The following is a 57,671-nucleotide window of genomic DNA, read 5'->3' on the forward strand; positions in this document are numbered from 1 at the left end:
GCTTCGTCCGTGTCGGACTCGACCTCAAGAACAGCTTCGGTACCGGCCGATACAGCGGCCGGCTCAGGCTTTCCCGGCGCCTCCCTGTCGGCCGAAGCCGGTGGCTGGCCCGCGAGCAAGCGAGCGGCGTCTTCCGGTGGAGGCAGCATGGAGGCCGCGACCAGGCGCAATAAAGTCATCTCGGCAGCGGCCAGCGGATCGGGCGCGGTGCGGACATCATCAAGCGCGGTCAGCAGGATTTTCCATAAACGCGTCAGCTGGGCCAGGCTCTGGCTCTCGGCGATGGCGGCGAGGCGCTGCACGGTATCGGCAGCCTCACCCAGATCGGCGCCTGAACCCACCGCCTTCACGCGCGAGGCGGCGTGAACATAATCGAGCAGATCACGGGTCACCACGACCGGGTCGCCGCCGGCATCATAGAGCGAGGTCAGTTCGGTCAGGGCTTCCTTGGTTCGGGCCCCCAGCGCATGTTCGAGCAGATCGAGCACGCGGGCACGATCGGCCAGGCCGAGCATGTCCCGGATCTGGATCGCGGTCACCGGACCATCCGCCTCGGCGCCCTGGACAATCGCCTGATCGAGCAGGGAGAGCCCGTCGCGCACCGAGCCTTCGGCGGCGCGGGAAATCAGTGACAGTCCGTCACGTTCGACCTGCGCCGATTCGAGACCGCAAATGCGCTCGAGATGATCGGTCAGCACTTCGCGATCAATCCGCTTGAGATCAAAGCGCTGGCAGCGCGACAACACCGTCACCGGAACCTTGCGGATCTCGGTGGTGGCGAAGATGAATTTGGCGTGCTCGGGCGGCTCCTCCAGCGTCTTCAACAGGGCGTTGAAGGCGGAGGTCGAGAGCATGTGGACCTCATCGATGATGTAGACTTTATAGCGCGCCGACACCGGGGCGTAGCGCACGCCCTCGAGAATCTCGCGGATATCACCAACCCCGGTACGCGAGGCGGCATCCATCTCCATCACATCGACATGGGCCGAGCGGGCGATGGCATCGCAATGCTCGCCGCGGACATCGAGCTTCATGGAGGGCTGGTTGATCTCGGCATTTCGGAAATTCAGCGCCCGCGCGATCAGCCGCGCCGTCGTCGTCTTGCCGATGCCGCGCACGCCGGTGAGCATATAGGCGTGAGCGATGCGACCCGCCGCGAAGGCATTGGTCAGCGTGCGCACCATGGCCGCCTGGCCAATCAGGTCTTCAAATGTGTCGGGACGGTATTTGCGCGCCAATACCTGGTAGCCGGGAACGGGGCCGGCCTTGGGCAGGTCGAGCCCCGGCATCAGCGCCTCCGCTGCGCCTGTCTCGTCGGATGGCAGCGGCGTATCGTCCATATCGGCTCGCTTGATTGATAATCGAGTGCCTGAAAGTCGGGCTGCGCGGGGCTCAGTGCGCTGGTGCGCGTGGAAGACCGGACAGCGACCCGTGCCAAAACTCGTTACGGCTGCTTCCTTCCGGACCTGACCGGGTTGGCGAGGAGCTCGTCCACCGCCGATCTTCCACGCTCTATATCGCAAGCCGGACGTCATGGTGCAAGTCGTGGCGTCACTGCGGGCGGTGAAAACTGCCCTCACCCATGCGCGCCGCGGCACCGAGGAAACTCGCATGATCGTCGAGCACCGCGATCAGGGCGTCATCGCCACCCGAGGAGACCAACAAATCCCGCCAATAGCTGGTGACACGCGCCTGGGTCTCCAGCCAGTCCCGCACCGCAAGATCGGCTTGCCCGGCCTGTAAATCCGCATTGGCTTGCAGGGAATGCTTCATGGTTCTTACCTCCTGCCGCGAATTAAATTGCGAATCGTTCTCAAAAGCAAGCGCCGCAGGCGGAGAATTCTTTCGACAGCCCGCAGCATATTGATACGCTTACTGAACCTGCCACGACCGCCCACTGCCCATTTCCCTGTGATGCATCGGAGATCCGTTTGACCCAGATGAGCCTGACCTGCATGGGCGCCGCCGGCACCGTCACCGGTTCACGGCACCTGATCGAGGCGGACGGAAAGCGCATCCTGCTTGATTGCGGCATGTTCCAGGGCCGGCGTGATATCCGCACCCGCAATTGGGAGCCCTTCCCTGTCGCGCCGTATTCAATCGACAAGGTGGTACTGTCCCACGCCCATATGGATCATTCCGGCTATGTGCCGCGGCTGATCCGCGATGGCTATGCCGGCGAGATCCTGTGCTCACCGCCGACGGTTGATTTGTGCGGCATCCTTCTGCCCGATAGCGGCTATCTGCAGGAACGCGACGCCGAATACGCCAATCGCAAGAAATTCTCCCGCCATGAGCCGGCGCTGCCACTCTACACCGAGGACGAGGCGGAAGCTTCGATGGAACGGTTCCGCGAGGTCGAGTTCGGCATCGAAACCGATATCGGCCATGGCGCGCAGCTGAAGCTTCGTCGCGCTGGCCACATCCTGGGCGCTGCGACGGTCGAGCTGAAATGGCATGGCCGCACCATCGCGTTTTCCGGTGATCTGGGACGCTATGATGACCCCGTCCTGTTCGATCCGGACCCCATCGGGCAGGCCGACTACCTGCTGCTGGAAACCACCTATGGCGACCGGCTGCACGGCCAGGGCGATCCCGGCGAATTACTGGCCGATATCGTCGAGCGCACCACGGCACGCGGCGGCACCGTGGTCATCCCCTCCTTCGCGGTCGGGCGGGCGCAATTGCTGACCTATTATCTCTGGAAGATGAAAAAGGCCGGCCGACTGCAATCGGTGCCGGTTTATCTCGACAGTCCGATGGCGATCAATGCCAGCGCCATTCTGCGGCGGCATTTCGGCGACCACCGGATCTCGCCCGGCGATGCCGACGAGATCGGTGACATGGTGAATTACGTTCGCGAGACCGAAGACTCCAAGACCCTCACCATCGATAAAATGCCCAAGGTGATCATCTCCGCCAGCGGCATGGCGACAGGTGGACGCATTCTGCACCATCTCAAGGCCTATGCCCCGGACCCGCGCAATACGATCGTCATTTCCGGCTTCCAGGCACCGGGAACGCCCGGCGCAATGCTGGTGGCGGGAGCCGACACGCTGCGTATTCACGGCCGCAATGTCCCGATCCAGGCGGAGGTCGAGGAAATCTCCATGCTCTCGGCCCATGCCGATACCGACGAGTTGATGCGATGGCTGGGCGGTTTCAAACGCCCCCCGCGCCAGACCTTCCTTGTACATGGCGAGCCGGACTCCTCACAGGCCATGCGCGAACGGATCGAGCGGGAACTGGGCTGGTCCTGTGCCATCCCCGGCCATCTCGACCGCTTCGAGCTGTGAGCCCCGCTGCCCGTTGAAGCTGACCTGGAACCCTAGTAAGGCAGTCGGAGCGAAATCCTCGCCCCGCCGCCTGCCCCTCCAAGCCCGGATCCTGCCATGAGTGACCGTTCCATCCTGATCAATCGCCCCCCGCTGGTGTTTGCCGGGTCGCCACTGGATCGCGGGGAGCTTTTGCGCCGCGACCGAGACAAGCTCGCCGCCCAGGCCAAACGTGAGAATGCCTGGACAATGGTGTTGTTCCGGGGCCTGCCCGCGATGGCCGGAGAGGACGGGCTGGGCTGGATGAAGCTCGACGAATGCGCCCGCCTTTATGGCCCGGCCTTGTTGCAGATCTATCTCGGCGAATTGCGGGGCGATCCGGTTTTCGCCACCGAACTGGCCCAGAAGCCGCCGGCCGAGGCCGGTCTCGCCTTCATGGATGCGCGCCAGGCGGCCATGGCTTTGAGCCAGAGCGAGGCTGCGATCTTCGCTCACGCCAAGGCGCTGCTGGCCTGGCATGAGCGCCACGGGTTCTGCGCCAATTGCGGCCTGGCCACAGAGATCGTTTGCGGCGGCGCGAAACGGGTCTGTGGCGGTTGCCAGGCCGAGCATTTCCCCCGAGTCGATCCCGTGGTGATCATGCTCGCCACTGATGGCGAAAACTGCCTGCTCGGACGGCAGGCCAGCTGGCCCCCGGGGATCTGGTCAGCCCTGGCCGGTTTCGTCGAGCCGGCGGAAACCATCGAGGAAGCCTGCGCCCGCGAATTGCAGGAGGAGGCGGGTGTCATCGCCGACATCGCCGCCATCCGCTATGTCATGACACAACCCTGGCCCTTCCCCTCCTCCATGATGGTCGGCCTGGTCGCGCCGGTTACCCACGCCACGGTCAAGGTCGATCAGCACGAGTTGGAGGATGCGCGCTGGTTCAGCCGCGATGAGGTCCGCGCCATGCTCATCGGCCACCATCCCGACGCCCAGTTGCCACCATCTGTCGCCATCGCCCGGCGCCTGGTGGAATTATGGGCTGACGGGGAAATCTGAGTCCCGCAGACGCAAAAAGGGCCGCACGCTCAGCGTACGGCCCTCTTCTGCAGTCTGATCGGGGCGATTAGCCGCCGAAGCGACGCACATAGCTGATGCCATAAACGTCGGAGCTGCCACCACCATCATAATCGAAATTGGTGTAGTCTAGGCGGACGCCATTGCGGCTGTCGAACAGGTACTCGCCGCCAATGCCGTAGGCCCAGGCGTCGGAATCGGCGCTGGCCGAGAAGCCCGCGACGCTCGCGTCGATCTGGGTGTTGGTGTAGCCGGCACGCAGGAAGACATTGCCGTGCTCATTGCTGAACGGACGGATCACGCCGAACACGCCAACGGCATAGTCGAGGCTGACATCAGCGGTAATGCCGAGCTCGGTCACGCTGTCATCGCCAACACCGATATTGGCCTGGCCTTCGACGCCGAAGTACTGGTTGAAGTCATAGCGACCACGAAGCACAACGGAATCAAGGTCAACGCCGTCACCGCTGAAGCGCTCATAGCCGGCGCCGAGGGTGTAGCTCGCATCCTGGGCCTGCGCGATCGAACCGATTGCGAGAGCCGAGAGGGAAGCGGCGATAATGGAACGCATCATGTTGTTTTGAACCTCAGATAACATTTTCGTAATGCACGCGATATGCGTGCGGTTGAGAGCTCTCATTTCGGTCTGCAATCCGGTATTTTCAAGGCAGGGATTAAGGCGCTTCCGTGGCAGATGCAGCGCCCGACATTTGCGCGCATGTCACCATGACCAGGCATGTGGGGGCCGTGTTTTGCGGCTGCAAGCGCGCCGCAGATATTGCACCCCGCCTCCCGACCGCACAAAATGCGGCGCGATACCGCATGCACAGGAACGCGCTAGCCTGTTGCCTGTAAGCGCGGCGCATGCCAAACACGGCTCAACTTTCGGCTAAATCATAACGGGGGCGTCGATGGGCGATCTCTTCTTCAACAAGATTGCTGGCGTCATTATTGGCGGCATTCTTGCCATCCTGGCGATCACAGAACTCGGGCACATGCTGGTGAAATCCCATGCCGCCGAGGAACTGACGGCTGAGAACACAGCTTATCCGGTTGACTGGGCAGCGCTTGAGAGCGGCGGGTCCGCCTCGCAGGAAGCTGTTGTGGAAGGTCCAACCGATTACGGCCTTCTGCTGGCCAGTGCCGATATCGGTGCCGGCGAACGCGTCGCCCGTCGTTGTCAGTCCTGCCATAATTTCGAGAATGGCGGCGCCGACGGTACCGGCCCTCATCTCTGGGGCGTGGTTGGCCGCGCCGTCGCATCGGCAGCGGGCTTCAGCTATTCCGAGGCTCTCAATAGCCTGGGTGGCGATTGGGGTTATGCCGAGCTTGATGGCTATCTCGAGCGCCCATCCGCCTATGCACCGGGCACCGCGATGACCTTCGCCGGATTGCGCGATGAAGGCCAGCGCATGGACCTGATCGCTTATCTGCGCAGCCTGTCGGACACACCGATGGCCCTGCCCGATCCGCTGCCGGCGGACGCGCCGGATGCTGTGGAAGCTGCCATGACCGATACCATGGACGCGGTGGAAATGCCTGCGGCGCAGGATGCGACCGAGCCGATGGAAACAGCCATCGACGAGGCAGCCCCCGCCGAGCTCCCGACTGACGGCCAATAAGGCCTGATCGGATTGATTACAAAAAAGGCCCCCGGAACGCCTGTTCCGGGGGCCTTTTTTTTCGTCTGGACGCCCGGCTTCAGGCCTGCCGGTAAATCGCCCGCACCGGGGCATGAGCCTCACGGATGCGGCGTTCAGCCGCCGCGAATTCTTCGAGCGTGACATCCATCCAATGGCCATTGGCATGCAGCAGGTGTTCGCTATCAGTCATGATACCGACATGGCCCGGCCAGAACACGATATCGCCGCGCTGGCGCTCCGGACGACCTGTCACATCACGCCAGTGCGCGGCCAGATGCGCCTCCTGCTGATCGGAATCGCGCGGCAACGCTGTACCAGCCGCCAGCAGTGCCATCTGCACCAGGCCGGAGCAATCCAGTCCGAGGCTTTCCTTGCCGCCCCACAAATAGGGCGCCCCGAGGAAGGATTCGGCGACGGCGACGAAATCGCCGGCCTGTTCGTCAAGCGTCGCGCAATGCGGCACGAACACCCAGCCCAGACCGATCGCCTCGACGTAACGGCTTTCGCGGCGTCCGGCTCTGAAACTGCAATTGAGCGACAGCAGAAGATTGGGTTCGGACTTCAGATCGGGCCTGGAGAAGGCATAGGTGCGCAGCGCCGTGACACGATGGTCGACCGCCTCGACCTCCGTGCTCAGGGCCAGCAAATCAACCCAGCCGACAAAACCGTCGGCCCGGGAAAAGCCCCAGCCCCAGCCGTCCTTCTCCTCGAGCAGGGCAAAGATATCGCCGGCCAATAGCTGATCATCCACGGCCCCGTCGGCTTCAGGCGTGCGGCGGATCGGGACCGAAGCGGCAATCGCCTGATAATCGACCGGTTCGACAAAGCGCGCCGCCTCGACCTGCCCCTTCAGATGGGCAGCGGCGAGGTCCGGGCGTGCGGGTGTGAGGCGGGGATCCAGAGCGGGCATGCGGCGGTCTCCTCGGCGCGATGAGCAACGGTTTCGCCGTAATCGTACAGAAACACGGCGCCTTTGACAGTCCGATGCACCGAGACATCGCGCCGGTCGGCCTGGTCGCGCTTGCGCCGGATAAAGCCATGGCGTTCCAGCACATCGAGCGCCCGGGTCACGGCCGGTTTCGGCAGGTCGAGCGCCTGCGCCAGTTCGCGCACGCTATGGGGGCCCGGTCGCATGAAGATCGCCAGCAGGAGTGCGAACTGGCGCGCAGTGAGATCGGCCGCAGCCCCGCGCACGGCATCCGCCGAGACGCGTCTCATCATCTCAAGCGAGGACATCGCCTGCGAAGCCATAGTGCAACCCTGAAACCCGTGATCGAATCGGGCCTAGTTTACGAAGCGCTGTTTGAGCATTTGGTAAACGGCGCGTGCGCCCTGCATCTCGCCACCCTTCGGCCGGCCGGGACGATCCTTCAGATTCCAGCCGAATATATCAAAATGCACCCATTTCGATGTCCCGACAAAGCGGCGCAGGAAGAGCGCGGCGGTGATCGAACCGGCCAGCGGCATCGCCGCACTATTGACGATGTCGGAGATATCGCCCTCGATTTCACGCTCATAGCCATCCCACAGCGGCATGCGCCAGAGCGGGTCGGAAACGGCGGTCCCGGCCGCAGAAATCTCCGCTGCCAAAGCCTCATCATCCGTATAGAAAGGCATGACCTCAGGACCGAGCGCGACCCGGGCAGCACCGGTCAGGGTGGCAAAATCGATCAACAGGTCCGGCTTGTCCTCGACGGCGCGGCTCAGGGCATCGCCCAGCACGAGACGGCCTTCGGCATCGGTATTGTCGATCTCGACCGTAATGCCCTGACGCGAGACCAGGATATCGCCGGGCCGGAAGGCATCGGCGCCAACGGCATTCTCGACCGCTGGCACGAGCACATGCAGACGCACGGGCAGTTTGGCGGCCATCACCAGCTGGGCCAGACCCATCGCATTGGCAGCGCCGCCCATATCCTTTTTCATCCAGCGCATGCCGGCGGCCGGCTTGAGATCGAGCCCGCCACTGTCGAAACACACGCCCTTGCCGACCAGGGCCAGACGCGGGTGCGTTGGATCTCCCCATTCCAGCTCGAGCAGGCGCGGCGCTTCGCCAGCGGCGCGGCCGACCGCATGGATCATCGGGAAATTCTGCTTCAGCAGGGCATCGCCCTTCGTGACGGTCAGCTTGGCGCCGTGCTGCTTGCCCAGCTTGCGGAAGGCGGCTTCGAGCCCTTCAGGGCCCATGATATCGGCCGGAGAATTGACCAGATCGCGAGTCAGCATGGCCGCAGAGGCAATTGATGTGATCTCGGTGATATCGGTCCCGGCTGGCGGCACAAGGCGCGCAGGCTCGCGTTCAGCGGCCTTGAACAGGGTGAAGCGATAGCTTCCCAGCGCCCAGGCGAGCGAGACGAGGCCGGGATTGAGCGCGTCAGGCATGTCATCGATCTGCCAGTCACCCTCGGGCAAGCCAAAGGCGGCTGCGCCGAGCGCAAACGCGTCCTCGCCATTGCCGATCCCGAACAGGGCCCCGCAAATACTGTCCGATGGCAGCAGAACGATCTGGCCCGGCTTGCCCGCGAAGCCGGCCGCGAGCGGTCGCTCGGCGGCCGGGAGCTGGGCGACCACGTCGTCGCGCTGCGCCTGACTGACCAGACGGACGGTTCGCGCCGAGGCCGAGGACGAGAAAAACGAATTCATGTGGCTGACCTTCCCTGCGGGATCATGGAGCGGCGATATCGCCCGCGCCCGGTGTATTAACGCATTCTTGACCGGGCGGGCGCAGATTCAAGCCAGGCTCGCAGTAAATGGTCCCGTCATGCGCATCTCAGTTTTCGCCATCCCCCTTGCCGCCCTCGTTTTGACTGCGTGCGCAACGACAGCGCGCACCGACGAAGAACAGGCACTCGCCGCCGAACTCGACGCGCGCAGCATCGTGCCGTCAACCAGTCAGGAACGGACCGCGATCCGAAGCCAGGACATGCTGACCCAGGCGACGTTCTGGGCCGAGGCGCATGAACTCAACCCGTCCGACCTTGAAGCCGCCTATGAATTATCCAACGCGTTGCGCCAGCTCGGCAATCCGCAGCGGGCCATCGAGATCGCGCAGCAAGCCCTGGCCCTGCATCCGGGCAGCCCGCAATTATTGCTCGCCTATGGAACCGCCCTCACTTCAACCGGCCGCGGCACCCGCGCCACGGAGCCGCTGCGCCGGGCCGCGCAGGCTGACCCGACCAATTGGCGCATCTTCAACACGCTGGGCGTCGCCTATGAACAGGGGGGCCAGCCGGACCAGGCCCGGCAGAGCTTCCGCAGCGCCCTGGTGCTGTCACCGGGTGAGCCGACGGTGATGTCCAATCTGGCGCTGTCCCACGCCTTGTCAGGCGAAGCAGAAACCGCTGAGCGGATGTTGCGCGAGGCCATGATCCGGCCCGGCGCGGAAGCCGCGGTTCGCCAGAATCTCGCACTTGTGATTGCCTTGCAGGGCCGGTTTGCGGAAGCCGAGGAAGTGGCACGCTATGATGTCACACCGGCGATGGCCGAATCGAATATGGCCTATGTCCGCGCCATGCTGACCTCACGGCGCAGCTATGATTCGCTCCGCGGCGACTGACATCTTCGAAACAGGCCGGTAGGCGGGCCGGCAGGCGGCCCCCCACGCCCTGAACCCGGTCTCAGCTTTCGACGAGCGGAATGGCGGGCGGCGGCGGTGGCGGCGGCGCGATCTCGGCATCATCCATTTTCTTGAGCGGAAAATCCTTACGCAGCAGGGGCGTGACCATGGTGTGGTCGAAGCGGAAATCTTCCACGAGGATGCGCATTTCCATCGGTGCCTTGCCGCCCTTCGAGGCTTCGCTGGCCCGATAGAGCGCGTACAGGCGCAGATAATTCTTGTCGTCGCGGCCCATCGAGGTGTCATCGAGGCGCGAGCAGACGCTGATCAGCTTCTGGATTCCCTGTTTGTGACGTCCCGTTTTGAGCTCGATCATCGCCGTGGCGAGATCCACCTTCCAGCCCATATCCGCGAAATGCGTTTTGGGTGCAGCCGCCAGCGCCTTGCGGGCTGCCACGACATCATCCTCGAAGATCGCAGCCATGGCTGACGCCACAGCCAGATCCGCTGCATCAATCTGGTCGCGGAGCTTGTCCGCCGATTTACGCCCGGAAAACATGGGCTGTGTCCACCTGTTCAACATGGGCCTCGCTATTCAAATAGCGCGCCAGACCGCATTCGTCACATGCTATTGAAGCGAATGATCGCCGGTCCAAGGATAACCACGAACAAGACAGGCAGGAAGAACACAATCATCGGCACTGTCAATTTGGCGGGCAGCGCGGCCGCCTTCTTCTCGGCATTGGCCAGGCGCATGTCGCGATTTTCCTTGGCCATCACGCGCAGGGCCTGCCCCAGAGGCGTCCCATAACGCTCGGCCTGGATCAGCGAGGTACACACCGCCTTGACGCCAGGATGGTTGGTTCGCTTGGCGAGATTCTCATAGGCGATGCGCCGGTCGGGCAGATAGGCCAGCTCGGCCGTCGTCAGGGATAATTCCTCCGCCAGTTCCAGCGACTGATTACCGATCTCGGATGCGACCTTGTGGAAGGCAGCCTCGATCGACATGCCGGCCTCGACACAGATCAGGAGCAGATCGAGCCCGTCGGGGAATGATCCCATGATGGATTGCTGCCGGTTGGCGGCGGCATTGGAGAGATAGAGGTTCGGCGCGTAATAGCCGAGCATGCCGAAGCCGAGCGAAAAACAGACCCGGGTAATGGTCGGCAGGCCGAAATCATTGACCATGAAGACATAGAACAAGGCCCCTGCCAGCAGGATGAAGGGCATGGTCAGGCGGAAGAAGTAGAAGGTGACCGCCGGGCGGCTGCCGCGGAACCCGGCCTGTTGCAGCTTCATCTGCAGTGCGGGGTCTTCGAAGGCTTTTTGCAGGTTGAGCGAATCTACAACCTTGCGCATCACGCCCTTGGCCTCGACGCTTCGGATCGAACCGCCGCCGCGACCGCGCGAATTGGCCTCGAGCTGTTCGCGATTGCGCTTGCGCAATTCCTCGCGCCGGTTGCGCACTGACTTGACGCGCTTGTCGAGATTGTCGCCACCCATCATCGGGCCGGCCAGTGTGACAATGGTCGCGAAGACAAGGATGGCCGAGACGGCCATGACCATCATTTCCGGGTCGGTCAGGAAGTCGCGTATATCGTTGAAGCTGATGCCGAACATGCCCATCGCCTCACATTTTGAAATTGATCATGCCGCGCATGACAAAAATCCCGATCGCCATCCAGGTCGCGCCGCCGAGCAGCATGAGCTGGCCGGTGGGATGGATGAACATCTGGCTCATATAGTCAGGCGTCGTGGCATAGACGATGGCCAGCACGCCCGGCGGGAGCGAGCCGATGATCGCGGCCGAAGCCTTGGCCTCGCCGGACAGGGCGTCGATTTTTTCGCGCATCATCCGACGCGCGCGCAGGACGCCCGACAGATTGCCCAGGGTCTCGGCCAGATTGCCGCCGGTCTTCTGCTGGATGATCAGCACGGTGCGGAAGAAGTTGAGCTCGGGCAGCGGCATGCGCTCACACATCTTGTCGAGCCCGTCCTCGAGCGACTGGCCAACCCGCAGGCCTTCCGTCAACAGCTGGAATTCCGAGCAGATCGGCTCCGGGGATTCGCGGGCGATAATGTTGAGACACTCATTGAGCGGCAGGCCCGATTTGACGCCGCGCACGATGATGTCGATGGAGTTTGCAAACTCGCCGGTGAATTTACCCTGGCGGCGGCCGCGCAGTAATCCCAGCGTCCAGCGCGGCATGCCCAGCCCGGATACCAAAGCGATCCCGGCGGAAACCAGCAGGCTTTGCCCGGTCACCAGGGCGATCAGGAAGCCGGCGACGCCGAGGCAGGCCGATGTGATCCAGAACGCAGTCGGGGTGAAACTCATCCCGGCCTGCTGGATGCGCGCTTTCAGGGTGATGGATTTTTTCCGGATATCCTTCTGGCGCTGCTCCATGTCCTTGAGCGAGTCCTGGACCTGGCGGCGCCGTTGAGCGGCGCTGTCGAGTGTCGCATTCGCGCGCTTTGACCGGGCAGGCCGTCCGCCGACCGCGCGGTCGAGACGCTTTTTCGACTGGGCATCGCCCATCGCGCCCAGGGTGACCCAGCCGACGCCGCCAACGGCGAAGAAGGCTGCGGCCGCGGCGAGGATAAAGGCGAGATCGGGGCTCATGGTCAGGCCTCCGATGCGTCGAGGGCAGCGGCCAGTTCGCGATCGAGACCGAAATAGCGGGCGCGATCCCAGAATTTCGGACGGGCGATACCGGTCGAGACATGACGACCGGTGATACCGCCATCATCATCCTCGCCCTGGATTTCATAGAGGAAGAGGTCCTGGGTGACGATGACATCGCCTTCCATGCCGATCACTTCGGTAATGTGCGTGATCTTGCGCGAGCCGTCGCGCAGGCGCGCCGCCTGGACGATGACATCGATCGAGCCGACGATCATTTCGCGGATCGTACGGGTCGGCAGGTTATAGCCGCCCATGGTGATCATGGATTCGATCCGCGCCATGGCTTCGCGCGGTGAGTTGGCGTGCAGCGTGCCCATCGAGCCGTCATGGCCGGTATTCATCGCCTGCAGCAGATCGAAGCTTTCAGGCCCGCGGACCTCGCCGACGATGATGCGTTCAGGGCGCATACGCAGACAGTTCTTGACCAGATCGCGCATGGTGACCTCGCCGCTGCCTTCCAGATTGGGCGGGCGGGTCTCGAGACGCACGACGTGCGGCTGCTGAAGCTGCAGCTCGGCGGCGTCTTCACAGGTCACAACGCGCTCATCGAGTTCGATGAAACCGGTCATACAATTGAGCAGCGTCGTCTTGCCGGAACCGGTACCGCCGGAGATCAGCACGTTACAGCGGCTGGCGCCGATGACCGCGAGCACCTTGGCGCCTTCCGGTGTGATCGAGCCGTAATTGACCAGATCCGGCATGGTCAGCTTGTCTTTTTTGAACTTCCGGATGGTGAGCGTCGGACCATCGAGCGCCAATGGCGGCGCGATGACGTTGACGCGGGAACCATCAGCCAGACGCGCATCACAGATCGGCGAGCTCTCATCGACGCGGCGGCCGACCTGGCTGACGATGCGCTGACAGATATTCATCAGCTGGGCGTTGTCGCGGAAGCGAATATTGGTCTTTTCGACCTTGCCGTTGACTTCGATGAACACCGCATCGGCGCCATTGACCATGATGTCGGAAATATCGTCGCGCGCCAGCAGGGGCTCGAGCGGCCCATAGCCGAGGACGTCATTACAGATGTCCTGGAGCAGTTGTTCCTGCTCGGCGATCGACATCGCAACATTCTTGATCGAGATAATCTCGGTGACGATATCGCGGATCTCTTCCGCGGCCGTTTCCTGGTCCAGGCGCGACAACTGGCCCAGATCGATCGTATCGATCAGGGCGTTGAAGATCGTCGTCTTGATCGCGTAATATTCTTCAGACCGTCCACCAACCGGATCGGCCGCGGCACGCGCTGTGCGCGGCACGGCTTTGGCGGCCGGCTTATTGGCTGGCTTGGCAGCCGGTTGCGGCGCCAGTTTTGCGGCCAGCTTGCTGCCCGAATTCGCTGTTGTGTCGGCTGCCGGACGTGTCGCGGAGCTGGCAACAGGCGCAGCACGGGCCTCGGCCCGTTTCGGGGCCGGTGCCGCCGCCGGCGTCGGTTTTGGACCTCCAGCCCGTTTTCCGAACATGACCGGTTAGCCTCCGAACAGTTTCGAAACGATGGAGCGCTTGCGCATCGGCCCTGCGGTGCGACCCGTCACAAGCCCGGCGAGATGAGCGAACCCGTCGGCCGCTTTTGATTTGGGATCAAGCTCATGGATCATCTGACCATTATTGGCAGCCTTGCCGAATAATTGCGGCTCGAAGGGCAGGACAAGGGCGGGCGGTGTACCCAGCGCATCGGCAAAATCCTTGACCGGGATTTCCGGGCGCTTCGGCATGCCGGCCATATTGATGACGACCTTGGGCAGCTCATCATTGGGGCGTGCGCCAGCGATCAGGTCAAACAGGTTTTTGGCATTGCGTAACGAGGCGAGGTCCGGCGTCACGGTGACGACAACCTGGTCTGACGAAAGCAGGGTGTCGCGGACCCAGGGCAGCCACAGATGCGGCAGGTCGAGCGCGACGAAAGGGGCCTGGCGGCGCACCTTGTCGAGGACCATTTCATATTCATTCGGGCTGAATTCCCAGTCCCGGTCCAGCGTGGCCGGGGCCGAGAACAGGCTCAGGCGCTCGGTACATCGCACCAGAAGCCGGTCGAGCAGCGCATCGTCCAGCCGGTCCGGTTCATTGAGCGCATCGCCCAGGGTCTGGGCCGGGTCCTGGTTGAAGTCGAGGCCGGCCGTGCCGAAGGACAGGTCGAGATCGACCAGAACGGCATCGGTCTGAAGACCTTCCGACAGGGACCAGGCACAATTATGCGCGATGGTCGAAGAACCGACACCACCCTTGGCACCGATGAACGCGATGGTCTTGCCCGCGAAGGGCTGTTCAGGATCGAGAAACAGGTCCGAAATTGAGCGGATCAGGTGCAGCGGCGTCATCGGCGGCACGAGATATTCACTCACGCCGCGCTTCATCAGCTCGCGGTAGAGCGCAATATCATTGGCGGCACCGATGATGATGACCTTGGTGTCCGGGTCGCAGACGCTGGCGAGCTCCTCGAGCTGTTCGAACAGGCCCTGGCCCCGCATGCCCGATTCGACAATCAGCAGATTGGGCGTGGTCGCATCATGATAGCGTTCGATGGCCGCGGGCAGTCCGCCCAGCTCAACCGCGATATGCGCCTTGGCGAGGCGGCGATCGCCCGCAGCGTTATGGACCAGCGCCCCGGTTTCGGGACGCTCGCAGAAGGCCGCAATCGAGATGCGCGGGACGGGCTGATCGGCAATCTCGCGATCGATCTCACCAAACAGGGCTTCACCGGCGGGCATCGCGGCCTGGCTGGCCATGAACTCGTCCTGCAGCTCAGCAAATTCGGTGTCGAGCGAGCGTTCTGGTTGAGGTGCCGGCGCCGGGGCTTCCGAGTGGTAAGTGTCGAGAAATTCATCGGCTTCGGGCGCCGAGCCGGCACCGAAGCGCCGGCTGCCCCGGTCGGCGTCCACCGGGGCGGTTTGCGGGGCTGCTTGCGCAGCCGCCGGAGCGGCCTCACCCAGCATCAGCCGCTCGATATCCGATGCGTCGAGAAAGGGGTCATCCCCGTCCAGAATCACGTCCCTGTTCAGGGCATGTTTTGCGTCAGCCATGATCGCTCCTTCCGCCCCTCAACTAGTTTCCGACATTGCTAACGGCGCCACTCTCGTGCTCGCTACGTTCGCTCGTCGTTGATTGTCCGGCCCGGTAATGGTCGAGAATCGTCTGTCTGCGCCCGGCATCCGATGCATCCATATTGCGCGGCGCGATGAGATCACGCGGATCGCTGATCATGGCCGCCAGATTGGTCGCAAGGGCGCAACCGAAACGGGCCGAATGGCGATTATCGAGACCGGGACGCTGATTTTCCCAACCCTGCGGACAATCAGGGGCGGTCGCGCGATAGCGCGTGAAGCTGAAGATCACCGCCGCATTGCCCTGCTGGCTGGCGTCATAGGCGCCGCCTGTAATCTGACGCCAGTTGAGGCCCTGCTCGTAGAGAAAAGTGCGCGAGGCAGCGATCGCACCGATTGCGGCATCTTCATTGGCTGCACCCTGGGGATAGCTGATCACCAGCGGACCATGGCCCCGAACCTTGTACTCGGTGGCGATGGCCCGGAGCATGTCTTCCTGGGCCCAGCTCAGGCCATTATCGCGCGGGTCAACGGGCATGTCGGCGCGGAAGGTCTCGGCGACAGCGCTCGGCTGCGGCAGGTCAAGACCAACTGGCGGCGTCGTCGAGCAGGCGGCCAGCACCATCGACCCCAGAAGGGCCATGAAGAGGCATTTTGCGCTGGATTTCGACACGATCGGATACTCCACTAATCGAACAGGAAGCCAACGGGACCATTCCAGCGCCGCTCGCCGGTATCGGCGCCAGGGACAGAATAGATCCGGTTGAGGCGGCCAAAGAGCATGGCGTCCATCTCATTGGCATTTTCATAACCGTCCGCCGGCGTCGCCAGGGCGGCCGGATTGGTCGGATCGACCAGGTAAGGGGTGACCAGGATAACCAGTTCGGTTTCCTGATTGAGGAAGTCACGCGAACGGAAGAGCGAACCCAGGATCGGCACATTGCCAATGCCCGGGACCTGATCGAGATTCTGGCGGGTCTCCTCGCGGATCAGACCGGCCAGGACCAGGCTTCCGCCCGATGGCAGCTCGACCGTGGTCTCGGTGCGATTCACCGTCAGTCCCGGGATCGTCATACCGGGGATCACGATCTGATTACCGGCGCCATCCGTGCTGACAGACTGGTTCAGGACCAGGGAGCCGTCGGATGACAGCTCGGACACCTCGGTCGAGATCCGCATGCTGATGCGCCCCTCGGACAAGACGACGGGCGTGAAGCCCAGGCCGACGCCGAAAGGTTTGTACTCGATGATGACATTGCCGTCGCGATCGCGGCCGGTCGGAACCGGGAATTCACCGCCGGCAAGGAAATTCGCCGACTCGCCGGTGATGGCTGTGAGGTTCGGCTCGGCCAGAGTGCGCACGAGTCCGACGCGTTCGAGCGCGTTCAGGGTCGCACCAATCGAGCTCTGCAGGACGCCATCGACCAGATTATTCAACGTGCCGCCCATGACCAGCCCGCCCAGGGCCCGGCCGGCGACTCCATAGCCATTATCAGTACCGACCGTGGTCTGGCTGGCATAGGAACCTTCATTGATCGTATCGAAGACATTATTGCCGTTCGAATCGACGACAGGAATGTCGATCCCGTTGATATTCTGGTAGCGCTGCACGCGTACAGGCGGCGCGAACTCACCGAAATTCGTCGTTCCGTTCAGATTGACGCCCAATTGACGCACGATGGAGCGCTGCATTTCGACAATGCGCACTTTCAGCATCACCTGGTCGCGCCCCTCGACCGTGATCATCGACAGGATCTGTTCAGGAGTATCGACCCAGCGCTGGGCAATGCTCAGGGCGGTATCGGCATCGACCGCGCTCGGCACCGAGCCCGACAGGACGATATGATCATTCATGGCTTCCGCGGTGACACGGGCATTGGGCAGGAAGCGGTTCAACGATTCCTGCAGCGGGCCCAGATCGCGCTCGACGCGCAGGTCGAGATCCAGAATGAGCTGGCCGTCAGCATCGAAGAAAAAGGCATTGGTCTGCCCGACCGAAATACCCAGCAGATAGGCCCGGCGCGGCGTCCGGATCACGGCCTGCACAACTTCGGGATTGGTCACGAGAATATCGACCGCATCGACGGGCAGATTGATAACGGCCGCCTTGCTCAGGGGCAGAAGCAGACTCTCGGAAACCGGGCCATTGCCCGGTTCGCGGATATAGACCTGCATCGTGTTGCCGCGCTCGCTGCCGGGCGCCTGCGCCAGGCTGGGCGCTGTCATCGCGAGGGCGGCGAACAGGAATAGTGAGCGGATCATCACCTCAGACCTCAATTATCGCCGGCCAGGACAACGGTCTGTGAATGTCCGTAACGGATCAGGGTCACACTCCTTTGCCTGGAATTGTCGGAATCAGCGTCGCGGCCCGTGGCAGCGCCCTCGCCGCCATTGAGCAGGACCGGTCCACCCTCATTGTCGAGCAGGCTGCGCAGGACGAGCGCAATCTCGCCACGCGCGACCGCCAGCGACACGGCACGGGCCTGGTCAGGGGTCAGTTCGAGGGTCGCCGTTTCACCGACAACATTTTCCTCACCCTCACCATAGGTCTGGTCAATCGCCAGCACGCGGGCGTTCTCAACGATGGTGCGAGCGACATAGGCCCGCGTAGTCCCGCGTTGACTCGCGACATCTTCCTCAAAGGATACGATCACATCAACGCGGTCATTGGGCAGGATGAAGCCACCCGCGCCGCGTTCGGCAGAAATCGGAACCGCAACCGCCCGCATCCCGGGCGACAGTACGGCGGCCATGAAGCCGGCATCGCCGGGCTGCACCAGACGGCGGCCGGTAATGGGTTCACCCTCACCGATCGGGGCGCGAACCACCGAACCGGCAAAATCTTCAATACCCGCGCCGCGATTTTCCGCGATATAGCCTGGGCTCATCGCCTCATCGGGCCAGGATTGCCAGTAAAAGTCCGCTGCGCCGACTCGTTCGCCGATCGCAAGATCGCGCCGCGCAGCCAAAATCCGGATTGCCGGGCGCTCTTCGACCACGACCGCTTGCGGCACTTCAGGGCGCGACATCGCCTGTCTGACAAAGAATGCCACGGCGATCGCAGCGAAGGCTGCGGCAACAAGAATGGCAATACGGACCGCGTTCATTGGACGCTTCAAACCTCTCAGGCGCACGAATATATCCGTGATGAGACGTCCAATTCCTCAAAGCCCCGTTAATTCTATCCCGACATTGCCGCATTTCCTGCGTATTTTCTGGCGCTTCAAAACTGAAATGCGAAGACCGTGGCGGGCAAACTCCACAGCGCGCCGCCCGCAATCGCGATGCCATAGGGCACGGGAGCAGCCGGTGCGAGGGCGCTTCCCGCCAGCTTTTCCGGGGAAATACCGGCCATCGGCAGCGCCTTGCGCGCAATGATCAGAACCAGCACCAGCACGCCACCGAGCAGCACGGTATGGATCAGGAACACGGCGAGGCCTGGCCAGCCGAACCAGAGCGCTGTCGCTGCAAATAATTTGGCATCACCGCCGCCGACCCAGCCGGGCGCAAACAGAGCCATGCCCAGAACCAGCGCCAGCATTCCGGCCAGGAGGTGGTTGCCTGCATCAGCCCAGCCGAAACCGGCCAGCACCGCGGCGACAGGGAAGAGCACGGCAATGGCGATTGTCAGCCAGTTGGGAATGATGAAGCGGGTTGCGTCGGTGAAGGCACCGTACAGGAGCAGGGCCACAAGGCCCAGGCTGGCGATTTGAACAAGCATGGATTCATTCCCCGGTCTGCAGATCGGGGCAGATTAGCGCCAGAGCATTAATGGCAGGTTGGCGAAAACCACGATCTGCACTGTACAGAGGTCATCAAACAAAACAAAGGCCGCTCCTTTCGGAGCGGCCCTGCTTTAACCCGATATTGCGGGTGCGGTTTAGATCGCGGCGGTGATCGCAGCGAAATTACCGGAAAGCTCGGTGCCGAGCGCAGTGACAGCGCCGATGATGACGACAGCGATCAGAGCGGCGATGAGGCCGTACTCAATTGCAGTTGCACCAGATTCGTCTTTGAAAAAGCGAGAAATCATTTTCATTTTTTTTACTCCCGTAAAGGTCCACACCACCAGGAGACGATCCGTCCCGACCCCTCCTGAACGCTGACCAATAGACACGAGAAGAATTTCCATCCAGTAAATAATCGTGATTAACAAAATCTATATATCAGCAAGTGATCGCTATAGTAAACAAAACCACAATATTGGACGCTTGATTTCCATTCGAACAATTGCATCCGCGTTTAGAAAAGATTCAGACGCGCGCGAGATGATGGCTCATACACGGATCACCCGTGTCCACGGAGCGCCTCCATGATCTGCCGATTTGCATCCATCATGACCCTCGCCCTCGTATGCAGCGCGCCGGCGCTCGCCGAGGATCTGACGATCGCTGTCGAGCATGCACAAGTCGTGCGCCTGCCCGGCGAAGCCTCGGCCATCATTGTCGGCAATCCTTCCATCGCTGATGCGCTCGTTCATGACGGCCGTACCCTGATCCTGACCGGACGGCTGCAGGGCCGGACCAATGTCATCGCGATGGATCGTATCGGCCGGGTGATCTACTCGCGCGAAATCGCGGTCACCAATCCGATCGAAAACCAGGTGGCCCTGTATCGAGGGGCCGAACGCTCCACCTTCTCCTGCGCGGATACCTGCGATGAAGTGCCTCGTGTCGGCGATGACTCCGCACGTGCGGGAATACTGACCGAGCAGCAGTCGAGCCGCCTGGCCATCGTGGAAACGGCGGTCAGCGACCCGTCCTGACGGCAGAGACCCGATACCATCATTCTGTGGAGTCACGATCATGAGCCGCCTGACGTCAAAGACTTCCGGCCAGCCACTGCTGCGACTGTTTCGCCGTGCCCGGCGCGACCGCTCCGGGGCGACGGCCGTCGAGTTTGCGCTGGTGGCCGCGCCTTTCTTTTTCCTGCTCTTCGCGATGATCGAGATCGCCGCGGTTTTCTTCACCAGCACAGTGCTTGAAAACGCTGTACTTGAAACCGCCCGCGAGATCCGCACCGGCCAGGCCCAGGCTGCCGGCATGACGCGTGAGGGCTTCCAGGATGAAGTCTGCGCCCGTATCGAAGTTGTTGGCGATTGCGACCGCCTGGAATTTGACGTCCGCGTCTTCCAGGGCTTCAACACGGTCGATCAAAGCAGCCCGGTCAATCCGGACGGCACGCTCGACAATGCCAGCTTCGGCTGGGATCCGGGCGAGGCCGGCGACATCGTCCTCGTTCGCGTCTTCTACCGCTGGTCATTGCTGACGCCGAATTTCGGCGGCGCATTGTCGAATATGGGTGGCAATCAGCGGCTGTTGTCAGCGGCCAGCGTGTTCCGAAACGAGCCCTTTGATGATTAATGCCCTCAAACAAGCCCTGAAACGGGTCTGCGGCGATCGCCGCGGCGCATCAGCCGTTGAATTCGCGCTGATCGCCCCTTTCATGATCCTGCTCTATCTCGGTGCGGTCGAGATCAGCCTCGCCCTGTCCATTGATCGCAAGATCACCAGTGCGGCCAGCGCCCTCGCCGACCTGGTGGCGCAGGATGATGTCATCACAGACGGCGAAATGGCCGACATCATGAATGCCGGCGGGGTCATCATCGCCCCCTTCAATACCGCTCCGCTCCAGGTGCGCATTACAAGCGTTCTGATGAATGGTTCCGACGACGTGCGCGTGCAGTGGAGTGATGCCGTCGGCATGACGGCCTATGCGGCTGGCGGCAGCGCGCCAGTGCCTGCGGGCGTCCTGCAACGCAACCGGTCCGTCATCATGGTCGAAGTCAAATACCGCTACGACACCATGTTCAGCGAGCTCGGCGTCAGCCAGTTCGATATCAGCGAAGTCTTCTATCTGCGCCCGCGCCAGTCGATTGTTGTCGCCCGCAGCTAGTCCAGCACAGCCCTGACGGCCTCGGGCACTGCTTGCCCGGCTCCGGCGGGCTTGCCGTCAATCCGGCTGACCGCCACCGCCCCCATCAGCGCATTGGTCACAAAGACACAATCGGCCGCGTCCAGGCTGTCCGGGCCGAACTCGCCCTGCTCGACATCCAGTGCGGCGATAATCGCCGCCCGCGCCGTACCGGGCAAAACCGCACACGCCAGCGCCGGGGTGAAGAGACGGCCATCGCGGTGCCAGAACAGATTGGCGCAGTCAGCACCGGAGAGCCGGCCCTGCGTGTCGAGCAAAAGCGCCATATCGGCACCGGCGCGCCGCGCCTCACGCCGGGCCATCACATTATCGATGTAGCTCAACGTCTTATGCCGTGCCGCGAAACTGTTGCCGGCGCGCTGCGCGCCAGTGCTGGCGAGGCTGAGGGCTGCGGGTGGCGGCGCCAGGGGGGCAGCGCTGATCAGGCAGGACGGCTCGTCCGCTCCCGTCCGGGCCAGACCGCGCTCGCCGCAGCCGGCGGTCAGTGTCAAACGGATCGCGGCATCCGTCAGGCCCGCGCGCGCGACCAGTTCAGCGATGAGCGGCTCCAGCGAGATCCGGTCCAGTGGGCAGGTCAGATCCAGCGCCCGGCAACTGGTGCGTAATCTTTGCTCATGGGCATCAAGCCGGCGCACGCGTCCGTCGCTATAGCGCAGCGTCTCAAACAGGCCGTCGCCGAGCAGAAGGCCGCGATCAGCCACATCGAGGCCGGCCAGATCACCCTCGAGCCATTCACCATTCAGCCAGATCGTCATGCCGGCCCCTCCACCGCCCGGCGCAGGGCCGATGCCTTGGTCAGGGTCTCCTCATACTCCGCCTGGGGATCGGAATCGGCGATGATGCCACCGCCGGAGCGTATGCTGGCGTGCCAGACATTGCCGTCCCGCCGTATCGCCGCTGTACGGATCATCACATTGAGATCCATGTCGCCGTCCTGGGAAATCCAGCCAAGGGCCCCGCAATAGGGTCCGCGCGATTCGCCCTCCAGCTCGGCAATGATCTGCATCGCGCGCACCTTCGGCGCGCCGGTGATGGAGCCGGGCGGGAAGCTGGCGGCGACCAGGTCGAACGCATCGAGGCCGACGTCCAGCTCGCCCTCAATGACGGAGACCAGATGATGCACATTGGCATAGGTTTCCACGTCGCAGAGCACCGGCACGCGGACAGATCCGGGCGCGCAGACTCGCGAGAGATCATTGCGCATCAGATCGACGATCATCAGGTTTTCGGCCCGGTCCTTGGCGCTGGCGGCCAGTTCACGCGCCAGCGCAGCGTCTTCGAGCGCATCGCCTGAGCGCTTGCGCGTACCCTTGATCGGACGCGCCTCGACATGACCGCTGCGCACGGACACGAAGCGCTCGGGTGAATTGGTCAGGATCACATGGTCGGCATCAAGCCGGAAATAGGCGGCATGGGGGGCCGGGCTGGCGCGGCACAGGCGTTCGAACACCGCATAGGGATCATCGCCCGGGCTCAGCTCGGCTTCGAAGGCCTGTGAAAGATTGACCTGGAAGACATCGCCGGCATGCACATAATCGCGCGCGCGGCCGGCTGCGGCGAGATAGTGCTCGGGCGACCAGCGCGGCGACCAGCCGGCCGCAGATACTGCGGCCCCTGGAACGGGCGCCTCTCCCGATGTCAGCACATCGGCAAAATCATGCATCGATTCCAGATCACGCCCGCGCACGGCAAATGTGCCGGCCGTCTGATCGAATTCGGCCCAGACCGGGTAGCGCGCGAAGGCAAGCGCCGGCCAGCGGGCCGGATAGGCCGGCAGGGTTTCAAAGACAGATGCCAGGTCATAGCCGAACAGACCGGCCAGCATGCCCTCGGTACCGGGCTTGCGGAATTCAGCCTGCAGCGCCTCGAAACCGGCGCGCGTGCCATCGCCGAAAACCCGCGAGGGCCTGGCGAAAATACGCGCCCGGCCACTGCGTCCATCATGCAGCAACAGCGCCCTGTCCTCGCCGGCCAGCGGGGCAAAGGCGGCAATCGGATCGCGCCAGGGCCGGATGATCTCGAGCAGGGGCCGGGCTGCGGCCCCGAGGACTGCCTGTCCGGCGAGCGGGCTCATCGCTCCAGCCAGCGCTCCCGCAGCGCCGCACGCTCTTCATCGGTAATGCCGAGCACATCGCGCAGATACCGGTCGCGGTCACCGATTGTGGTCAGCGCGGTGTGAAGCAGGTCGGCCTCGACACCGAGGAAGGCGCGCATCACCTCCTCCGGCATGACTTTACCATAATTCTCCTGCAGGCGCTGGCGCACCATCGGCACCAGACTGTCGAAATCGACCGCCGTATTGGTCAGCAGATAGTCCTCGATGATCTCGTCCTGGCTGACCCCGAGCTCACCGAGCACCAGGGCACAGAATATCCCGGTGCGATCCTTGCCGGCGGCGCAATGGACCAGAAAGCCGCCATCGGCCTCGCCCGAGGCCAGCGCCTTGAAACCCTCGCGGAATACGGACTGATTGCCCTTCTCCTGCGGAATGCGGCGATAGGCGCTTTGCATATAGCCGCGCACGGCTTCGAGCGAATGATCGCCGGTGCGCAGGAATTTCAGATGGGGCGGCTCGCCATCATTATCGGCATCGGACGAGATCACGCGCAGGACATGATCGGTCGGCCAGGCAGACGGCTCGGCCTCACGTTCGCGCGGGCGGCGCAGATCGGCGATCACGGTGATGCCCAGCAAACGGACCAGCTCGCGATCGGCCTCGCTCGAACGTGAGAAATGGCCCGACCGGTACAGGCCGGGACGCACGCGCGCGCCATCCAGGGTCTGATAGCCATGAAAATGGCGAAAATTGTGAACGCCGTCGAGGGGAGTGATCCGGGTCATGCCTTGGAGTTAGGCAATCCCGGTCGGCGCGGCAAGCCTGTGCGTCGACTATCTTTGCACCCGTTAGCGGAAAGGCGGCTCGTCGAAACTGCGCAGCTTGCGTGAATGCAGCGCCGCGCCGCGATCACGCTTGAGAATCTCGACGGTCTCAATACCGGCAGCCAGGTGTTCGGACACCGAGCGCTGATAGAAGAGATTGGCCGCGCCGGGCAGTTTGAGCTCGCCATGCAAGGGCTTGTCGGAGACGCAGAGCAAGGTGCCATAGGGCACGCGCAGACGCAGGCCATTGGCGGCAATCGTCGCCGATTCCATGTCGACGGCGATGGCGCGCGATTGATTGATGCGCCGTGCCTGGGCGGCATAGCGCAATTCCCAGTTCCGGTCGGCAAAGGTGGCGACGGTTCCGGTGCGCAGGCGCGCCTTGAGGGCTTCGCCCTTGTCGCCGCTGACCTGGGCGACAGCGCTTTCCAGCGCGATCTGGATCTCGGCAATCGGCGGCACCGGCACCTCGATCGGCAGATCCTCGTCAAGCACGCCGTCATAGCGCAGATAGGCGTGAGCGAGCACATAATCGCCAAGCCGCTGGGAATGACGCAGGCCGCCGCAATGGCCGATCATCAGCCAGCACTGCGGGCGCAGCACGGCGAGATGGTCGGTGATGGTCTTGGCGTTGGACGGACCGACACCGATATTGACCAGGGTAATGCCGCGTCCACCCGGGGCCTTGAGATGATAGGCGGGCATCTGGAAGCGGCGCCAGGGCGCACCCTCGACCAGGGCATGGGCATTGGGCGTGTCGGCATTGACCTCGACAAAGCCGGCGGCCGAGAAAGAATCATAGTGATTGTCTTCCTTCAGCTGGCGGATCGCCCAGCCGGTGAAGGCATCGACATAGCGGTGATAATTGGTGAAGAGGATAAATTGCTGCGTATCCTCATACGGCGTGCCGGTATAATGGCGCAGGCGCTGCAGCGAATAGTCGACGCGCGGCGCGGCAAACAGGCTGAGCGGCCGCACCATGCCGGGCACGGAGGGGCTTAGCCCGTTGGGCAGATCATCATTGACCTTGCTCAGATCGGCATAGGGGAAATGATTGACCAGCTCGGCCGGGCTGGCGGCATCCATATCGAGATCATCGGCACCGTCGAGCACGTAGGAGAAGGGCATTTCCACCTGGGAAAGCCCGGTCTCGATCGTGACCTCATACTCGCTGTCGAGCAGGGTCAATTGTTCGATCAGATAATCGCGGAACAGCTCGGGATGGGTGATCGTATTGGCGTAGACCCCAGTATCAGTGAACTTCCCGAAAGCCCGGCTGACCGGCGGCGGCGGTCCGTCCGGCAAATAGGTCACCCGTAATTCCGGATAGGCGAAAGCGCCCTGGGCACGGGATTCCGGGCTGGGTGGAGGACCGCCATCGAGGAAGGCTTTGAGGGCGGTCTGAAGCCGCTCAACGGAGGCCTGGTACAGCACAACAAGCTGATCAACGGCGTCGGAAGGCGTCTTGGCGATCTGAAAAGGCATCATCGCCAGTCTCTTGCACGAATTGCCGCAGGGGTAAACGCGAAACTCCCAGGGCGGGGCAGTGGCGCAGAAAAGCAGGCCGATCGCGAACTATCCATTGGCCCCGAGACGTCAAGCCTGTAAGGAGCCGGGCACCCTCAACCGGGTTGGAGATCACCATGGATAACGCGCAAGACTGGATCGTTCTGAAATTCGGCGGCACCAGCGTCAAATCGCTGGCCGACTGGCGCGTGATTTCCAAACGCATCGAGACCCTGCGCAAGGACGGCAAGCGCGTCTTCGTGGTCCATAGTGCGCTGGCCGGCATTTCCAACCAGCTCGAAGCGCTGATCACGGCTGCCATGGCGGGCCAGGGCGAGGCGGAGCTTGCCGCGATCAGGGCGCAGCATGTCGCGCTCGCTTCAGAGCTGGAGCTCGATGGCGAAACCGTACTGGCGCCCTTCCTTGCCGAGCTGACACAGCTGCGCGCCGGGCTGGCGCTGACCGGGGATGCCTCGCCGCGCTCTCGCGCCCGCATCATGGCCCAGGGTGAATTGATGGCCACCCGCCTCAGCGCCGCCTGGCTCAACCAGACCGGCCTGGCCTGCCAATGGCTCGACGCGCGCGATCTGCTGACCAGCCGCAGCGGTGGTCCGGTCAGCGGTTATCTCAGCGCCGATTGCGAGCACGGGCCCGATGCCGGACTGCATCAACGCCTCGATCGCGGTGGATACGACGTTGCCCTCACCCAGGGCTTCATTGCCCGCCGCCGCGATGGCGATACCGCCCTGCTCGGCCGCGGCGGTTCGGACACCTCGGCCGCCTATTTCGCCGCCAAGCTCGGGGCGCAGCGGCTGGAGATATGGACCGATGTCCCCGGCTTCTTCTCCGCTGACCCACGCCTGACCGGCGCAGCGCGCCAGATCAAGGCGCTCAGCTATGACGAAGCCCAGGAGATCGCCTCCATGGGCGGCTCCGTGCTGCACCCGCGCGCCATCGCGCCGGTGCGTCAGGCCGGAATCGAGATGCAGGTCTTGTGCACCCACCGCGCAGAGCTCAGCGGCACGCGGATCAGCGCCAGCCCATCGGAAGACGCGCCGCGTCTGAAGGCCGTGTCGGTCAAGTTCGGCGTCCGCCTGATCACACTCGACAGCGACGGCATGTGGCACGCGTCCGGCTTCCTCGCCAGCGCGTTCGAGCCCTTCGCCCGCCATGGCGTCTCGATCGATCTGGTCTCGACCTCGCAAACCTCTGTCACTGTTTCGCTGGACGCGGATCCATCCCTCACCCCGGCCGTGCTGGCCGCGCTGCAGGACGAACTTTCCACCATTGCCCGCGTCGAAATGATCGAGAATTGTGCCGCTGTCTCCATGGTCGGACGCGGTGTACGCGCCCTGCTCTCCCAGCTGGGGCCGGCGATGGAGGCCTTCGCCCATTATCCCGTGCGCCTGATCAGCCAGGCCGCGAATGATCTCAACCTGACCGTCGTCGTCGATGAGGACCAGGGCAAGCCGCTCTGCCGCCGGCTGCACGACCAGCTGATCCAACCCAAGCCGCTCGACCCAACTTTCGGTCCGAGCTGGCGCGAGATCGGTCAGAGCGATGCGCTCATAGATGCCGCCGGACCAGCCGCCTGGTGGCGCACGAAGCGCGACGCCCTGCTGGCACTGTGCCCGCAGGACGCCCCGCTCTATGTCTATGACCTGGAGACGGTCAGGGCCCGGGCCGAAGCGGTCGCCACCCTGCCGCACCTGGACCGCGGCTGGTATGCGATGAAGGCCAACGGGCATCCCGACGTGATCCGCACGGCGGTCGCGGCCGGGCTCGGCATCGAATGCGTCTCGATCGGCGAGGTTCATGCGGCGATGGCGGCCGTGCCGGGCCTGCCGGTAGACCGCATCCTGTTCACGCCGAATTTCGCGCCGCGCAGCGAATATGCCGAGGCGATCGAGCTCGGCATTCACCTCACCCTCGACGGGCTGCACCCGCTGCGCCACTGGCCGGAGATTTTCGCCGGTTCGGAGATCACGCTGCGGATCAATCCCCAGCGCCCGGAAGGCCATCACAAGCATGTGCGCACCGCCGGGCCTGACGCGAAGTTCGGCCTGCATGCCGACGAGCTGCCCGAGGGCATCGAACTGGCCGCCAGGGCCGGCGCGAAGATCATCGGCCTGCACGTCCACTCCGGCAGCGGCATCAGCGATCCCGATCACTGGCGCCGGGTCGGCGTCTTCCTGGCGGAAACGGCGCGGGCCCTGCCTGATGTCCGCATTCTCGACCTCGGCGGCGGCCTTGGTGTCGACGAAGCCTCTGGCGCGCGCCGCATCGATATGGAAGCCCTGGGTGCGGTGCTGACCGATCTGCACACGGCCTTCCCGCAATACAGTTTCTGGCTCGAGCCGGGCCGCTTCATCATCGCCGAAGCCGGCGTGCTGCTGGCCCGCGTCACCCAGCTGAAACAGACCCCGGATGCGCGCTTTGTCGGCATCAATGCCGGCATGAACAGCCTGATCCGCCCGGCCCTCTACGGCGCAAGGCATGAGATTTTCAACCTCACCCATCTCGACGACGCCCCGGCCTACGTCGCCGATATCGTCGGCCCGATCTGCGAAACCGCGGACCGCATGGGCGCCCAGCGCCTGCTGCCGGAGACCTGGGAAGGTGACGTCTTCCTCATCGCGAATGGCGGCGCTTACGGGCGGGTGATGGCCTCGAGCTATAATATGCGCGAGCCGGCCGGCGAGGCGGTGATCTAGGGGGCGGGACATGCTCCGGCCGCATGGCCGGTGCGTGTCCCGTTTTGCGTAGTGGATACTCGCCCACGAAATGGGGACACGCACCCGCTGAAGCGGGACCATGTCCCCGAGACGTTTACTCCGCCGGCTCGACCTTTTTCGCCTTGCCCTGGTCGAACATTGACCAGACGCCGTCATCGCCGTGCCAGTCGCCCTTGGTGGCGCCCTTGGAATATTCCGTGGCGCGGGCTTCGAAGAAATTGGCGTGTTCGACGCCGTTGAGAATCTCCGACAGCCAGGGCAGCGGGTGTTTCTCGATATTGTAGATCTTGGGCAGGCCGAGCTGTTGCAGGCGCCAGTCGGCGATGTAGCGGATATAGGTCTTGATATCGGCCGGGGTCATGCCTTCGACCTCGCCCATTTCGAAGGCGAGCTCGATGAATTTGTCTTCCAGTGCCACGACGGTGCGGCAGCAATCGACGATATCATCCTTGACCGCCTGGCTCAGCGCGCCGGTCTCTTCGGCGAAGGCGTGGAAGAGCTTGATCATGCCTTCGCAATGCAGGCTCTCATCGCGAATCGACCAGGTGACGATCTGGCCCATGCCCTTCATCTTGTTGAGGCGCGGAAAATTCATCAGCATGGCGAAGGACGCGAACAGTTGCAGGCCTTCGGTGAAGGCGCCGAACATCGCGACCGTGCGCAATATGTCTTCATTGCTGTCGACACCGAATTTCTGCATGAAATCGTGTTTGTCCGACATCGCCTTGTAATCCATGAAGGCGGAGAATTCGCTGTCGGGCATGCCGATCGTCTCGAGCAGAAGCGCATAGGCGGCAATATGGATCGTCTCCATATTGGAGAAGGCCGACAGCATCATCTTCACCTCGACGGGTTTGAAGACGCGCGCATAGCGCTCCATGTAATTATCGTTCACCTCAATGTCGGACTGGGTGAAAAAGCGGAAGATCTGGGTCAGCAGATTGCGCTCATTGTCATTGAGCTTGGTCGCCCAGTCCTTGCAGTCTTCACCGAGCGGAACCTCTTCCGGCATCCAGTGAACCTGTTGCTGCTTCTTCCAGAAATCATGCGCCCACGGATAACGAAACGGCTTGTAGGCGTGGCTCAGGGTCATCAGACCCGGAATGTCAGCGGATTTCTCGGTCATAGCGGCTCACCTCAGGCAAATGGGAATCGGTTTCGACCCGACACACAACATATTGCGTCTGTGGTTAGCAAAACGTCTACAGCTAGATGCGGGTTGGACTCAGTTTGCCGGGGGAAAACTGAGTCTACCAGCGCCAATTCACGGTCACGGCACCAAAATTATCGCTCTCGCGAAATTTGTCGACACCGACCACATAGCGATAATTGCGCTGCACATAGGCCAGTGAGAGATCGACTTCACCGACCCGCATGGCGACACCAGCCTGGGCGTCGCCGATCACCTCGCGTGAGGTCATGTAGACGGCGCGATTGAAGTCCATGCCCTGGGCCGGATCATACATCAGCGCCCGCCGGTCGGCGCCCGCGAACACATACCAGCTGGGATAATCATCGGCGAGATAGCGTCCGATGCGGACCTCGGCACCGGCACCGGCGGCCGAGCCATCGGGTCCGAGACTGACGGCTGCGCGCGGGGTCAGCGAGACATCGAGCTGTTCGCCCTCGCCGCGCGACACGAAGGGCCGTTCGTAATTCACCGCAACAATGGTCTGGTGGTCGGCCGGGTCGACAATGACCGGGGAATGCTCGCCGCGGCCCGGCCGGGTAATCCCGAAATTCGCATCGCGCGCGGCATCATCAAGCACCGCGACCTGGATCGTCCCGGCCGCGCCCATATCAAATTGCGCCGCCGGCTGGACTGTCATCGCCGCAAAGGCATCGCGGTCGGCCTGGCCGGAATTGAGCGCCAGCGCCGTCAGCGCGACGCGGGCTGCCGGAGCCGAGAGTGGGCGGACCGAGGTTTCAGCCGCAAACTGTCCCTGGATCATCTGATTGGCGGAGGCCCATTCAGACCGGGCCTGACCGGGCGCTGTCAGCACATAGCTGGCACCGGAGAACGCGATTATGCCCGCGCAGAGCAATTGTGATGTCCGTCCCAGTCGCATCGCACTCTCCCCAGAAGCGATACAAGCAAAATCCAGGTGCCAACGCACCCGGATTCACCCTTAACGAGAATATCGTTAACGGGTTTCGCGGCCCTTCGTCCACCCAAATGCGGATGAGGGGGTCAGTTTTCTGACGAGACTGGCCAATTACTCCGCCCCGGACGCGACGTGAAAACGCCGGCACTCCGAGGGGAAGCACCGGCGTTTTCGATACCCTGCGGCCAGCAAATTATTGGCAGGCGAGGCATTCCTCGTAATCGGTCGGGGCTGCGGCCGCGAGCGATTCCTCGATATCGGACTTGTTCTGCGAACCGGCATAGGCGGTGCGCTGGACCGATTTGGAGCGGCAATAATACAGCGATTTCACGCCGCGCTCCCAGGCCGTCCAATGCAGCATGTGCAGATCCCACTTATTGATATCGCCCGGCAGGAAGACATTGAGCGATTGCGACTGGCACACGAAAGGCGTGCGGTCGGCGGCATGCTCGATCACCCAGCGCTGGTCGATTTCAAACGCGGTACGGAACAGCGCCTTCTCGTGCTCGTCGAGCGCGTCGAGATGCTGGACCGAGCCTTCATGCTCGAGAATCGAGGACCAGGTCTCGGGCTCGTTGAGGCCCTTCTCGTCGAGCAGGGCTTCGAGTTGCGGATTCTTGACCGTGGTCGAACCCGACAGCGTCTTGTGGGTGTAGACATTGGCCGGGATTGGCTCGATGCCGGCAGAGACACCGCCGCAAATGATCGAGATCGAAGCGGTCGGCGCGATCGCCAGCTTGTGCGAGAAGCGCGCCTTGACGCCATTCTCTTCGGCATCGCGGCAGGCCCCGCGCTCCTCGGCCAGAACCACCGAGGCGGCATCGGCATGGGTGCGGATATGCTTGAACATCTTCATGTTCCAGCTTTTCGCCATCGCCGATTCAAACGGGGCATTCATCTGCTGCAGGAAGGTGTGGAAGCCCATCAGGCCGAGACCGACCGAACGCTCGCAGATCGCCGAATATACAGCGCGGTCCATTTCCGGTGGCGCGCGATCGATGAAGTCCTGCAGCACATTGTCGAGGAAGCGGAAAATATCCTCGATGAAGGTCGGATCATCCTTCCATTCGAGATATTTGGTCGCGTTCAACGAGGACAGGCAGCACACAGCAGTGCGATCATTGCCATGATGATCGAAACCGGTCGGCAGCATGATTTCCGAACACAGATTCGACTGGCGCACCTTGAGGCCCAGCTTGCGCTGGTGAGCCGGCAGGTTGTTGTTCACCGTGTCAGAGAAAATGATGTAGGGCTCGCCGGTCTGCAGGCGCAGCTCCATCACTTTTTGCCACAGCTTGCGCGCATTGACGGTCTTGACGACCTCTTTGCTTTTTGGCGAAAGCAGTTCGAACTCGAGATCATCGCGCACGGCCTCCATGAAGGCATCGGTGATGTTGAGGCCGTGATGGAGATTCAGTGACTTGCGATTGAAATCGCCGGACGCCTTGCGGATTTCGAGAAATTCCTCGATTTCCGGATGGTGGATGTCGAGATAGACGGCGGCTGAACCGCGGCGCAGCGACCCTTGCGAGATCGCCAGGGTCAGGCTGTCCATCACGCGGATGAAGGGAATGATGCCGGAGGTCTGGCCATTGACGCCGATTTTCTCGCCGATCGAACGGACATCGCCCCAATAGGTTCCGATGCCGCCGCCATTGGAAGCGAGCCAGACATTTTCCGTCCAGGTGCCGACAATATCGTCGAGGCTGTCGCCGACCGAATTGAGGAAGCAGGAGATCGGCAGGCCGCGCTCGGCGCCGCCATTCGACAGGACCGGCGTGGCCGGCATGAACCAGAGATTCGAGATATAGTCATACAGGCGCTGGGCGTGCTCGGCATCGTCGGCATAGGCCGTGGCGACGCGGGCAAACATGTCCTGATAGCTCTCATCGGGGAGCAGATAGCGATCTTCCAGGGTGCGCTTGCCGAACTCGGTCAGCAGGGCATCGCGGCTGCGATCGATACGGATCGATTCCACCACGCGCAAATGCGTCGCCGCGTTCGATTTCGGCTGTCCACGGCGGGGCGCACGGACGATATCCGCGCCGCTGTCTAACTTGCGGCTGGTGGCCGAATCCGGTGGCGTCATGGTGGTCATGCTCCTCAACTCCGAGACAATTCTTCCCTGCGGTGCGCGGATGTCGATTCGCGTACCCGGCAGACCCGAATGGTCGGAAAAACCTGTATAGTGTGCCGCTGTCTCCAGCCGACCCAATATATAGTGGATCAACCTTGGCCTCGTGGTCAACGGGGCATACCGGTCGAAAGCGGTTTTTTTAGTTAATGACCGGTTAACCACGAAGGCAAGCCGGCATACCCGGTTAATCTATCAGACAGCCCTGCAGGCAGGCCTCAAATCCGTTTGAGGCCTGCCTGCAAAAGCCGGAAACCGGCTCAGGAAAGATTGAGCAATTCGGGGTCGCCGCCCTGGGCCGCGATATTGACCGTGACGCATCGCTCGCCCGCAAAACGGTGCAGATAATGCGGTCCGCCCGCCTTTGGACCCGTGCCCGACAAGCCCTCTCCGCCGAAGGGCTGAACCCCGACAACGGCGCCGGTCATGGACCGATTGACATAGACATTGCCCGCCGGCACCGCCGCCTGGATTTCCCTGTGGAAAGACTCCAGCCGCGAGTGAATACCGAGGGTCAGACCATAGCCCTTCGACGCCAGGGCGGCGGCGATATCGTGCAACTGGTTCCGCTTGTATCGGATGACGTGCAGAATCGGGCCGAACACTTCGCGCTCGAGCAGATCCACCGAGGGCAATTCCACCAGGGCTGGTCCGAAATAACAGCCGGTCTCGCCCCATATGCCGGAATCGAGATGGCGGATCACCGTGCCCTGGGCTTCCATTCTTTCCATATGGCGCAGCAGGATCTCGCGCGCCTCACCATCAATCACCGGCCCGATATCGGTTGCCGGATCAGCGGGATCACCGATCGCCAGCTCATCCATCGCGCCAGCCAGCGCCTTGATGGTCGCGTCGGCATTGTCTTCGGGCACCAGAAGAATGCGCAGCGCCGAACAGCGCTGACCGGCCGAGCCGAAGGCGGACAATGTCGCATCATCGACCACTTGCTCGCGCAGGGCCGTGGTGTCCACGAACATGGCGTTCAGCCCGCCGGTCTCGGCGATCAGCGGCCCGATGGCGCAGTCACGCGCCGCCAGGGATCGATTGATCATGCGTGCGACATCGGTCGAACCGGTAAAGGCGACACCCGCCGTGCGCGGGTCATTGGTCAGCGATGCGCCGACGCTCTCGCCGCGTCCGGGCAGGATGTGCAGGACATCGACCGGCAGGCCGGCCTCGAAGAAGAGCCGCGCCGCTTCATGGGCAATCAGCGGCGTTTGCTCCGCCGGTTTGGCGATCACCGCATTGCCCGCCGCCAGGGCGGCCGCGAGCTGGCCGGTGAAGATCGCCAGTGGGAAATTCCACGGACTGATACAGACGAAGACGCCGCGTCCCTTCAGGCCGAGATGATTGGTCTCGCCGGCCGGTCCGGGCAGCCGCACCGGCGCGTCGAATTCGCGCTCCGCCTGGGCGGCATAGTAACGGCAGAAGTCAGCCGCCTCGCGCAATTCGGCAACGCCATCGGCCAGGGTCTTGCCGGCTTCGCGCGCCATCAGCGCCAGAAAGCGATCACCATCGGCCTCCAGCGCATCGGCCATCTGGCGCAATATGGCGCCGCGAACCTTGCCGCCGCGCGCATCCCAGATCCGCTGCGCCGCCACGGCCAGCTCGAAGGCCGCGTCAATATCCTCGGTCGTCGCTTCCAGCACCGTCCCGACAATGCGCGAACGGTCGACCGGACTGGTGACCGGCAATTCCTGGCCGGCCCGCGCGGCACCGCCGAGACGGGCAATCCCGCCGATCAGCGGCGCGGAAATGATCGGTCCGGCTGCGTCGAGCGCTTCGACCGCCCGGGCGATTCGCGTGCGCACAGCGCTCTGCGACAGATCGATCCCGGCCGAATTGGCGCGCTCCTCGCCATAGAGTTCCATCGGGGTCGCGATGGACGGGTGGCGCGCTGACGGCGTGCGGGAGCCAAACGGTCCGCTGGCAACATCCTCCGCCGGCACGTCCGGATCCAGGAAGGAGTGGACGAAGGAGGTATTGGCGCCGTTTTCCAGCAGGCGCCGCACAAGATAGGGCAAGAGATCTTCATGGCTGCCAACCGGCGCATAGACCCGGACCGCGCTCTCGCCATAGGCCTCATCAGCGGCCAGGTAGAGCGCTTCGCCCATGCCGTGCAGGCGCTGGAACTCATAGCTCTCGACCCCGGCCTGTTCGGCCAGCTCGCGCACGGCACACAGGGAGTGGGCATTATGGGTCGCGAACTGACCATAGATCGCATCCGGCGCCGCCAGCATGGCGCGGGCACAGCCGAGGAAGTTGAGATCGGTCGCCGGCTTGGTGGTCCAGACCGGAAAGTCCGGCCAGCCCATCTGGTGGGCCAGCTTGATCTCGGTATCCCAATAGGCGCCCTTGACCAGACGCACGAGCAAGCGGCGTCCGGTGGCCCGGCCGAGCGCGATCACCCGTTCGATCACCTGCGGTGCGCGCTTCTGGTAGGCCTGGACCGCAAGACCGAGCCCGCCCCAGCCGTCCAGCTCCGGTTCGCGGGCCAGCCGGTCAAATAATTGCAGGCTGAGGACGAGCCGGTCGCTCTCCTCGGCATCAAAGCAGAGGCTGATATCCTGGGCTTTGGCGGCGCGTGCCTGTTCGAGCAGGAGCGGGTAGACCTCGGCCATGACCCGCTCGCGCTGCACGGCATGAAAGCGCGGATGCAGGGCGGAAATCTTCACCGATACGCCATGCACCTGTTCGATCGGTCCCTTGCCCCGGGCCGCGCCAACCACGGCAATCGCGTCGAGATAGCGCTGTTGGTAACGCGCCGCATCGGCAGCCGAACGGGCGCCTTCGCCCAGCATGTCGAAGGAGCATAATGTGCTGCCGGCCTTGCGGCCGCGCTTGATGGCTTCCTTGATGGTGCGGCCGAGCACAAATTGCTCGCCCATAATCCGCATGGCCTGCATCACGGCGGCGCGAATGACCGGCTCACCAAGCTTTTGTGTCATCTTGCGCAGATAGAGCGAGGGATTTTTGCGCGCTTCCGGATCGATCTCGATCAACCCGCCGGTCATCATCAGCCCCAGGGTCGAGGCATTGACGAGCCAGCTCTCCGACTTGCCGGCGTGGCCAACCCAGTCGCCACCGGAGATCTTCTCGGCAATCAGCCGGTCCGCCGTCGCAGCATCGGGCACGCGCAGCAGCGCTTCGGCCAGGCACATCAGGGCCAGGCCCTCACGGTTGGACAGGCCAAATTCCTGCAGGAAGGATTCCATCAGCCCGCGATTGCGGCTGGAACTGCGGGCACGTTGAACCAGCTTGACCGCGGCCGTCTGGATGCGCGCCTGGGCGTCAGCATTCAACCCCGTGCGCTCAGCGAGATGGATGACTGATTCGTCCTCATCGGCGAATTTCACCGTATCGAGGCTGTCCCAGTTAATGCTGTCGCGAGGCTGTGTATTCAAGGCGTGCCCTCCATTGCCGACGGGCCCGCATGGCCTGCCAGGGAATGGTCCGGAGAATGATCCGGGCTTTCCGGCGCGGCAAGCCCAGTCCTCTGTTTCACCGCCGAAACCTGCGCGCGCGGGGATGGCCGCCAAAGCGCGCGCCGGCCTGCGGGGATAAAAGCTTGCAGCGCGCCGCCTGATTCGGCCGCGAAGAGATTGAAATTTCCGCTGCAGACCAGCGCGGAGACGGAATCTTCGCCTTGACCGGCACTGCTTTTCGAGCCCTTTTCCCCGGACGCCCGGTTCGCGATGCGTGGTGACTGACCCACCGCGGCGGGCCAACCGCTATCGCCGCTTCATCGCCCGCAAATGCCCGCTATGCTGGGCGAGAGACAGGACGAGCCTGCCAGTGCCTGGCGCCGCCCGTAGCAAGAAGGCAGACAGAAAACGCGATGACCGAACAAACCGAACGTCCCGACACCGACATTGATGACGACGAGGCTGCAGCGGCGGCCGATGCCGATAGCGGCGCCGACGAGCAGCCGCAACGTATCATGCTGGTGACCGATGCCTGGGAACCGCAAATGAACGGGGTCGTGCGTACCCTGTCACGGACCGTCGCCGAATGCCGCGCCATGGGCCATGAAGTCGAGGTGATCCATCCCGGCCTCGGCTACAAGACCATGCCGCTGCCGACCTATCCGGAGATCCAGCTCGCCTTCGGTGCCCGCAAGGATATCGCCCGGCGCTTCAAGGAATTCGAGCCAGAGGCCATCCACATCGCGACCGAGGGTCCGCTCGGCATGGCCGCACGCGCGATCTGTGTGAAATGGAAACTGCCCTTCACCACGAGCTATCACACCAAGTTTCCTGAATACATCAATGCCCGCTTCCCGATCATCCCGCTGGCGGCCGGCTATGCCTTCATGCGCTGGTTCCATAATGCCGGCGGCCGGATGATGGTGACGACGCCGTCCATGCGTGATGACCTCGCCGCACGCGGCTTCAAGAATCTGACCCCCTGGGCGCGCGGCGTCGACACGGTCCAGTTCAACCCCGACAAGCGGATGGTTGATGGCAAGGACGTCTATGAGGGGCTGGAACGCCCGATCTGGGTCAATGTCGGACGCATCGCGGTCGAGAAGAATATCGAAGGCTTCCTCGAGCTCGACCTGCCGGGCACCAAGGTCGTGGTCGGCGACGGACCGCAGCGCGAATCGCTCGGCATCAAATACCCCAAGGCGGTGTTCCCGGGATCGAAATTCGGTGATGAACTGGCGCGGTATTTTGCCGATGCCGATGTCTTCGTCTTCCCGAGCTGGACCGACACATTCGGCCTCGTCAATCTGGAAGCTATGGCCTGCGGCACACCGGTCGCGGCCTTCCCGGCCCACGGCCCGAAGGATATTATTCCCGGCTCGGGCGGTGGTTTCATCAATGAGGACCTGCGCCAGGCCTGTCTCGATTGTCTCGAGATCGACCGCGCCGCCCCGCGCGCCCATGCCGAGAAGCATTCCTGGCAGCAGTGTGCAATCGACTTCATCATCAATCTCAAGCCTCAGCCCAAGCCGGAAAGACGGCGCTTCTGGCAACGTCTGCGCCGCCGGCGCGTCGAGGACTGAAGCCTTCCGGCATCGACGCGTTCCGGTTTGGCAGGGCAAACATGCCTCCCCGACCGCTCCGGATCTGAAACAAAAAACGCCGCCCCGAGGGGCGGCGTTTTCCATTTCAGTCTGCGGCGTCGCTTATTCCGGCGCCTGCGTCATGGCGGTCAGCGAGCGGGCCGCTTCGCCCACCGCTTCACGCTCACTGTCGGGCAGCGGGATCAGGCCGCGATCGGTCAGATAACCAAACTCGCCCCAGGCATCATCCGAGGTGAATTCACCGACATACTCGGCCAGGCCAGGCACGAGATCGGCGTGCTGGTTCTTGACGTAGAAGTAGAGCGAACGGGACACAGGATAGGACCCATCCGCAATGTCATCGAATTCCGGCGTCACGCCATTGATGATGGCACCGTGCAGGCGATCCGAATTCTGGTCGAGGAAGGAAAAGCCGAACACGCCGAAAGCGTCGGGCGTATTCATCAGCGTCTGGACGATGGCGTTGTCATTCTCGCCGGCATCGACCCATTTGCCGTCTTCGCGAATGCGGCTGGCAATGCCTTCGAAACGGTCACTATCGCTGTCCTTGAGCGCGTCCATACAGGCAATGCCCTCGGCCCCGCCCTGCATGGCCAGCTCGACGAACGCATCGCGCGTGCCGGACGTTGGTGGCGGACCGAAGACTTCGATGCGCTGGGCCGGCAGGGAGGCGTCGATATCTGACCAGCGATTATTCGGATTGGCGATAAAGCTGGTGCAGGTGTCATCGGCCGGCACTTCTGCCGCCAGCGCCAGCCAGAGCTGGGTCAGGGTAAGCTCGAGCGGCGGATTGCCGTGATCAGCAGAGCCGAGCACGATACCGTCAAAGCCGATGCGCACTTCGGTGATCTGACGCACGCCATTGGCCTGGCAACGCTCATACTCCGACGCATGCATGCGCCGCGAGGCATTGGTGATGTCCGGCTGGCCCAGGCCGACACCGGCACAGAACAGGCGGAAGCCGCCGCCCGAACCGGTCGATTCGACGACCGGCGTGGAGAAACGCGTCTTGGCGCCGAAGGATTCGGCAACGGCGGTCGAGAACGGGAAGACCGTCGAGGACCCGACAATGCGGATCTGGTCGCGCTGCTGGGCCTCGGCGCCGGCGCCGAGCGCCAGGACAGCGGCGAGGGCTGCGAGGTGGGTGGTGATTTTCATGCGTCTGATTCCCTTTTCAGTCAGAGAAGATGATGCAGGCCACAGCCTGAACCGGTGATGTCTAGAAGTCCCACTGGACGCGCACTTGCGGCCCGGACACATCGGTATTGGCTCCGCCGGCGACAGCCAGCTCACCGGTGACGTAATTGGCCATCACCCGGAAATGATCTTCCACATACCAGTTGAGGCCGACTGTCCAGGTCGTCAATTCGCCGGCCGCGACGTCATTGAGGTCGGAATAATCATATCGAGCCGCAATCTCAACCGCCCCCGTCCCGCCTTCCGAAACCGGCCTGGCCGGACGCGTGCGGCTGAATGTACCGCTCGACGTGCTGTAGCTGCGCGTCTCGCCGGTGATGAAATAGCCCAGATTGACGAAGGCACTGTCGATCCGCGGATTGCCCGCCGGACCGTCCAGCTCCATCGTCATGTATTCGGCATGGGCATGGAAGGAGCCGGAGACCGTCGCGGCTTCCAGCCCGACAAAGGTCGAGCTGTCGGCTTCGCCAAGCGCGCTGCCCGGACGGAAGTCGGCGGTCACAATGCGGTCCGTGATATGGGTGCGCGGACGCGCGCGGACGCGGGTACCGGCATCGCCATAATCAAACTCGCGCACCGAAGCGCCCAGATGCACAAGAAGCGCATCGGTGTGAACCGGCGTATAGGTGACGCGCGCGGCCAGGGCCGAGCTGTCATCGAGCTCGAGGCTCTCGCTCAGATCGCCCGGCGCGCCGCCATAAAGGCCTGCCTTGACGGTGTAGTTTTCGCCATGACGGGCAAAAGCGACGCCAACCCGGCGGCCAAGGCCGAAAAGTTCAATCCCGGTCCCGCGTTCCATGAAGGTGATATAGCGCGAGGATGTCTGCTCCTCGAGCGAGTTCGGCGTCTTCATATTGCCGGCCAGGATATCAAAGCCGTCGGCATGGAAAGTGAGATAGGCGTCCTTGGCAATCACCGCCTCATTGATCAGATCGAATTCGGCAACATAGCCGACGCCGGAATACTGGCCGGTCACGCCCAGGCGCGCCGTGCGGATTTCACTGGCATTGAATGACGTGGTCGTGCCGGCGCGTTCGAAATCCACATTGGCGGCATCGAGATAGATGCGGCCGCGGAAGGTGAAGCTGTCGCCACTCGCGGCATTGCTCCAACCGGGCACGCCGTCAAATTCCCAGCCGCTCGCATCGTCCGCATGGGCGGATGTCAATGCCGTGGAAGATGCCAGTGCAGCCAATACAGTGCTCGCCAAAATACGTCTGATCATCGGGCTCTCGTTTCTGATGGGCGCCAACCATCAGAAGCGATGGTTTGGTCGTACAGCCCGAATGTGACAATCGGGCGATTGTTTCGTGAAGCTTGTTTCTCGGTTTCGGTAATTCCGGAATTAGCGATATTCCGAAGCCATGACGCTTTTGCGACGCCTGCATGACAGGTTTGTTGCAATGAATGGACGGCAGAAAAAAACCGCCACGCGAGCGCGCAGCGGTTTTTCATTCAGACGTCGTGTGCGTCAATCAGAGCAGGCGTTTGCGCAAAAGCTGCGACATCATATCGATCGCGCTGACCGCGAGAATGATAACGATGACGATCGCGGCGGTGCGCTGGTAATCGAACGCACGAACGGCCTCGAACAGGATCTGGCCGATACCACCGGCACCGATCAGGCCCAGCACGGTCGCGGAGCGCGCATTCGATTCGAAGCGATAGAGCCCGAAAGACGTCCAGAGCGGTGCGACCTGCGGGATCACGCCCCAGATCACCTCATGCAGTGGCAGGGCGCCTGTCGCCCTCACACCTTCGACGGGGCCATGGTCGATCGCCTCGACGGCTTCGGAGAACAACTTGGCGAGCACACCTGTGGTGTGGATCGCGAGCGCCATCACCCCGGCCAGGGGTCCCAGCCCGACGGCGGCGATGAAGATCAGGGCGATGATCAGCTCATTGATCGAGCGGAACACGTCCATCAGACGGCGCACCGGCTGCACCACCCAGGCCGGCGCAACATTGCGGGCACTGAGCAGGCCGAACGGGATCGCCGCGATGACCGCGATGAATGTGCCCCAGATCGCGATCTGGACAGTGATGATCATTTGCGGCACCGCTTCGGCAATGCCGGCGCGCAACTCGGTCCAGTAAGTCCCGCGCGAAGCGGCGCTGGAAATATCATCGGGGAAGAAGCCGGCGAGGAATTCCTGCATATCGCCGAAATTCTCGACCAGGAGATAGCTGCGATCCATGTCGGCCGGGTCGAAACTCCAGACCAGGATGATGATCACGCCGGCGGCGATGAAGGCATTCGCCAGCCGCTCGGTCAGCGGAAGCTTTGGTCCGGGGCCACGCGGTGCGCCAGCCCAGAGCAGACCCGCCAGCAATAGTCCGGCCAGGAAGACCAGGCCGCCCATCAGCGGCCAGTTGCGCGTCGGCTCGAGCTCGGCCTCGCCGCCATTGCCGCTCTGTCCGGTCGCACTCGACAGGCTGACGAGTTCCGTATTGCCGGCCTCGACTTCGGCCAGACGGGCTTCAAGCGCGGCGACGCGCGAGGCGCGTTCTTCCTCGGTCAGGTCGGTATTATTGCGGGCCAGGATCAGGTCGCGGACGATTTCCAGCTGCACGATCGGATCGAGATGCGAATTGGAGGCCGGCAGGAAAAGTCCGAAGAAAAGCGGTCCGAGTACGGCGCGGGCCTCGGCGATCTCTTCCGGCGTGCCGCGGCGGCCATAATTCATGAAGAAGGATTGCAGCCGCAGCTTGGCTTCCTCATCGAGATCATTGCGCCAGATGATGGGATCGGTGCCGATCGACGGCGAGGTCCAGATCACGCGGATCCGCTCGGCAATTTCCGGACGCGAGCCATGCAGCACGGTCAGGCTGGTGGTATTATTGGTCCCGACATCAATCAGGCCGTTGGCGACCGCGACCGCATTGGCCTCGTGATTGGCGTTGCGCACCGAGTTGAAGCATTCCGCCGGGTCGATATTGCGCGGCGCAAAGATGAAGGCCGAAGGAACAAGATAGCCCGAGGTCGAATTGGGATCGCCCATGCCGAAATCAATCGAGCCGTCACAGGTCAGGATATCATCGAGGGTCTGGATCGGGCTGTCAGCCGGGACAATAAGGACGGAATTATAGCCCTCACTGCCATCGGGATAAGTCGCCTTGGCGAAGACTTCACCATCGGCGAGGCGCACGGCCTGCAAGCCGGAGAAATTGGAGAACCAGGCAAATTGCACGCTGTTATAGCGCATGCCCTGGATCATGCCGGCATAATCAGAGGCGTAGAAAGGCTGGATATCATAGCCCGTCCACTCTTCCATCGCCTCGATGAAAGGGCCCCAATTGGCCGATTGATTGGCGGAAGATTCGGTGGCGATAATGCCGAAATTCAGCGTCCCGCGGGAGGCCGCCGGGCCCGTGTCGGAGGCGTCGCCGGCATCCGGCGTCGACGCCGGCGCACAGGCCGCCAGCATCAGGCCAAGACCGGTGACCAGCGCACGCAAGCTCTTTGTTACCCAGCCGCTCATGCGTCATCTCCCCCGTAGAAGGCCTGCTCATACTCAGGGCCGTAGATCTCGATCAGCTTTTCCTGGGTCAGTTCCAGGCTGGGTCCGTCAAACACGACACGACCCTTGTTGAGCGCCACGATGCGGTCGCAGAACTGGCGCGCATAATCGACCTGGTGCAGCGTCACGACGACGGTGAGATTGTCCTTGCGGTTCAACTCGCGCAGCAATTCCATCACGGTGCGGGCGGCGACGGGATCGAGCGAGGCGATCGGCTCGTCAGCGAACAACACCTCCGCGCCCTGCACCAGGGCGCGGGCGATCGCGCCGCGCTGCTGCTGGCCACCGGAGAGTTTGGAGGCGCGCCGCGCCGCAAAGCCGGCAATGCCGACGCGCTCGAGGGCATCCATCGCCTTTTGCTTGTCAGCGGCCGGGAATATCCCAAGCGCACCGCGCCAGGGCGATATCCGGCCCAGCGCACCGATCAGCACATTGCCGAACAGCGACAGACGGCCAACCAGATTGAATTGCTGGAAAATAAAGCCGAGATGCGAACGGTGCTCGCGAACGCCCGAGGCAATCTTGCCCCTGGACTGCATGCGGTGACCGAGCACAGAGACCGGCCCGCAATCGGCATCAGCCACTTGCAGGGCAGCGGCCACGCGCAGCAGAGTCGATTTTCCCGAACCGGACGGTCCGATCAAAGCCACCATCTCGCCACGTGCGACGGACAGGCTGACATGGTCGAGCGCTTTGGTTTCGCCGAATGTCATTTTCAGATCTTCGGCGTGGAGCGCCAGAGCGGCGTCTGTCATCTTGGGCGTCCCCCTGTTTGGTCACGGCTTTGTGGCGTAAGGGCATGACACATTTGTGACAAGAGGAAGATGATGCTGATTCACGCCGCAACGCTAATTCTGTTCTGCGCGCTCGCGGCGCTGAGCCTGATAGACGCGCGTACACAAAGGCTTCCGGACGTTTTGACCCTGCCCCTGATCGTCGCAGGGATTGCAGTAAACGGACTGATTTTTTCTGACTTTTGGGCAGCCATCGCCGGCGCCGCGCTCGGATATGGCGTGCTGGTCGCCCTCGAACTGGCCTATAAACGTCTGCGAGGCCGCGACGGACTCGGCCGCGGCGACGCCAAATTGCTCGCCGCCGGCGGCGCCTGGTGCGGGGCCTGGCTGCTGCCGATGATCCTGCTGGCCGGCAGTGCCAGCGCCCTGCTCTATGTCTTGTCGCTGGCCCTGGTGCGGCGGCAGGCACCGGATGGGAATCAGCCGATGCCGTTCGGGCCCTGGCTGGCTTTGGGGATCGCGCTGGGCTGGGTTTATCGCGCTTATGGGCCGGGCTTGTTGCCGGTGATTTGAGACGAGGGCCCGGCGGGCATCACCGACGCTTTCTTCCCCGCTCCGAGCGGGGAAGTGGACCCTGCGTAGCTTTAGCGAAGCAGGGGCCGATGGGGCCGCAGCCGCAGGCTGCGGGAAACTCTGAACGCCCCCACAAACGTCATCCCATAACCCCTTGCCAGCCCGAGGGCCTCAGCGGGCAGACCTGGTAGGATTGGGTCAGAGCGTTAGACCTTATGCCCAACTCTGAATTCAGCTTTCGAGAGTCGTTCCATCCAGAATTTCGGAGGACGTCTTGGCATCCACGGCGCGTGTCCAGCACCACGGAGCCATTTGTTTATCATCGCATGATTCAGGTGGACACAGTTGCCCGTCCAGAATCCGTCCTTCTCGATATTGACGTGGGCCGGCTCCTCCACGCCCGGAAGAAACAGCTGCACGGATCCCCATTGCCGAACAAAATACTGGTCACGATCCCGCTTCGACAGAACCAGTCCAAAAGAGGCCTTCGGATCAGATATTCTACGGCTAGGCCATGCTCGAACTTGAAATGACACGGCACCTTACCCCCGTAAAACCCTTGCCAGCCAAAGGGCCTCAGGGGACAGGCGCGGTCAAGGGTGAAACCGCGAAGCGGCGCCCGCGGCGCCCTTGACCGCGCCTGTCCCCTGAGGCGGACTCTCGGCATGGGGTTTAAGGTGGGGGGTGGGTAGGCGCCTGGTTATCTGTCGAATTGAGATATTCGATTGTTATTGGGAGACAGAATCAGGGCCATAAAATGCCCGTGAAAATAGCCAAAATTAGGCGAACAACCCATGGCAAGAAGACCCCCAGCTCCACCACCTCGGAATAAATCGTGACAGGCACCCATTTCCGCAAGCCAGGCATCCACAAGATCCCTTGAACTCCCAATCCCGCTCTGGCCGGCGAGGGCCGGATGGAGAACTCACCTGGCGGACAGGGGCGCTTCGGCCTGCCCCCAGGGAACCCCGGTTTCGGTGGATCCCGGGCTCCTTCGCCTGAAATCGCCGTGAGAAGAGAGCCCTCCCAGGGACGCGTACCAGAGGTACACGTCCCTCTTCACGGGCGGGAGCGGAAAGGCCAGAGGGAGAGGCTTGAGACTCGCTTTTTCAGCCCACCCGACCTGCGCCATATTCGGGTCGACCCCGCTCTTTGACATCGTTGGCCCACCAAGCCTTCCCGCTCCCGGCTTGCGACCCGTCGTGACAGTGAATGGTCGCCGGTGACAGACTGCCATCACACTGCCATCCGCGAATCACCAGTCCCCATGCGGCTGCACGCCTCCCGGCGGGGCAATGGCAGGGTGGCAGACAGGGCGTCCCGTTTCACATAATTCTGTTCATCTTCGATGCGGGACCGGCTTCTCTGATACTCCGCCATCCCGACCTGCCTCCGCCGGCAGCGCCGGTTCGGCTGAGGCCGGATTGACGCGCGAATATTTTCCGCGAATTCACCCCCGGTTCGAGGGCCCCGGCAAGCGCATAAGTGCTGCATTTTTGCCCTCTGCACCCCCTGCACCAGCCCTGCCCCGGCAAGCCTCCTGCAGCGCTTGCTGATATTTTTTCCTTTACACGATCTGCAATAGGCCCTACTCGCGTTTTCCCGGCGGAGGCGACGATGCCGGATTGGGTAAACAACTAACAGGGGGTCACGTGAATTGCACACGTACCATACTCCCCTGGACCTGGTCCGCTTACGGCACCTAGAGAAACCGGTCGTCTGTGCACGTCCGGACCGTCTCGCCAGAGCTAGCCACTGGTTTCAGGAAAACTTTCCGGGTGAAGTGCTCTATGCCGTCAAGGCAAATCCCAGCCCATGGATTATCGACGGCCTGTATGCGGCCGGCACGCGCTTTTTCGATGTGGCGTCGATCCCCGAGATCGCGCTGATCTCGGAGCGTTGTCCCGACGCGAAGAAGGCCTTTCTGCATCCGGTCAAAAGCCGCGAGTCGATCCGCCGCGCCTATTATGAATTCGGCGTTCGGATTTTCGCGCTCGATACCGAAGCGGAATTGAACAAGATCCTCGAGGAAACCAATCATGCGGACGATCTCACGCTGATCGTGCGCCTGGCGGTGTCCAATGAGGGGGCCGTGTTCTCGCTGGCCGGCAAGTTTGGCGTGCCCGCCTTCGACGCCGCCGAGCTGATCCGCAGCTGCCGCGCCCATGCCGATGAGCTGGGTGTGAGCTTCCATGTCGGCAGCCAGTGCATGCTGCCTTCGGCCTATCGCTCGGCGATGATGGAGGCCTCGCGCCTGATTGCCCAGGCGGGCGTCACCGTCGACATCGTCGATGTCGGTGGCGGTTTCCCGTCAATCTATCCCGGCCTGACCCCGCCACCCCTGACCGAATATGTCCGCGCCATCGAAGATGCCTTCGAGGAAATGATGGTGCTGGAAAATGCCGATCTGTGGTGCGAGCCCGGCCGGGCCCTCGTCTCGGAAGCGGAATCGGTGCTGGTCCGGGTCGAACTGGTCAAGGGCGATGCGCTCTATCTCAATGACGGCGCCTATGGCCGCCTGTTCGATGCGGCGCATTCCAAATGGCCTTTCCCGGTGCGCCATCACCGCGCCAGCGGCGAGTCCACGGCCGAAACGGCGATGTTCCGCTTCTTCGGTCCAACTTGCGATTCGCTCGATGCCATGCAAGGACCATTCGAGCTCCCGGCCGATACGGCCGAGGGTGATATTATCGAGATCGGCATGCTCGGAGCCTATGGGACGGCGATTGCGTCCGACTTCAATGGCTTTGGCAGCACGGAACTGGCGATGGTGGCGGACGCCCCCTGGCCCTCCATGTTCGATCAACAACCAGACCGGGCGACCGGCGAGGACTCGACGGTCATCAATCTGGCCCGCGCCCGCCGCCGCCGTCCGAAACTACGGAGACGTGCATGACCGATCATTCGAACCGTAAAGCGGAACTCCTTTCCTCCCCTGTCGAGCATATCGACATTACGGCTTTTGATGGTCGTCCCCTGATTGATGCCTGGGAGAAGATGTCCTTCACCTCGCGCGATGCCGCGCGCGCCGCGCGCATCCTTGAGGCCGCTGTGGCCGATCCGGATTGCTCGGTCATCCTGACCCTGGCCGGATCGACCTCGGCGGGCGGTTGCATGGATGTCTGGCGCGATATGGTGCGTCACAACATGATCGACGCCATCGTCTCGACCGGCGCCGCCATCGTCGACATGGATTTCTTCGAAGCCCTCGGCTTCAAGCATTACCAGGCGAAGGAAATTCCCGACGATCGCATCCTGCGCGATCTCTATATCGACCGCATCTACGACACTTATATCGACGAGGAAGAACTGCAGGCCTGCGACGCCGCCACGCTCGAAATCGCCAATCTGCTCGAGCCCGGCCCCAGATCCTCGCGCTCCTATATCAAGGCAATGGGCAAATGGCTCGCCGAGGGCAATGCCAAGAAGCCCGGCTCGCTGGTCCAAGATTGCTATGAGCACGGCGTGCCGATCTTCTGCCCCGCCTTCTCCGACTGCTCGGCCGGCTTTGGCCTCGTGAAACACCAGGTCGAGAAGATGAAGGCCAAGCAGCCTTACCTCTCGATCGACAGCGTCGCCGATTTCCGCGAGCTGACCGAGATCAAGATCAAGGCCGGCAAGACCGGCCTGTTCATGGTCGGCGGCGGCGTGCCCAAGAATTTCGCCCAGGACACCGTCGTCTGCGCCGAAATCCTCGGCGTCGAAGTCCCCATGCACGCCTACGCCGTCCAGATCACCGTCGCCGATGTGCGCGACGGCGCCTGCTCCTCCTCAACCCTCAAGGAAGCCTGTTCCTGGGGCAAGGTCGACACGGCCCTGGAACAGATGGTGTTCGCCGAAGCGACGACCGTGGCGCCGGTGATGGTGTCTTCGGTTTATCATACGCGCGACTGGGAGAAGCGGGTGCGGCATAGGTATGCGGATATGTTTGAGGACTAGCGTTTAGTTCAACGGTCAAAGGGAGCCCTGGCGGAGACGCTGGGGCTTTTTTTGTGGTGACGGGGGACGAATGCCGCAGAGGGCGATATGGATGCGCAAAAATTGAGTGCCTATCACCCTTGATCTTGCCCGCTACTCACCGCCCGGCTAGCAATTATCGCCACCCTAGAGGCGGTTTGCCTCAGTCCACGGCTCCTCGGCTTCGATATCAGGGGACAAAGCGAGCCCGCAACGGGTGTAGGGATAGTCGATGCCATCGAGGTCTTGCGTGATCACAAGGCAACGTTTCGCGTCTGTGTTCTCAAATAGGTGTGACGCGGCTACAATCTCGCGCTCCATCTGTTGTTGTCGGTTAGCCGTACGGGATAGATGAATAGCTACACCCTCGCGATCCCATCCTTTCGGCACACCGTAGATACAATCGTTTTCGTGACCGGTGTCGGCTCGCATCTTCTCCCGCAGCTCTGATATCGCTTGCTCAAACTCGATTTGAGTTTCGAGCGAGAACGAGCCGATAGTCAGCAACATTTCGCTCTTTCCAGCGAGTCCTATGTTCGAGAGACGCTTGGTCATCGCTGCGAACCACGGTGTGAAGCGACGACGCGGCTTTGGGAGTTCGACCCCGGCATCGCGGTTTGTGACATAAGTGTCGATATCGTCGGACATGCCTTGGAGAGTGAGTTGTGCTCCCCCTTCCGAGAACTGCATCAAGGCGAAGCCAGTGCGGAGGTACAAGCCGAGCAAATCTAGCTCATCACCAAGGTAACGCACTCGATTTTGAAGCTCACCACGTCGCACTAAGTAGTGAAGGCACTGCCAAGGCTCCTCCAAAATCTCAAAAACGGTGTGGAGGTCCGAAACAGAGAGTGTAGCGGGGAGGGCAACCGTATCTTCGATACCTATTTGCTCAAGTAGTGAAGGCAAGTGGCTTTGAATGGTGGCGAAATCCTCAAGGGTCACCGATAGACGCGTCACGCGAGTGATTCCCCTAAGGTCCAGATCAGTGTTGATTTTCCAACTCGGAAGCCGGTTTTCGGGCTTAGTGAGTAGATGCTCTGCCAAGCGCGCGGACTGACGGGCTGGCTCCAAGAGAAGCTCATCAATATGCTTCTCCGCGCGCTTTAACCCCCCGCGTAACGCCGCCGCGCTGACCTTTCCGGCCTTCACTTCAACCAGGAGAAGCTGGCTGTCGACCCGAACGATGAGATCGGTCTCACCTTCCTCTGCATCCGTTGACCATGTGACATTCGTGTCAATCGGCGCCCCCTTGAAAACGTCAAAGAATAGACCTGCGACTTCCTTTTCAAGGAAATCCGCGCGTTGTCGCGAATACGCTTCCGATCGCTTGTGGTCGGCACCCAACAGGTCGTTCAAGATTTGGAAGCTGTGGCTGAAGAACGCGGCGGGGGCAAACGCAAAAAAGCTGTCCTCATCAATTTTGATGAGCGGCTTCGACCAAATCGGATTTGCCAAAAAGAAGCCTTCGGGGTCCGCCCCGTCGAGGCCACGAATGGGCAGTGCGAGTGTATTCACAGCTCGGCGAACCTGCAGCTCTTCGACTTCTAAATATTCTGCAAGCGACGGAATTGAGAAGGCGTAGGCCGCTGGCAAGCGCGCTAGGAAGCGGTCTTGAACGTAAGCCTGCAGCATTTCGCGCGATAATCTGCGGCTCTGAATTTCCGCCCACTCCTTTCCGCGTTCGCTCTCTGAGTAACCCATACCTTCTGCATAGCTTGCGTAAATGTCTTCGTTGCACGGGAGGCGGCACCAACGCGCCGGCTCGACAAGCAGCTGTACTGTGCGCAGCTGAACCGCTTCAATCAGCAAACGGAACATAGCCAGGAGTTGCCTACCCGTTAGGCCGACGGCCGATCGCATTTGGGCGTCAAGCGGATCGAGGAGTCGGCTCAGCAGGTCATAAACATGGTTGAAATAGCCCCAATTGCGCACGACCGTGGTGTGCCCGCGCAGACGGGCCTGAATGATCCGCCGCTGCTGCTCCAAAACAGATCCAGTCCCAACAAAACGTAAATCGCGCCTTTGGAATGAATCGGTGATAGTGTCCAATGCGGCTGTAAGCCTGTGTAGGTCTGCCGAGGTTGCCGCCTCTGTGCCACTGCTCGTTCGCGAGAGTGCAATGGCTTGGGCAAGTTCGATTTTTGACTGCGGCAGCACCACTGTGCCTTTGCCGTATTCGAGTATTCCGTCAGGCCCAACTGGTCGCCCAAGATGCTTTGATGCGAGTGCCGCAAGTGTGACTCCGAGATCGTGGGTATCGAAGTGGTTTGTGATCACAGCCATTGCTTCCGAGAATTCACGCTCAGCGGTCGCGCCCATCTCACGGGCAAAGCTCTGCCGATCTTCAAATGAGAAGTCGGACAGTGGGTGCTTGGAAAGATAGATGGTGCTGTGATCGCTGTCCGGACCATTTCGGTCTTTTAAACCGAATGGAGAAACTTCCGGACCTGCCCAGTTAGATTCAACCTCCTCGTCATCGTCTGCCACAGGGGGTCTCCTAAGGGCCAACACCGTGGTGGGGGCGAGGCCTTCACTAATGGCGTTTTTAGGGAGCCCAACGAGCTGCCCATTAGCTCACGTTCGTTCATTGTTTGTTCTGAGCGAAGGTATAACTAAACCGTAAGGTTGTAAAGCCCATTACATCTTCAGCAACTGGGGCCGCACGGCATTTCTTCCAGCCTCACTCCACCCCACATCCCCATGCCAGCCAGCGGGCCGTATCCGGGTTTTCAGGTCAAGGGTGAAACCGCGTAGCGGCCCGCAGGGCCCTTGACCTGAAAACCCGGATACGGCGTCATCTCGGCAAGGGATGAATGGGGTGGCGGGCGCGAGGTGCGCCGCTTTTTGAGGAGCCTGGCTGCAACCCTTTCCGCTTCACCCCGGGTATTTCCCGTCCCTGAGCAAAGGCCAAGCCTCCTCATAGGACATAACGTTCTCGTGCTTTGATCGCCAATGCGCGTCGATGCCGTCCCAGCCATTGCCCTTGAAGATGTGACCGCACTCGGGGCAGACCTTCTTTTCGACGACTGTTTTGGCCTGGTTCAGCTGGGGCTTCTTTTGATCTGCGTCGGACATTTCTAAAACCTCGTGCAAGCTGCACCACGCCCATAGCATGTCCGTCACCTCCGGTGCGCCGCTTTTTGACGGGGCCTGGTCGCAACGCTTTCCTCCCCCTTTATGGGGAGGTGGATCGCCGCGTCAGCGGCGAGACGGAGGGGTGGCGCCGCGGGCGCCAAGGGGTGGTTACCTCGCTTTGCCCGTCCCCCTCAAATCGTATCGACAAATTCTCGCGCCAGCAGCGCCAGTTTCGGCAGGCCGGCGCGGGTCAGATCATCCAGGAAGACCACGGCCGTCATGGGCGGGCGCTTATAGGCCCGGCGCATGCGGGCAAGTGCCGCTGCGGACTCAGCGGGGTAGAGGCTGAATGTGTTGGCGAGAATCGTGTCGGCGGAGATGGCCTCGATGCCGAACGGGGCGAGCGCGCCTTCCGGGAAGTCTTTCAGGTTTTCGGTGACAATATGCTGGGCGCCCGCGCGGATCGCTGCCGCGAGCACGTGGCGGTCATTTTTGTCCGGCAATGTCAGAGCCGGGATGAGGGCCTGATAGCCGTCGACCCAAGCCTCAGCGAAAGCCTCGCGCATGACCTGTCGCTGCTCGGTCACGCTTTGCCTGTGTTGAGGCCGGGTTCTCAGCAGCGCATTTTCCCACTCGTCGAGAATGTTCTCACTCCACCGGGCACGGAAAAGCCCCGCCTCGTTGAAGCGAAGCAGGGCATCTCTCACTCGGAATGGGTATAGAACGTTCGCGTCCAGGATGATGACAAACCGGTCCGCGACGTCGATCATGGATTCTCGAATTCCTGTCCCAGGGCCTGCAAGCGATCAAGGGCATCGGACCGCCGCGCATCGCGGCCTGCCTTGTAGGCAATCAGATCACGAGCCTTGATGCGCCGGTGCGACCCTACCTTGTGGAAGGGCATGTCGCCATCAGTGAGGAGTTTCGTCAAGTGAGGGCGGGACACATTGAGCAGGTCCGCCGCCTTTTGCGTCGTCAGATCGGCGCCATAGGGCACCAGCGTGACCATCTCTCCGCGCGCGACATGGCCGAGCAGTTCGATCACCATCTTGCCGATCGAGGGCTCCAGGGCGATTTCGATGGTTTCGTCGTTCTGACGCACGCTCAGGGGAAGCACGCCGGACGGCTTCAAGCTTTTCGACAATAACGCCATCGCCGCCGAGGCCTGGTCGATCTCCCGCTCGTTCGGCAATCGTTGTGCCAACTCGCTCGATGTCATGTCGGGCCTCCTTCGTCATACCTGTCATGCTCGATAGATATATATAAACGTAATAAGCGAAACAAGTGAAATATGTGTAATTTATTGACGGTTACAGGGCACCGCGTATGCCGCACTTATCCCCGCCCTCAACAACAATCCCACGTCATCCCGGCGCAAGCCGGGACCTCGACACAAAGGCCTGTTGCGCTTGCGATATCGAGGTCCTGACTTGCGTCAGGACGACGGCGGTGAAGGGGCGCCGACAAAAAACTTATCCCCGCCCCTGCCCGCAGCCCCCACAATCCTCCCGTCCCCGCGCCACTCGAGGCCCGGACCGGTTATCCGGGGGCGCAGGGAGTACGGAGCCTGTCCGTTTTCGTCATTTGACCACGGCGAAACCCGGCAGGGCCATGGGTGAGGTCGTGAGGCATTAGGGCTCGACCGATCGTCCGCACCCATTTCGAGGCAGGGCCCGTAAGGGGCCTGAGTAAACCTCCGTGTGCGGGATGCCACCGGCGCCACTCACACTTAGTCCACGATCGGCTCCGGCTGGCATCCCGCACTCCTCATCTCGCCAGGCGGCAACGTCGTGGCGGTTTCGGTGCAGAGCCCGTTGCTCATCCGGACATTCAAGGGAGACCCCGATGTATCATTCCCAACGCTCACCCAATCGCCGCCCCGGCCGCGGCACACAATATCCCCCGGGCCGCCCGCTGGAGATGCCTGACCCGGCCCAGACCGGCCGCACGGCCCTGGTCGCCGCGGCCGGGGCCATGCGCGAAGGCGATGGCCGCGCCGCGCGGCAGCTGCTGGCCTTTGCCCGCGACTTCTTCGCCCAGACACGCGCCGAAATGGCGCTCAACCGCGAACGCCTGAAGCTGGACGCCGAAATCGACATGGCCCGGCGCCGGGCCAGGGCCGCCGAATACGCAGCAGCCGGTCTCGGGCTGGAGGGGATTGAACTCAACCTGCAGATCGAGGAAGACGCCGTCGCGATGCGCGCCGCCCGCGACGCCGGCAAGCCCGTGCCCGAGCCGCGCTGGAATGAGAGCTGGGAGCTGGCCGGCGAGCCCATGCCGGAGGGCTGGGAAGAGCCCGGCTGCGACGGGTGCCGCGCCGGATACTGAGACTGTGACGGAGGCGGTGACTGAGCCGAAAGCTAGTCTTCCGCCACCGTCTCCGGATCAGCCAGGCAGAGCCAGCGGCTCAGATTGATCCGGTCCGGATTGGAGACCCAGCCGGTAACGCGCGGACTGACCAGCTGCCGGTTGGCCTCGAAGAAGACCGGGATGACCGGCGTCTGGTCGAGGAAATACTGTTCGGCCTCAGCCAGCAGCGCATTGTGCTCGGCCTCGTCGGCGGTGCGCACGGCCGCATCGGTCAGGGCGTCGAAGGCCGGGTCGGTCCAGCGCGAATAATTGATCTCGCCGGCGCGGGTCTCGTATTGGAAGAGGACGCCATAAGGATCGTTGAAATCCGGCCGCCAGCCCGAGGTCGAGACCTGGTAATCGCCGCCGCGCATGCGGTCATAATGGATCTGGCTGTCGCTGGTCACGACCTCGACCTGGACCCAGGGCGCGATCGTCATCCAGTCCTGCTGGATCACCGGAACGATGCGCGGCCAGCTGGCCGCGGGCTGGTAGTTGAACTCGAACACCAGCGGATTGTCCGGTCCGAAACCGGCGCCCTCGAGCAGGCGCCGGGCCTCGGCGCGGCGCTGGTCCATCGGCTGATCGGCATAATCCAGACGCGGCCAGTCGAGCCGGCCATGAAGGCCGGCCGGCACGACCCGGAAGGCCGGCGCATCGAAACCGCCGAGCACGTCCTGGGTCAGGAAATTGCGGTCGATCGCCAGCGACAGGGCGCGGCGCACATCCGGGTTATCGAAGGGCGGCGAGGTATTGTTGAAATCAATCGTGCGGATGGTGAAGCCCGGCACCGATTGCACCAGCTCCGGATTGTGCTCGAGCAGGAATTGCGTGTTCGAGCTGGCGAAATCGACATTGAGATCAAGCTCGCCCGAGCGCACGCGGCGTTCGGCGGCAGCGGTATCGACCGTCGGGAAATAATAGATATCGGTCAGGCAGACCTCGGCCGCGTCATAGAAGTAAGGATTGGCAACGAGGTGGATGTAATTATTGGAGCGCCATTCGGCGAGGGTATAGGGCCCGCTGGAGACCATGTTCTCCGGCCGCGCCCAGCGATCGCCGAACGCCTCGACGGCGTGTCTGGGGATCGGCTGGCCGTAATACATCAGCACGGTCGGCAGATAGGGCGCGGGATAGTTGAGGCTCAGCTCGACGGTGCGCGCATCCAGGGCGCGGACACCCAGCGTGTCCACGGGCGCGCGGCCCTCATAAATCTCCTGGGCATTGGCGATCATCAGCAGTGGCGCCGCGAACTGATTGCCGGTCAGCGGATCGAGCGGACGCCGCAGGCCGAACACCACATCCTCCGCCGTGATCGGCTCCCCATCCGACCAGAAAGCGTCATCGCGCAGGGTGAAGGTCCAGACCAGGCCGTCATCGGAGATCGCCGCACTTTCTGCCAGCGCCAGGATGGGCTGGGCATCGGCGGCCGGCTCATACAGGCCGACGAAGAGATCGGAAACGATGGTGCGCTCGTCGGTGATCTGGGCCAGGTCCGGATCCAGGCTCAGCGGCTCGATGCGATTGCCGCGATTGAGCGTGGTGCCATTGTCAGGCTCACCGCCGCCGCAGCCGGCCAGCGTGACAGACAGGGCGGCGATGAAGCCGAGCGTGATCCGGTTGAATGTCATGTGTAATCCCCGATGGCAGGCCCGGGACACTAGACCCGATACCCGTCCGCACAAGCGGAATGCGGCCAGACCAGCAAAATTGCATCGCATGGAAGCCACGCCGCCGCATAAATTCATGGCTGCCCTGCGACACCCGGGCAAGAATTTTCGTGACCTCTGTCGCGGGCCCCGTTATGCGGAAGGCCAATCAGGATTTACGCCATGACCGAACTCTTTATCTCCGCCCTCGTCACCTTCTTCGTCGCCATCGATCCGCCCGGTGTGGCACCGATCTTCTTTGCGCTGACCGATGGCTCGCCCAAGGCTCACCGCCGGGCGATGGCGTATAAATCGATCATGATCGCGACCGGCGTCCTGCTCGCCTTCGCCCTGGGCGGACGCTATCTGCTCGACGCCATGCATATCAGCCTCGACGCCTTTCGCACCGCCGGCGGCGTGCTGCTCTTCCTGATGGCGCTGGAAATGATCTTCGAAAAACGCACCGAGCGCCGCGAGGAGCGGGCCGAGAAGCTGACCGAGGAACATGAGGCGCATCCGGAAACCTGGGACGATATCTCCGTCTTCCCGATGGCGATCCCGATGCTGGCCGGCCCCGGCGCCATCGCGACCATCATGCTGTTCATGTCGGAAGCGCCGACCATGGCGCATCAGGGCGTCGTCTTCGCCGCCGTCGGCATCAACCTCCTGCTCTGCCTGGCGGTTTTCCTGGTGATCGGCCCGGTGATGAAATTCGTCGGCGCCTCGATGGCCGCCATGATCACGCGCATCCTCGGCGTCATCCTGGCGGCGCTGGCGACCCAGTTCATCTTCGACGGCATCCATGGTGCCTTCATGGCGAGCTAGGCGACAACGAAAAATTAGCCAAAACCTGCCATTCTGCGTCCCCAAGGGTCCGTCAAAGAGACCCGCAGGTGATGGAGAATTGGATGGGTTTTCGTCTCGCCATGACAGTCGCCGCAGCCCTTTTGACCACAATCGGGCTGACCGCTGCCGCCTATAATTTCACGCAAGGACAGACCGACCAGGCCATCGCCTTCGGCTGGCCAGCCATCGCGATCGCAATCGCCTTCGCGATTGTCATCCCGTCGCAATCACGGGCGAATTCGCAGATTCAGGACTTGCTCGACAGCGGCTTGAAAAACGGCTCGTAAAGATCCGGACGCCGGTCGCGGAACACGCCCCAGGCGGCGCGATGCGTGCGCAGGAAATCGCGATCGAAGCTGGCCGACACAATGCCCTCTTCGGTCTTGTTCAGCTCGGACACCTTCTCGCCGCTATGGTCGCAGACGAAGGATGAGCCGTAGAAGACCTGGCCATCCTCATTGCCGACCCGGTTGGCTGCCAGCACAGGCATCACATTGGCCACGGCATGGCCCTGCATGGCGCGCTGCCAGCGGGCCGAGGTATCGAGGCTGTCATCATGCGGCTCCGAACCGATCGCGGTCGGATACATCAGCACTTCCGCGCCCAGCAGCGCCATGGCGCGGGCCGCTTCGGGGAACCACTGGTCCCAGCAAATACCGACACCGACACGGCCATGACGGGTGTCCCAGACCTTGAAACCGGTATTGCCGGGCCGGAAGTAATACTTCTCCTGATAGCCGGGGCCATCGGGAATATGGCTCTTGCGATAGACACCCATCGGGCTTCCATCGGCATCGACCATCACCAGTGAGTTGTAATAGACTTGCCCGTCGCGCTCATAGATCGAGACCGGAATCACAACGCCAAGCTCGGCGGCCAGCTCGCTCATCGCGATGACACAAGGATGTTCCATTGCCGGGTAGGCGCGGGCGAAATTGTCCTCGTCCTGGGTCTTGCAAAAATACGGACCCTGGAAGAGTTCAGGCGGCAAAATGATTTGCGCGCCAGCGGCCGCAGCCTCGCGGATCATCAAAGAGACGCGTTTGATATTGTCCGCGATATCCTCACCGAACCCGGTCTGCAGGCCGGCAATGGTCATCATATTGCTCATGATTTCGGTCCAGCCGGGATGTGTGTCGTGACGCAGTGGAAGGCACCACCGCCGCTCAGGATAGCGCTGGAACGGCAGCCGACAACCTCATGGCCGGTAAACAGGGCCCGCAGGGCGTCGAGCGCCGCGGCTTCGCTGGCCGTGCCATAGGTCGGGACCACGAGATTGCGCGGCCCGATCACCCAGTTCATATAGCTCGCCGGCAGGACATCGCCGGCCTTGTTGACGACACGGCCCGGAGAGGGGATGCGGTGAACTGTCAGCTTACGCCCTCGGGCATCGGTCATCGCCGCCAGCTCGGCCGCGATCTGCTCGAGCATTTGGGCCTGCGGATCATCCGCGCCAAAACCTTCCATACACACGACTTCGCCGGGACGGACGAAGCGGGCGATATTGTCGATATGGCCATCGGTGTGATCGCCGATCAGGCCCTTGTCGACCCACAGAACAGTCTCGACGCCGAGCGCGGCCTTCAGCCGCTCCTCGACCACGGCTTCAGTCAAATCGGCATTGCGATTCTTGTTGAGCAGGACATCACGCGTGGTGATGACGGTGCCTTCGCCATCAAATTCGAGCGCACCGCCCTCAGCGATCATCTCGACATCGACAATGCGGGCCTCGACCATGCGGGCAATCGCGGTGCCGACCGTCTGGTCACCGGGGATCTGGAACTTGCCACCCCAGCCATTGAACGGGAAGCGGGCCGCGACCAGTTCGCCATCGCGGCGCAGGAAGACCGGCGCCGTATCGCGGGTCCAGACATCGCCGTAATTCTGGCGAACCAGAACAGCCTTGTCGCCCAGCGCGGCGCGTGCCGAAGCCTCGGTCTCGTCATTGGAGACGAGCACGGTCAGGGGCAAGGGCTTGCCGCCGGCTGCCGGTTCGATCAGGGCCGTCAGAAAGGCGGCAAACTCGACCCGTGCGGGGGCGAGATTTTCCAACCAGATACTGGCCTCTGCCGGCCAGCAAGTGACGACTTGATCAGGGATTCGGGATTCGTGGGGGATGGTGTGTTTGCTCATGAGCGCGCCTCTATCACGCGTTTGAACCGGACGCGAGCGCAAAAAAGCAAACCT

50 protein-coding genes and 1 other RNA gene (1 of these 51 cut by a window edge) are annotated in these 57,671 nt (G+C 62.5%); 15 read left to right on the forward strand and 36 right to left on the reverse strand.

From position 1 onward, the window contains the following. The 3 genes from BLT42_RS03200 to BLT42_RS03210 all read right to left on the reverse strand — a co-directional run. Positions 1–1,340: the 5' portion of a DNA polymerase III subunit gamma/tau gene (locus BLT42_RS03200; RefSeq protein ID WP_091766666.1), read on the reverse strand. 427 nt of this gene lie to the left of the window's left edge; the window shows 1,340 of its 1,767 coding nt (coding positions 1–1,340); its start codon is at positions 1,338–1,340; its stop codon lies beyond the left edge, outside the window. Between the two features lie 68 nt (positions 1,341–1,408). Continuing rightward, positions 1,409–1,507, reverse strand: an RNA gene (gene ffs, locus BLT42_RS03205) — signal recognition particle sRNA small type. A 44-nt stretch (positions 1,508–1,551) separates the two neighbouring features. Further along, complete coding sequence (locus BLT42_RS03210; RefSeq protein WP_091766669.1) at positions 1,552–1,773, reverse strand: hypothetical protein; 222 nt, start codon at positions 1,771–1,773, stop codon at positions 1,552–1,554. 167 nt (positions 1,774–1,940) lie between these two features. Between BLT42_RS03210 and BLT42_RS03215 the strand changes: the two genes are divergently transcribed. Next, on the forward strand, positions 1,941–3,296 hold the full coding sequence (locus BLT42_RS03215; protein ID WP_091766672.1) for an MBL fold metallo-hydrolase RNA specificity domain-containing protein: 1,356 nt from the start codon (positions 1,941–1,943) through the stop codon (positions 3,294–3,296). A gap of 96 nt (positions 3,297–3,392) precedes the next feature. After that, positions 3,393–4,316, forward strand: coding sequence for an NAD(+) diphosphatase (gene nudC, locus BLT42_RS03220; RefSeq protein ID WP_091766675.1), 924 nt, complete (start codon positions 3,393–3,395; stop codon positions 4,314–4,316). Positions 4,317–4,383: 67 nt separating this feature from the next. Here nudC and BLT42_RS03225 read toward each other — a convergent pair whose 3' ends face one another. Then, positions 4,384–4,908, reverse strand: coding sequence for a porin family protein (locus tag BLT42_RS03225; RefSeq protein ID WP_176780229.1), 525 nt, complete (start codon positions 4,906–4,908; stop codon positions 4,384–4,386). Between the two features lie 337 nt (positions 4,909–5,245). Here BLT42_RS03225 and BLT42_RS03230 point away from each other — a divergent pair, with 337 nt between their 5' ends. After that, on the forward strand, positions 5,246–5,956 hold the full coding sequence (locus BLT42_RS03230; protein ID WP_091766682.1) for a c-type cytochrome: 711 nt from the start codon (positions 5,246–5,248) through the stop codon (positions 5,954–5,956). A gap of 79 nt (positions 5,957–6,035) precedes the next feature. Here BLT42_RS03230 and BLT42_RS03235 read toward each other — a convergent pair whose 3' ends face one another. The 3 genes from BLT42_RS03235 to BLT42_RS03245 are packed head-to-tail and all read right to left on the reverse strand — an operon-like array spanning position 6,036 to position 8,620. Then, positions 6,036–6,887 (reverse strand): C40 family peptidase, encoded by an 852-nt coding sequence (locus BLT42_RS03235; protein ID WP_091766685.1) that lies wholly within the window; start codon positions 6,885–6,887, stop codon positions 6,036–6,038. Beyond that, the gene (locus tag BLT42_RS03240; RefSeq protein ID WP_091766688.1) at positions 6,827–7,228 is read right to left on the reverse strand and encodes a MarR family transcriptional regulator; all 402 of its coding nucleotides are present in this window, start codon (positions 7,226–7,228) and stop codon (positions 6,827–6,829) included. The genes BLT42_RS03235 and BLT42_RS03240 overlap by 61 nt, the downstream gene beginning before the upstream one ends. Positions 7,229–7,261: 33 nt before the next feature. Continuing rightward, positions 7,262–8,620 carry a leucyl aminopeptidase family protein gene (locus tag BLT42_RS03245; protein ID WP_091766691.1) on the reverse strand — a complete coding sequence of 453 codons (1,359 nt, stop codon included), beginning with the start codon at positions 8,618–8,620 and terminating at the stop codon, positions 7,262–7,264. 118 nt (positions 8,621–8,738) lie between these two features. Here BLT42_RS03245 and BLT42_RS03250 point away from each other — a divergent pair, with 118 nt between their 5' ends. Then, complete coding sequence (locus BLT42_RS03250; RefSeq protein ID WP_091766694.1) at positions 8,739–9,533, forward strand: tetratricopeptide repeat protein; 795 nt, start codon at positions 8,739–8,741, stop codon at positions 9,531–9,533. A gap of 61 nt (positions 9,534–9,594) precedes the next feature. On the opposite strand, the gene BLT42_RS03255 is transcribed toward BLT42_RS03250, so the two are convergent. From BLT42_RS03255 to BLT42_RS15345, 10 genes are all read right to left on the reverse strand, one after another. Next, the gene (locus BLT42_RS03255) at positions 9,595–10,092 is read right to left on the reverse strand and encodes a hypothetical protein (RefSeq protein ID WP_091766697.1); all 498 of its coding nucleotides are present in this window, start codon (positions 10,090–10,092) and stop codon (positions 9,595–9,597) included. Positions 10,093–10,154: 62 nt separating this feature from the next. Then, the gene (locus tag BLT42_RS03260) at positions 10,155–11,153 is read right to left on the reverse strand and encodes a type II secretion system F family protein (RefSeq protein ID WP_091766915.1); all 999 of its coding nucleotides are present in this window, start codon (positions 11,151–11,153) and stop codon (positions 10,155–10,157) included. A gap of 10 nt (positions 11,154–11,163) precedes the next feature. Beyond that, positions 11,164–12,156: a type II secretion system F family protein gene (locus BLT42_RS03265; RefSeq protein ID WP_091766700.1), complete on the reverse strand. Its 993-nt coding sequence runs from the start codon at positions 12,154–12,156 to the stop codon at positions 11,164–11,166. 2 nt (positions 12,157–12,158) lie between these two features. Further along, complete coding sequence (locus tag BLT42_RS03270) at positions 12,159–13,682, reverse strand: CpaF family protein (protein WP_091766705.1); 1,524 nt, start codon at positions 13,680–13,682, stop codon at positions 12,159–12,161. A gap of 6 nt (positions 13,683–13,688) precedes the next feature. After that, positions 13,689–15,239, reverse strand: coding sequence for an AAA family ATPase (locus BLT42_RS03275; RefSeq protein ID WP_176780230.1), 1,551 nt, complete (start codon positions 15,237–15,239; stop codon positions 13,689–13,691). Positions 15,240–15,261: 22 nt separating this feature from the next. After that, complete coding sequence (locus BLT42_RS03280) at positions 15,262–15,903, reverse strand: CpaD family pilus assembly protein (protein ID WP_091766708.1); 642 nt, start codon at positions 15,901–15,903, stop codon at positions 15,262–15,264. Positions 15,904–15,947: 44 nt separating this feature from the next. After that, entirely contained in the window at positions 15,948–17,522 is a 1,575-nt protein-coding gene (locus tag BLT42_RS03285) for a type II and III secretion system protein family protein (RefSeq protein ID WP_091766711.1), read from the reverse strand. Positions 17,523–17,533: 11 nt separating this feature from the next. Next, positions 17,534–18,367 carry a Flp pilus assembly protein CpaB gene (gene cpaB / locus BLT42_RS03290; protein ID WP_091766714.1) on the reverse strand — a complete coding sequence of 278 codons (834 nt, stop codon included), beginning with the start codon at positions 18,365–18,367 and terminating at the stop codon, positions 17,534–17,536. Between the two features lie 116 nt (positions 18,368–18,483). Continuing rightward, positions 18,484–18,981 carry an A24 family peptidase gene (locus BLT42_RS03295; protein ID WP_091766717.1) on the reverse strand — a complete coding sequence of 166 codons (498 nt, stop codon included), beginning with the start codon at positions 18,979–18,981 and terminating at the stop codon, positions 18,484–18,486. A 159-nt stretch (positions 18,982–19,140) separates the two neighbouring features. Beyond that, positions 19,141–19,299: a Flp family type IVb pilin gene (locus tag BLT42_RS15345; protein WP_091766720.1), complete on the reverse strand. Its 159-nt coding sequence runs from the start codon at positions 19,297–19,299 to the stop codon at positions 19,141–19,143. Between the two features lie 297 nt (positions 19,300–19,596). Here BLT42_RS15345 and BLT42_RS03305 point away from each other — a divergent pair, with 297 nt between their 5' ends. From BLT42_RS03305 to BLT42_RS03315, 3 genes are read left to right on the forward strand one after another with little or no spacing between them, the layout of a single operon-like run. Next, entirely contained in the window at positions 19,597–20,025 is a 429-nt protein-coding gene (locus BLT42_RS03305) for a pilus assembly protein N-terminal domain-containing protein (RefSeq protein WP_233342286.1), read from the forward strand. Between the two features lie 40 nt (positions 20,026–20,065). After that, on the forward strand, positions 20,066–20,623 hold the full coding sequence (locus BLT42_RS03310; protein ID WP_091766726.1) for a TadE/TadG family type IV pilus assembly protein: 558 nt from the start codon (positions 20,066–20,068) through the stop codon (positions 20,621–20,623). Beyond that, a complete protein-coding gene (locus tag BLT42_RS03315; RefSeq protein WP_091766729.1) occupies positions 20,616–21,155 on the forward strand; it encodes a TadE/TadG family type IV pilus assembly protein in 540 nt (179 codons plus the stop codon). Before BLT42_RS03310 ends, BLT42_RS03315 begins: the two co-directional genes overlap by 8 nt. On the opposite strand, the gene BLT42_RS03320 is transcribed toward BLT42_RS03315, so the two are convergent. The 4 genes from BLT42_RS03320 to BLT42_RS03335 all read right to left on the reverse strand — a co-directional run bounded on the left by BLT42_RS03320 (position 21,152) and on the right by BLT42_RS03335 (position 25,562). Continuing rightward, entirely contained in the window at positions 21,152–21,949 is a 798-nt protein-coding gene (locus BLT42_RS03320; protein ID WP_091766732.1) for an aminotransferase class IV, read from the reverse strand. The genes BLT42_RS03315 and BLT42_RS03320 overlap by 4 nt on opposite strands. Continuing rightward, positions 21,946–23,268, reverse strand: a complete 1,323-nt coding sequence (gene pabB, locus BLT42_RS03325; protein WP_091766735.1) for an aminodeoxychorismate synthase component I — start codon at positions 23,266–23,268, stop codon at positions 21,946–21,948. The genes BLT42_RS03320 and pabB overlap by 4 nt, the downstream gene beginning before the upstream one ends. Next, positions 23,265–24,035: a tyrosine-protein phosphatase gene (locus BLT42_RS03330; RefSeq protein ID WP_091766738.1), complete on the reverse strand. Its 771-nt coding sequence runs from the start codon at positions 24,033–24,035 to the stop codon at positions 23,265–23,267. The genes pabB and BLT42_RS03330 overlap by 4 nt, the downstream gene beginning before the upstream one ends. 63 nt (positions 24,036–24,098) lie before the next feature. Next, positions 24,099–25,562, reverse strand: coding sequence for an AMP nucleosidase (locus BLT42_RS03335; protein WP_233342287.1), 1,464 nt, complete (start codon positions 25,560–25,562; stop codon positions 24,099–24,101). A 155-nt stretch (positions 25,563–25,717) separates the two neighbouring features. On the opposite strand from BLT42_RS03335, the gene BLT42_RS03340 reads away from it, so the two are divergent. Next, positions 25,718–28,294 carry a bifunctional aspartate kinase/diaminopimelate decarboxylase gene (locus tag BLT42_RS03340; protein ID WP_091766740.1) on the forward strand — a complete coding sequence of 859 codons (2,577 nt, stop codon included), beginning with the start codon at positions 25,718–25,720 and terminating at the stop codon, positions 28,292–28,294. 115 nt (positions 28,295–28,409) lie between these two features. Here BLT42_RS03340 and BLT42_RS03345 read toward each other — a convergent pair whose 3' ends face one another. The 4 genes from BLT42_RS03345 to putA form a co-directional block, all read right to left on the reverse strand. After that, positions 28,410–29,441, reverse strand: a complete 1,032-nt coding sequence (locus tag BLT42_RS03345; RefSeq protein ID WP_091766743.1) for a ribonucleotide-diphosphate reductase subunit beta — start codon at positions 29,439–29,441, stop codon at positions 28,410–28,412. Between the two features lie 124 nt (positions 29,442–29,565). After that, the gene (locus BLT42_RS03350) at positions 29,566–30,384 is read right to left on the reverse strand and encodes a lipid A-modifier LpxR family protein (protein WP_091766746.1); all 819 of its coding nucleotides are present in this window, start codon (positions 30,382–30,384) and stop codon (positions 29,566–29,568) included. A 229-nt stretch (positions 30,385–30,613) separates the two neighbouring features. Further along, positions 30,614–32,509, reverse strand: a complete 1,896-nt coding sequence (locus BLT42_RS03355) for a ribonucleoside-diphosphate reductase subunit alpha (protein WP_091766923.1) — start codon at positions 32,507–32,509, stop codon at positions 30,614–30,616. A gap of 305 nt (positions 32,510–32,814) precedes the next feature. Beyond that, positions 32,815–35,958 carry a bifunctional proline dehydrogenase/L-glutamate gamma-semialdehyde dehydrogenase PutA gene (putA, locus tag BLT42_RS03360; protein WP_091766749.1) on the reverse strand — a complete coding sequence of 1,048 codons (3,144 nt, stop codon included), beginning with the start codon at positions 35,956–35,958 and terminating at the stop codon, positions 32,815–32,817. Positions 35,959–36,494: 536 nt separating this feature from the next. On the opposite strand from putA, the gene BLT42_RS03365 reads away from it, so the two are divergent. Further along, the gene (locus BLT42_RS03365; RefSeq protein WP_199287692.1) at positions 36,495–37,562 is read left to right on the forward strand and encodes a glycosyltransferase family 4 protein; all 1,068 of its coding nucleotides are present in this window, start codon (positions 36,495–36,497) and stop codon (positions 37,560–37,562) included. Between the two features lie 123 nt (positions 37,563–37,685). On the opposite strand, the gene BLT42_RS03370 is transcribed toward BLT42_RS03365, so the two are convergent. From BLT42_RS03370 to phnC, 4 genes are all read right to left on the reverse strand, one after another. Continuing rightward, on the reverse strand, positions 37,686–38,741 hold the full coding sequence (locus BLT42_RS03370; protein WP_091766755.1) for a substrate-binding domain-containing protein: 1,056 nt from the start codon (positions 38,739–38,741) through the stop codon (positions 37,686–37,688). Between the two features lie 61 nt (positions 38,742–38,802). Next, positions 38,803–40,005: an OprO/OprP family phosphate-selective porin gene (locus BLT42_RS03375; RefSeq protein ID WP_091766758.1), complete on the reverse strand. Its 1,203-nt coding sequence runs from the start codon at positions 40,003–40,005 to the stop codon at positions 38,803–38,805. Positions 40,006–40,255: 250 nt separating this feature from the next. Then, positions 40,256–42,262, reverse strand: a complete 2,007-nt coding sequence (gene phnE, locus BLT42_RS03380) for a phosphonate ABC transporter, permease protein PhnE (protein WP_091766761.1) — start codon at positions 42,260–42,262, stop codon at positions 40,256–40,258. Then, positions 42,259–43,056: a phosphonate ABC transporter ATP-binding protein gene (gene phnC, locus BLT42_RS03385; protein WP_091766764.1), complete on the reverse strand. Its 798-nt coding sequence runs from the start codon at positions 43,054–43,056 to the stop codon at positions 42,259–42,261. The genes phnE and phnC overlap by 4 nt, the downstream gene beginning before the upstream one ends. A gap of 69 nt (positions 43,057–43,125) precedes the next feature. Here phnC and BLT42_RS03390 point away from each other — a divergent pair, with 69 nt between their 5' ends. The 3 genes from BLT42_RS03390 to BLT42_RS03400 all read left to right on the forward strand — a co-directional run bounded on the left by BLT42_RS03390 (position 43,126) and on the right by BLT42_RS03400 (position 47,547). Further along, positions 43,126–43,608 (forward strand): prepilin peptidase, encoded by a 483-nt coding sequence (locus BLT42_RS03390; protein ID WP_091766767.1) that lies wholly within the window; start codon positions 43,126–43,128, stop codon positions 43,606–43,608. Between the two features lie 1,657 nt (positions 43,609–45,265). After that, a complete protein-coding gene (locus BLT42_RS03395; RefSeq protein WP_091766770.1) occupies positions 45,266–46,504 on the forward strand; it encodes a type III PLP-dependent enzyme in 1,239 nt (412 codons plus the stop codon). Continuing rightward, complete coding sequence (locus tag BLT42_RS03400; protein ID WP_091766773.1) at positions 46,501–47,547, forward strand: 1,9-bis(guanidino)-5-aza-nonane synthase; 1,047 nt, start codon at positions 46,501–46,503, stop codon at positions 47,545–47,547. Before BLT42_RS03395 ends, BLT42_RS03400 begins: the two co-directional genes overlap by 4 nt. A gap of 165 nt (positions 47,548–47,712) precedes the next feature. On the opposite strand, the gene BLT42_RS03405 is transcribed toward BLT42_RS03400, so the two are convergent. From BLT42_RS03405 to BLT42_RS03420, 4 genes are all read right to left on the reverse strand, one after another. Next, positions 47,713–50,052 carry a hypothetical protein gene (locus BLT42_RS03405; protein ID WP_143024027.1) on the reverse strand — a complete coding sequence of 780 codons (2,340 nt, stop codon included), beginning with the start codon at positions 50,050–50,052 and terminating at the stop codon, positions 47,713–47,715. A 387-nt stretch (positions 50,053–50,439) separates the two neighbouring features. Further along, positions 50,440–50,640, reverse strand: coding sequence for a hypothetical protein (locus BLT42_RS03410; RefSeq protein ID WP_091766779.1), 201 nt, complete (start codon positions 50,638–50,640; stop codon positions 50,440–50,442). 191 nt (positions 50,641–50,831) lie between these two features. After that, positions 50,832–51,410 carry a PIN domain-containing protein gene (locus tag BLT42_RS03415; protein WP_091766781.1) on the reverse strand — a complete coding sequence of 193 codons (579 nt, stop codon included), beginning with the start codon at positions 51,408–51,410 and terminating at the stop codon, positions 50,832–50,834. Then, positions 51,407–51,859, reverse strand: a complete 453-nt coding sequence (locus BLT42_RS03420) for a helix-turn-helix domain-containing protein (protein WP_091766784.1) — start codon at positions 51,857–51,859, stop codon at positions 51,407–51,409. Before BLT42_RS03420 ends, BLT42_RS03415 begins: the two co-directional genes overlap by 4 nt. Before the next feature lie 626 nt (positions 51,860–52,485). Here BLT42_RS03420 and BLT42_RS03425 point away from each other — a divergent pair. Next, positions 52,486–52,968 carry a hypothetical protein gene (locus BLT42_RS03425; protein WP_091766787.1) on the forward strand — a complete coding sequence of 161 codons (483 nt, stop codon included), beginning with the start codon at positions 52,486–52,488 and terminating at the stop codon, positions 52,966–52,968. 32 nt (positions 52,969–53,000) lie between these two features. On the opposite strand, the gene BLT42_RS03430 is transcribed toward BLT42_RS03425, so the two are convergent. Next, a complete protein-coding gene (locus BLT42_RS03430) occupies positions 53,001–54,620 on the reverse strand; it encodes a peptide ABC transporter substrate-binding protein (protein WP_176780231.1) in 1,620 nt (539 codons plus the stop codon). A 201-nt stretch (positions 54,621–54,821) separates the two neighbouring features. On the opposite strand from BLT42_RS03430, the gene BLT42_RS03435 reads away from it, so the two are divergent. Beyond that, positions 54,822–55,463 (forward strand): MarC family protein, encoded by a 642-nt coding sequence (locus BLT42_RS03435; RefSeq protein ID WP_091766793.1) that lies wholly within the window; start codon positions 54,822–54,824, stop codon positions 55,461–55,463. Positions 55,464–55,546: 83 nt separating this feature from the next. Beyond that, positions 55,547–55,771: a hypothetical protein gene (locus BLT42_RS03440; protein WP_091766796.1), complete on the forward strand. Its 225-nt coding sequence runs from the start codon at positions 55,547–55,549 to the stop codon at positions 55,769–55,771. On the opposite strand, the gene aguB is transcribed toward BLT42_RS03440, so the two are convergent. Then, the gene (aguB, locus tag BLT42_RS03445) at positions 55,732–56,595 is read right to left on the reverse strand and encodes an N-carbamoylputrescine amidase (RefSeq protein WP_091766799.1); all 864 of its coding nucleotides are present in this window, start codon (positions 56,593–56,595) and stop codon (positions 55,732–55,734) included. The two genes, BLT42_RS03440 and aguB, sit on opposite strands and share 40 nt — an antisense overlap. Further along, on the reverse strand, positions 56,592–57,617 hold the full coding sequence (locus BLT42_RS03450; protein ID WP_091766802.1) for an agmatine deiminase family protein: 1,026 nt from the start codon (positions 57,615–57,617) through the stop codon (positions 56,592–56,594). The genes aguB and BLT42_RS03450 overlap by 4 nt, the downstream gene beginning before the upstream one ends. Positions 57,618–57,671 lie beyond the last annotated feature (54 nt).

Origin of the sequence: Maricaulis salignorans, assembly GCF_900103475.1 — a bacterium.
Taxonomy (GTDB): Bacteria; Pseudomonadota; Alphaproteobacteria; order Caulobacterales; family Maricaulaceae; genus Maricaulis; species Maricaulis salignorans.

Coding starts and splice junctions, on each gene's coding strand:
- BLT42_RS03285 (WP_091766711.1), bottom strand. CDS start 17,522: ATGATCCGCTCACTATTCCTGTTCGCCGCCCTCGCGATGACAGCGCCC.
- BLT42_RS03265 (WP_091766700.1), bottom strand. CDS start 12,156: ATGAGCCCCGATCTCGCCTTTATCCTCGCCGCGGCCGCAGCCTTCTTC.
- cpaB (WP_091766714.1), bottom strand. CDS start 18,367: ATGAACGCGGTCCGTATTGCCATTCTTGTTGCCGCAGCCTTCGCTGCG.
- BLT42_RS03450 (WP_091766802.1), bottom strand. CDS start 57,617: ATGAGCAAACACACCATCCCCCACGAATCCCGAATCCCTGATCAAGTC.
- BLT42_RS03335 (WP_233342287.1), bottom strand. CDS start 25,562: ATGATGCCTTTTCAGATCGCCAAGACGCCTTCCGACGCCGTTGATCAG.
- BLT42_RS03420 (WP_091766784.1), bottom strand. CDS start 51,859: ATGACATCGAGCGAGTTGGCACAACGATTGCCGAACGAGCGGGAGATC.
- BLT42_RS03315 (WP_091766729.1), top strand. CDS start 20,616: ATGATTAATGCCCTCAAACAAGCCCTGAAACGGGTCTGCGGCGATCGC.
- BLT42_RS03410 (WP_091766779.1), bottom strand. CDS start 50,640: ATGTCCGACGCAGATCAAAAGAAGCCCCAGCTGAACCAGGCCAAAACA.
- BLT42_RS03310 (WP_091766726.1), top strand. CDS start 20,066: ATGAGCCGCCTGACGTCAAAGACTTCCGGCCAGCCACTGCTGCGACTG.
- BLT42_RS03260 (WP_091766915.1), bottom strand. CDS start 11,153: ATGTTCGGCATCAGCTTCAACGATATACGCGACTTCCTGACCGACCCG.
- BLT42_RS03390 (WP_091766767.1), top strand. CDS start 43,126: ATGATGCTGATTCACGCCGCAACGCTAATTCTGTTCTGCGCGCTCGCG.
- BLT42_RS03440 (WP_091766796.1), top strand. CDS start 55,547: ATGGGTTTTCGTCTCGCCATGACAGTCGCCGCAGCCCTTTTGACCACA.
- BLT42_RS03365 (WP_199287692.1), top strand. CDS start 36,495: ATGCTGGTGACCGATGCCTGGGAACCGCAAATGAACGGGGTCGTGCGT.
- BLT42_RS03305 (WP_233342286.1), top strand. CDS start 19,597: ATGACCCTCGCCCTCGTATGCAGCGCGCCGGCGCTCGCCGAGGATCTG.
- BLT42_RS03295 (WP_091766717.1), bottom strand. CDS start 18,981: ATGCTTGTTCAAATCGCCAGCCTGGGCCTTGTGGCCCTGCTCCTGTAC.
- BLT42_RS03240 (WP_091766688.1), bottom strand. CDS start 7,228: ATGGCTTCGCAGGCGATGTCCTCGCTTGAGATGATGAGACGCGTCTCG.
- BLT42_RS03350 (WP_091766746.1), bottom strand. CDS start 30,384: ATGCGACTGGGACGGACATCACAATTGCTCTGCGCGGGCATAATCGCG.
- phnC (WP_091766764.1), bottom strand. CDS start 43,056: ATGACAGACGCCGCTCTGGCGCTCCACGCCGAAGATCTGAAAATGACA.
- BLT42_RS15345 (WP_091766720.1), bottom strand. CDS start 19,299: ATGAAAATGATTTCTCGCTTTTTCAAAGACGAATCTGGTGCAACTGCA.
- BLT42_RS03425 (WP_091766787.1), top strand. CDS start 52,486: ATGTATCATTCCCAACGCTCACCCAATCGCCGCCCCGGCCGCGGCACA.
- BLT42_RS03415 (WP_091766781.1), bottom strand. CDS start 51,410: ATGATCGACGTCGCGGACCGGTTTGTCATCATCCTGGACGCGAACGTT.
- BLT42_RS03245 (WP_091766691.1), bottom strand. CDS start 8,620: ATGAATTCGTTTTTCTCGTCCTCGGCCTCGGCGCGAACCGTCCGTCTG.
- BLT42_RS03320 (WP_091766732.1), bottom strand. CDS start 21,949: ATGACGATCTGGCTGAATGGTGAATGGCTCGAGGGTGATCTGGCCGGC.
- BLT42_RS03400 (WP_091766773.1), top strand. CDS start 46,501: ATGACCGATCATTCGAACCGTAAAGCGGAACTCCTTTCCTCCCCTGTC.
- BLT42_RS03235 (WP_091766685.1), bottom strand. CDS start 6,887: ATGCCCGCTCTGGATCCCCGCCTCACACCCGCACGCCCGGACCTCGCC.
- phnE (WP_091766761.1), bottom strand. CDS start 42,262: ATGAGCGGCTGGGTAACAAAGAGCTTGCGTGCGCTGGTCACCGGTCTT.
- BLT42_RS03270 (WP_091766705.1), bottom strand. CDS start 13,682: ATGTTCGGAAAACGGGCTGGAGGTCCAAAACCGACGCCGGCGGCGGCA.
- BLT42_RS03225 (WP_176780229.1), bottom strand. CDS start 4,908: ATGATGCGTTCCATTATCGCCGCTTCCCTCTCGGCTCTCGCAATCGGT.
- BLT42_RS03215 (WP_091766672.1), top strand. CDS start 1,941: ATGAGCCTGACCTGCATGGGCGCCGCCGGCACCGTCACCGGTTCACGG.
- BLT42_RS03275 (WP_176780230.1), bottom strand. CDS start 15,239: ATGGCTGACGCAAAACATGCCCTGAACAGGGACGTGATTCTGGACGGG.
- BLT42_RS03250 (WP_091766694.1), top strand. CDS start 8,739: ATGCGCATCTCAGTTTTCGCCATCCCCCTTGCCGCCCTCGTTTTGACT.
- BLT42_RS03370 (WP_091766755.1), bottom strand. CDS start 38,741: ATGAAAATCACCACCCACCTCGCAGCCCTCGCCGCTGTCCTGGCGCTC.
- BLT42_RS03230 (WP_091766682.1), top strand. CDS start 5,246: ATGGGCGATCTCTTCTTCAACAAGATTGCTGGCGTCATTATTGGCGGC.
- BLT42_RS03330 (WP_091766738.1), bottom strand. CDS start 24,035: ATGACCCGGATCACTCCCCTCGACGGCGTTCACAATTTTCGCCATTTT.
- nudC (WP_091766675.1), top strand. CDS start 3,393: ATGAGTGACCGTTCCATCCTGATCAATCGCCCCCCGCTGGTGTTTGCC.
- BLT42_RS03280 (WP_091766708.1), bottom strand. CDS start 15,903: ATGGCCCTTCTGGGGTCGATGGTGCTGGCCGCCTGCTCGACGACGCCG.
- aguB (WP_091766799.1), bottom strand. CDS start 56,595: ATGAGCAATATGATGACCATTGCCGGCCTGCAGACCGGGTTCGGTGAG.
- BLT42_RS03355 (WP_091766923.1), bottom strand. CDS start 32,509: ATGACGCCACCGGATTCGGCCACCAGCCGCAAGTTAGACAGCGGCGCG.
- BLT42_RS03430 (WP_176780231.1), bottom strand. CDS start 54,620: ATGACATTCAACCGGATCACGCTCGGCTTCATCGCCGCCCTGTCTGTC.
- BLT42_RS03435 (WP_091766793.1), top strand. CDS start 54,822: ATGACCGAACTCTTTATCTCCGCCCTCGTCACCTTCTTCGTCGCCATC.
- pabB (WP_091766735.1), bottom strand. CDS start 23,268: ATGAGCCCGCTCGCCGGACAGGCAGTCCTCGGGGCCGCAGCCCGGCCC.
- BLT42_RS03375 (WP_091766758.1), bottom strand. CDS start 40,005: ATGATCAGACGTATTTTGGCGAGCACTGTATTGGCTGCACTGGCATCT.
- BLT42_RS03345 (WP_091766743.1), bottom strand. CDS start 29,441: ATGACCGAGAAATCCGCTGACATTCCGGGTCTGATGACCCTGAGCCAC.
- BLT42_RS03340 (WP_091766740.1), top strand. CDS start 25,718: ATGGATAACGCGCAAGACTGGATCGTTCTGAAATTCGGCGGCACCAGC.
- BLT42_RS03255 (WP_091766697.1), bottom strand. CDS start 10,092: ATGTTTTCCGGGCGTAAATCGGCGGACAAGCTCCGCGACCAGATTGAT.
- BLT42_RS03210 (WP_091766669.1), bottom strand. CDS start 1,773: ATGAAGCATTCCCTGCAAGCCAATGCGGATTTACAGGCCGGGCAAGCC.